We start from the raw sequence: 57,671 nt of genomic DNA on the forward strand, positions 1-57,671 counted from the left end.
ACTACGCTCAGTATAAACTCTGTCGAAACGTCTGAAGATAAAGTGATAGCTAACAACATAAAAAGTAAATAAGTAAGATGATATTAGCAGCAGGTACATTAGGAACCATAGTAGCAACAGTAACAGCATTTTTAATCATTACGTTGTTGTTAGTCGCTTTACTACTATTTGTAAAACAAAAACTATCACCATCTGGTCCAGTAAAAATTACCATTAATGGTGAACGTGAAGTTGAAGTCGCTTCTGGAGATAGTTTATTAACAACATTAGGAGCCCAAAAAATATTTTTACCATCTGCATGTGGTGGTGGTGGAACATGCATTCAATGTGAGTGTCACGTATTAGAAGGAGGAGGAGAAGCTTTACCAACAGAAACGCCACACTTTACACGTAAAGAATTACAACATGGTGCACGTTTAGCTTGTCAGGTTAAAGTAAAGCAAGACATGAATATTACCATTCCAGAAGAAGTGTTTGGTATTAAAAAATGGGAAGCAACAGTTGTACGTAACTATAACGTAGCATCTTTTATTAAAGAGTTTGTTGTTGAAATTCCTGAAGATATGGGATATAAAGCAGGAGGGTATATTCAAATTGAAATCCCTGAATGCGAAATTAAGTATTCAGATATAGATATTACTGCGCACCCTGAAGAACATGAAACGCCAGATAAGTTTCAAGCCGAGTGGGATAAATTTGGTCTTTGGCCGTTAGTAATGAAGAATACTGAAATAGTAGAAAGAGCTTATTCTATGGCCTCTTTCCCTGCTGAAGGACGTGAGATTATGTTGAATGTACGTATTGCTACACCACCATGGGATCGTGCTAAAAATGGATGGATGGATGTTAATCCTGGAGTAGCATCTTCTTATATATTTGCTCAAAAACCAGGTGATAAAGTAACCATTTCAGGACCTTACGGTGAATTCTTTATTAATGAATCTGAAAGTGAAATGCTTTACGTAGGAGGGGGTGCTGGTATGGCACCAATGCGTTCGCATTTATATCACTTATTCAAAACGTTAAGGACTGGAAGAAAAGTAACGTATTGGTATGGTGGACGATCTAAGCGTGAATTATTCTATTTAGAGCATTTCTATGAGTTAGAAAAAGAGTTCCCTAACTTTAGATTTTTCTTGGCATTATCTGAACCTTTACCAGAAGATAACTGGAAAGTGAAAGAAAATATTGATGCACCAGGTGACGGTTTTGTCGGATTTATTCACAACTGTGTAATTGATAACTATTTAAGTTTACACGAATCACCAGAAGATATCGAACTTTATTTCTGTGGACCACCATTAATGAATAAGGCGGTTCAAAAAATGGGAGAAGATTTTGGTATCCCAGATGAGCATATCAGATTTGATGACTTTGGAGGCTAGAAAATAGTTGCCATTTAAATATAAAATAAAACCCGACAGTCTGTTGGGTTTTTTCATTTAAAAATATGAATGTAGGTCCCTCTAATTGAAAAAATCTAAGTCGTATTTCGGTTCTTCATTTTCAAACTCAAACAGTTTTGTATAATCCATGGCATTAGAAATATTGTCTAAATGGCATAAAAACCTCACGACTTCGTTTAAACCATTAAATAAAATATCTTTATCAGTAGGGTTGTTAGGCTTCTTATTTTTATGATGTAGAGGTAAGGTATAACCACAGGCTTTTAAAAAAATATTTTCAATTTTTAATAATTCTAAAGGCGTATAACCATTAAATCGTCTTTCAAGTGTTTCATGCACTTTGCCGATATAATTCAATTTTAATGACCCATGTACATCGGAAAGGTATTTCCAACTATCAGTGTTGTCTAAAATATTGCCAACGGCACACTGCTTACAGCATTCCGGGTTTAATTCATTATTATGAAATGCAGTATATAACTTTTTTAAGGCCTGTTCCAAACGTTCTGAAGTCTTCATAAGCATGATTTTTAGATTAAATTACTAAAAAATATAAATTTAAACTGTTAAAATTACTCTTAAACTTTTATTAATAAGATACCAAGCCTTAATCATTAACGTTTAATGAAGCATGAAAAGACTTTTAATTTCTATTTTGACTCTAGCTGTAGTAGGCATTATCATTCTCCAACTAAGACGAGTTAAAAGTGCAGCTAAGAGTTTTGTGACTACATTAGAGACATCTGGCTTTAGTTTATTAAATAAAGATAGTCTCACAATAAGATCCAGAGTTAATGCTCCCGATGGTTATAAACGCGTACAGTACCCAGAAGGTTCTTTTCAAGACTATTTACGTAACTATAAATTAAAAACGTTTGGAGCTAAGGTTATTAATTATAATGGCTCTGAATATTATTGGCAAGGTGGTCATGTTGGTATATTAAATATTCAGGTGCCTAAAAATGGATTACAACAATGTGCTGATGCTTTAATTAGAGTAAGAAGCGAGTTTCTATGGGATAATAATAGAAAAAAGGACATTGGGTTTAATTTTACGAGTGGTCATTACTGTTCTTGGCTAAAATATGCAGAAGGCTACAGACCGAAAATTAATGGTAACCGAGTAACATTTCATAAATCGGCTTCAAAAAATCATTCTAAAGAGAATTTTTATAAGTATTTAAATTTAATTTACATGTATTCTGGTACACTTTCATTGTATAACGAATTGCCAAAAATTGAGGATACTAAAGACCTAAAAATTGGAGACATGCTCATTAGAGGAGGCTCACCAGGGCATATTGTTATGATATGTGATGAAGTTATAAACAGTAAAGGAGAGAAATTGTATTTATTATTTCAAGGAAATACCCCGGCACAAAGTGTTCATTTGGTTAAGAATTTAGAGGATTCAGATATCTCACCCTGGTATGAGCTTAAAAAAGATGCAGTGATTCCTGTTTCAAATTATACATTTATGAGTTCTAAATTTGTTCGGTTTAAATAATTTCACTTTTAAGAAATCTGATTATTAAAAGCACAAAAAAGCTTTACTGGGTTAGAGTAAAGCTTTTTTTATATATTAAATACCTAATTAAAAAGTATTAAGCATTATAATGATTAATCATCTAAATCAGATTTGTTATAAACCCAACCAGGTAATGCAGAACTATCAAAGTTAGGCTTTCTTGTAGTATTTACATTTTCAAAACAAGAAGCATAAACTAATGATTTTACACTTAAAATATCATACACTTTATCATGTTGTTCTTTTGTGAAAGTTCCAAATACAAGATTAGGGTCAACAAATTTATATGCACCGTCTTCAAGAATAAAAGCAAACATAGTTTTTACATCGCTTTCATAAAAATCAGTGTTTTTATCGTAGTCAGATTCATTATCAATGTAACTTTTTCCAGCTACTAAAAGATATTCATTTCCTGATTTTACATTCTTAACGGCAACGGTACCTCTAAACAATAGATGGTAATCATCGTTGTATAAGCCTGGCTTTCCTTTTAAATTGTATTTGTTTCCATTATACACTTTTTCAAAATAAGGAGTACTAAGACGCTCTAATTTACTAGAATGTACATGTTTTAAAAATTCTTCTTTTGTTTTAAAGTAAGAAGGTAAATTTTCGGCACAGTAGCCAGGGTACCATTTTGGAGTGTATTCAGTATGTAACAACTCATGGCTTCCTTTTTTAAAGATTACTGGACGTTCATAAACTCTTGGATTATAAAAGTTATAATTTCCAATTTGAAACAGTTCACAGTTATCTGTATTGGCATTTTCTTTTACACTTGTTTTACAAGAAATAATAAAACAAAAAAGCATTAGGGTTTTTAATATTGTTTTATTCATAATTAAAAGTATTGTTGTAAAACTTAAAATTGGTGATTTTAGGTTTTACATGGTTAAATTCATTAAAAGAATAAACTCAACATTTATTCTATTTTGGGTTCGTTAGTGTGCTATTAAAGTCTATAAATTAAAGTCGATTTAACTGTCCCCTAATTCATTTTTTTCAATAACGGGGTAAATATAAATTTATTTTTAAATAAAGCAGATAAAAAGCATAAATAATCGACAAAATGCTTATTTTTTGTTGAAAAATCTTAAATTTATTTTAATTTGTATGTTTAATATTACCTATTTTTTTATTTTTTTGAAAGGAAAGTATGGTTTATTGATAACAGAGGTTAAGATTAATTGCAATATATTTTATAAGAAGTTTCAATTTGGCATAGGTGTTTTTTATTAAAATACTAAAGGTAAAAGAAACTTGAATAATAAAATAAGCAATATTATAGCAATGATATTAATTACTATACCTACACGAGCCATTTGATTAACCTTTATGAAACCGCTAGCAAAAACTATAGCATTGGGAGGTGTTGCCATAGGAAGCATAAAAGCACAGCTACTAGCTATGGTTACAGGAATTAGTAAGTACAGTAGAGGAATTTCTAAACCAATAGCTATACCAGCTACAACAGGAGCTAAAACCGCTACAAGAGCTACATTACTCATTAGTTCTGTCATAAAAAGCATTAATATAATTAATAAGGAAGTCATGAGTAGAATACTAATATTACTGCTTGAAATAGCTGTAGCGACCAGATTAACTATACCACTAGAAGACATACCTTTAGCCAAAGCCAAACCGCCGCCGAATAAAATTAGAATACCCCACGCTAGTTTTTGAGTATCGCTCCATACTAAAATAAAATCACCAGTCCTTAAATTGAAGGGAATAGCAAAAAGAGCTATGGCTCCAAAAACACTAATCATGGTATCTGATAAGGCTAGCCCAGGAATTAATGAATTGATAAGGCTCCTGAATATCCAAAGAAAAACAACGATTGCAAAAATAATAAGTACATGTTTTTCTTTAGACGATGTTTTACCTAGTTTTTGAAGTTCTGTATTTATGACTTCTTTTGAGGCATTGAATACAAGACCTGTATTTGGAAACATCCATTTTACAAGTGTAAAGTAGATAATGGTAATTAAGATAATTGAAAAGGGAAAGCCAATAAGCATCCATTTGAAAAAGGAAATTTCGATGTTATATTCATTTTCCAATAAACCTATTAAAACTGAATTAGGAGGCGTACCGATGATTGTTGCAATACCTCCAGCGTTTGCCGAAAAAGCAATCCCCAGCATAATACTAAGAGCAAAATTCTGATCTTTTTTGGTGAAACCATCAGTATCATCAATTAATAGTTTTATAACAGACATTGCAATTGGTAACATCACTACAGTACTGGCTGTATTACTTATCCACATACTCATAAAAGCAGTAGCGATCATAAAACCAAGAATAACTTTATTAGGTGTTGTTCCTGTTTTTTTTATAATACTTAAAGCTATTCTTTTATGTAGATTTACTTTCTCTAATGCTAATGCCAGCACAAAACCGCCAAAAAACAAAAAGACTATAGGACTTCCATAGTTAGAACCAACCTCTCCCATAGGCATTACTTTAAATAAAGGAAATAGTAATAAGGGTATAAGCGAAGTCACGGAAATAGAAACAGCTTCGGTTATCCACCAGCATACCATCCACAAAGCGGTGGCAATTACAATATCTGCCTTTTCAGAAACAATCTCAAAAGGTAAAACTTGCAAAATAATGAAAAAAACAGGGCCTAATATTAATCCGATTTTTTTAGAAACAGGGTGTTTACTCATCTAGAATATTATGTGTATAAAACTAATTTATAATTTTTAAATTTAAACATTTTTTAAATCTGGTGTTAGTTGAATATGAATATTAAATATTAATTTTGTATTATGAGTAAACCACTTACAGAACAAGAACTACATAATTTAGCTATGAATTATGTTGGGAAAGATTTAGAAGAACGAGGTTTCGAATTCATAGCTGTAAATAGTAAACTTAAAAAGCATCCGCAGTTTGTTTGTATCGATAAGAATAAGCAATACTATTTTGTAATTGTAAGAGCAGTAATATTGCCGGACAACCCTAATAATTATGATGTTGTTTGGATGGAATCATTTAAAAAACATGCTCGGGAAAAGGATGCAAAGGTTCTATATGCTGGTGTTGGGTTAGGTAATATGGATAAAAAAACAGGACCTATTTTTTTAAATGAGGAATACCTTTTAGAATATAACGGGATACAGGTTTTAGAAACGAATTTTAACTAAATGAAGCAGGTTACATTACTATTAGCCCTTTTATTATTGATTTCTTGTAAAAAAGAACTAAAAAACACGAAGCTTTCCGGAACCGTTTTTGGAACATTTTATGAAGTAACATATAGCTCAGAAGTAAATTATGAAAAACAAATTGATAGTTTATTTTATGTGATTAATAAATCAATGTCAACCTACCAAACGAATTCAGATATCTCTAAGTTGAATAGAAACGAAACAGTTAAAATTGATACACATTTTAGAAAAGTATACGAAGTTTCAAAAATAATTTATAAAGAAACAAAAGGGGCTTTCGATCCTACCATTGGTGCCATTGTAAATGCCTGGGACTTTGGACCTGAAGGTAAAATTGTAAACTTAGATAGTTTAAAAATTGATAGTTTGATGTTAACTGTGGGTTTCAATAAGGTTCTCAGAACTGATAATACTATTACAAAGCCAAAAGGGACCTTTTTAGATTTTAACGCCATAGCAAAAGGGTATGCAGTAGATGTTATAGCAGAATTTTTAGATAAGAAAGGCGCTCATAATTACATCATTAATATAGGAGGAGAGCTGCATGCTAAAGGCATTAATATAGAAAAAAATAGTGGTTGGAGGGTTGGTGTCGAGAATCCTAATTTTGATGGTACTCAATCGCTTTCCAGAGTTCTTGTTTTAACTAATGAAGCGATGGCAACTTCGGGAACCTACAGGAAATTCAAAATAGATAAAGACGGCAATCGGTATGCTCATATTATTGATACAAAAACAGGGTATCCAAGTAAAACAAATTTACTAAGCATTTCTGTAATTGCTGAGGATTGTATGATTGCTGATGCCTATGCAACGGCGTTTAAAACCATGGGGATTGAAAAAGTGAAAGTTTTTTTAAAATCACACCCCGAACTTAAGGTTTTTTTGATTTTTGAAAATGATAAAAAAGAACTGGAAACTTTGTCTTTGAATGGGTTTACTGAACAGTAACTTATAAAGTAAGTGTGTTTTATAAAACGTTAATTAGTAAAAGCAACCAGCCAATGGCTAAAAGTAAGCCTCCTATTGGAGTAATAGGACCTAAAAACCGAAACTTTTCCCCTTTAGCATCTGATAATGCTAACCCATAAATACTAAAAGAGAATAATATAACCCCTAAGGTAAAGCACCAATAGGCTGCAGAGGTTATGTTGTTAGAATTTAGACCTATAGTTAATAATACAATAGCATGATACATTTGGTATTTTACACCAACTTCAAAACTATGTAACTGTTCGGCAGATAAAATTTTCTTTAATGCATGAGCTCCAAAAGCTCCAAAAATCACAGATAACATACCAAATAAAGCACCTGTAGCAATTATAATTTGTTGTGTCATGAAGAATAGATTTAATAAATTATTTTTATTTATAAACTACGGGAATAATTTCACCTTTTGCTAAGCAATACTTTTCAATAGCTTTTTTTGAAAGGTTAGCTGTGTAATCCACTTCATCGACTTTAAAACCAATACTACGGAGTTTATCAAAATAATCACGTCCATAAACGCGTACATGGTCATATTGTCCAAATATTTTGGCACGCTCTTTTTTATCCGTTATAGTATTATCTTCAAAAGTTTGTTCTCTTGCTAAGTCTTGCGGGATTTGAAAAATACCCATCCCCCCAACCTTTAAAACCCGATACAGTTCTTGCATGGCTTTGGTATCGTCTGGAATATGTTCTAAAACGTGATTGCAAAAAATAATGTCAAATGCATCATCTTTAAATGGGAGGTTACAAATGTCGGCTTTTACATCGGCTAAAGGAGAACTCAAATCGGTTGTCACGTAATCAAGATTTTTCATCTTTCTAAAGCGTTTGTAAAATGCTTGTTCTGGGGCAAAATGCAATACCTTTAATGCCGAACTTGTTTCAGTAGCTCTTAAAATAATTCTTTTCGATTCTTTTTTTGAAGAACCTGAAATAGGTTCAGGTTGAAAGAAATCAGTTTCGTTTTTTAAATATAACCATAGCAATCTATGACGTTCTAAAGAAAGCGTAGAAGGGGAGAGTACATTGTTACGTTGCTTGCCATAACCATATGGTAAAAAACTTTTAAAGCTTCTGCCATCTATAGGATCGGTATAGGTATCACCTTTTAGTAAGAATGCCAAAACAGGACGCACCAAATAACTTAACCTGATAAGTAAAGGTCTTGGGGTAAAATTTAGTATGAATTTAAAGAGTTTTTTCAAGTTGTTACGCCGAGTTATTTGACACGAATCTCACTAATTTTCACGAATCATTATAATACAATTCGTTTGTATTTTAAGCTATCTTCTCCAAAGTTAATTAATAAACCAAGTTTCAATTTTGACACTGCAAGATAGTTTAACGTCTGTTTTATGTTAGAAGTAGTTAAACAGTTAATTGCTTTTAGTTCCAATACTATTTTATCATTTATAATAAAATCAGCTTTATATTTATGTGGTAGTAAATTTCCTTTGTAAGTAATACCAAATTTCCTTTCTCTGGAATACGGTATTCCATTATCCATTAATTCTATTTCTAAAGCATCTGCATAAACAACTTCATTAAAGCCTTTTCCTAATTGATTATGTACTTCCATACAAATACCAATAATTTTATAGGCTTCTTCTTTATAAATTAAATCAGACATATAGTATTAAGCAAATAGAAAAAAGATATTGAGTAAGTATTAGTGCAAATTAGTGAAATTCGTGTCTAAAAAAATTAAAGGACTAAAGCCTTTTGTCTAAATTCATCTTCTTCAGTGCTCACAATTCCTAAAGCTTCATGTACATAAGCAAACGTTGACAATATTTCAGGTTTTCCATCTACAAGTGCCACGTCATGTTCAAAATGAACACTAGGCTTACCATCTTGAGTAACAATAGTCCAACCGTCTTTTAATTGCCTTACTTTATGAGTGCCTCCATTTATCATTGGCTCAATGGCGACTACCATACCTTCAACAAATTTCTTACCACGACCACGCTTACCGTAATTTGGCATTTCTGGATCTTCATGCATCTTTTTACCCAAGCCATGACCAACTAATTCCCGAACAACACCATAACCATGAGATTCACAGTGTTGTTGAATAGCATAACCAACATCACCCACGCGATTATTGATTTTAAATTCCCTAATACCAATATAAAGTGATTCTTTAGTGACCTGTATAAGCTTTTTTGTTTCAGGGTCTACCTCTCCAATTTCGAAAGTATAGGCATGATCTCCGTAAAACTCGTTCATTAATGCACCGCAGTCAATAGAAACAATATCACCATCTTTTAAAGGTGTTTGTGTTGGTAAACCATGTACTACAGCCTCGTTTACGCTACAAAGTAAAGTTGATGGACAGTCGTACAACCCTAAAAACCCTGGTAAAGCCCCTTGATCTCTTATAAATTCTTCAGCAAGTTTATCTAGTTGCATGGTGGAAACCCCTTCCTTAACTTCTTTGGCAAGCATACCAAGCGTTTTTGAAACTATTAATGCACTTTGACGCATTAACTCTATTTCTTCTTTTGTTTTTACTACAATCATGTCTAAAAAAATAATGGCAAAGATACTTAAAATTAAGTATTAATATTTTTAATGATAACATGACTTTTGACATTTTTTAAAAGGATAGAAATGAATAAATTTATGTACTAAATTAAATTAAGATGTATAAGATTGTTAGCGCTGAAGATGCCGTAAAAGTAATTAAAAGTAACGATAGGGTTTATGTACAAGCAGCAGCAGCAGCTCCACAATTGTTAATGAATGCCATGACGGAGCGCCATGAGGAATTAAGAAATGTTGAGGTTTGTCATTTACATGTAGAAGGAGATACAGGTTATGCTAATCCGAAACTTAGTGATAGTTTTCATGTGAATTCGTTTTTTATTGGAAATAATGTGCGGCATACATTAACTGCTGGTAACGGATCTTATACTCCTGTTTTTTTAAGTGAATTACCATTATTGTTTAAAAGAAATATTTTACCGTTAGATGTCGCGTTAATTCATGTATCTGTTCCAGATAAGCATGGGTATTGTTCGTTAGGTGTTTCGGTTGAAGCCAGTTTGGCTGCTATAGATAATTCAAAAATTGTCATTGCTCAAGTAAATGAACAGATGCCAAGAACCCATGGAGATGGCATTATTCATATTACTGAGATAGATTTATTCGTTGAATGTAACGAACCTATACCCACCCATACGTATGGAAATCCATCGGCTATTGAAAATAAAATAGGCGACTATGTAGCTAGTTTAATTGAAGATAAAAGCACATTGCAAATGGGAATAGGAACGATTCCTAACGCTGTATTATCACGTTTAACAAATCATAAAGACTTAGGATTACATACAGAAATGTTTTCTGATGGGGTCATTGATTTAATTTTGAAAGATGTAATTAATGGAAACTTTAAAGGCGTTAATCCTGGACGTGCATTAGCAACATTTTTAATTGGTTCTAAAAAATTGTATAACTATGTAGATGACAACCCTTTTGTTGAAATGCGTGCTTCAGACTATGTGAATGATGTGTCTGTTATTAAACAAAACCCTAAGATGGTTGCCATTAACTCTGCTATTGAGATAGATTTAACAGGACAAGTTTGCGCGGATTCTATTGGAGCTAAAATGTATTCGGGAGTGGGAGGTCAAATGGATTACATTAGAGGTGCATCTTTAAGTCACGGAGGGAAAGCTATTATAGCATTACCTTCAATTACAAAAAAGGGAGTTAGTAGAATCGTTCCGTCTTTAAAACCAGGCGCTGGTGTTGTTACTACCAGAGCACATGTGCACCATGTTGTTACAGAATATGGAATAGCTAATTTATATGGGAAAACGATTCAGGAAAGAGTGAAAGCTTTGGTAGATATAGCACATCCAGATCATAGAGAATCTATTAATAATACCTATTATGAGCTAATTTAAAAAGGGCTATTTTAGAAAGCCAAAAAGCCCTTTCTTTTTTTCTATTTCAGGAGGTTTGGTATTTGTGAGTAATTGATATATTTCTCCCCAACCTAAGAAACCTCCTATATTTCTATCGTCAATAAATAAATCAGCATTAATTTTTCTGCTAACGTCATCAGTATATTTCTCTTCAGGAAAGCTATTATTTACAGCATAAAAAATAATCCCATTATCCTCGCAAAATTTGACGGCTTCTTTTAATCTTTCACCAGATCTGTAAGTCCATAAAATAAGCCGGTGTCCGTCATCTTGTAACTGTTTTAAAGTTTCAAAAGCAAACAATATGGGCTTCCCTATTTTAGGGTATGCGTCCTCAACAATGGTTCCATCAAAATCGATTGCAATAATAAGTTGATTATTAAAATTCATTATAAGTTATAAACTTGGGTTTATAACAAAAGTACAACAATTTATTTTTTACTTATTTAAACCAAGGCATTCTGGGTCATAGATTCTGGTTGTTCGACACCCATTAGCTTTAAAATAGTAGGTGCCATGTCTCCTAAAAGACCATCTTTGATAGTTTTTAATTCCTTATCAATTAAAATAACAGGAACAGGGTTTGTTGTGTGTGCTGTATTAGGTGAACCATCAGGATTTATCATAGTTTCACAGTTTCCATGATCGGCTATAAGTAATGTAGAATAGCCATTCTCTAAAGCTGTTGTAATAACATCTTCTACACATGTGTCTACCGCTTCGCACGCCTTTATGGCAGCTTCCATAACTCCTGTATGACCTACCATATCCCCGTTTGCAAAATTTAAACAAACAAAATCTACATCACCTTTTTGAAGCTCAGGAATTAATGCATCACGTAATTCGTAAGCACTCATTTCTGGTTTTAAATCGTATGTAGCTACTTTTGGCGAGTTTCTTAAAATACGTGTTTCACCATTAAAAGGCTCTTCACGTCCGCCCGAGAAAAAGAAAGTAACGTGTGGATATTTCTCCGTTTCGGCAATACGAATTTGCTTTTTGTTATGTTTTTCTAAAACCTCACCTAGTGTTTCAGATAAATTGTCTTTATTGAATATAACATTTACATTTTTGTAAGTTTCATCATAATTTGTAAGTGTTACATAATGCAAATCCAATTTGTGCATATTTTGCTCGTGGAAATCTGTTTGAGATAAAGCTTCGGTTAATTCTCTACCACGATCTGTTCTAAAATTAAAGAAGATAACAACATCACCTTCCTTTATGCTAGCCTGAGGATTACCAGATTCATCAACCATAATAATTGGCTTAATAAATTCATCGGTAATGTCATTTTTATAGCTTTTTTGAATGGTCTCGGTTACGTTGGTAGATTTTTCACCAACACCATGAACTAATGCATCATAAGCTAATTTTACACGTTCCCAGCGTTTATCTCTATCCATAGCATAGTAACGACCAGTAACAGAGGCTAATTTGCTATTTGTTTTTTCTAAATGACTTTCCAATTCTGTAAGAAAGCCATAACCCGATTTTGGGTCTACATCACGTCCGTCTGTAAAGGCGTGTACAAAAGTTTTAGTTAAACCAAAGTCATTAGCAGCATCCAACAGGCCGAACAAATGGTCGATATGAGAATGCACACCACCATCGCTTAATAATCCTAAAAAATGAACATCTTTATTATTGGTTTTTGCATAGTTAAACGCATCTACCAATACTTTTTCGTTATTTAATGTTTTGTTCTTTACGGCTAAATTGACTTTTACTAAGTCTTGGTAAACAATGCGACCTGCTCCAAGGTTCATATGTCCAACTTCACTATTTCCCATTTGACCCTCTGGTAAACCAACATGTAACCCATCAGTCCTTAATGTAGCAAAAGGATATTTTTTATAAAGAGAATCTATAAAAGGGGTGTTTGCATGATCGATAGCAGAAACTTTAGGGTCTGGAGAATTACCCCAGCCATCAAGTATCATTAAGATAACTTTTTTGTTCATTTTTCTTAAAATTTAATATGAAACAAAGATAAAGAAGTTAAATATAAAGAACGCGCAAATAGCCTTTTAAATACTAGATTTTTTAAGGCTTTTTTTGGGTTTTTAAAAAAAGAATCGTTCAGTTAATTATTTGTGAAAAAAAAGTTAAAAATGTGTTATTTATTATTTTTTATGTAACAGTTTGAAATTAATATCGTCTCTTTAGTATATCAAAAACAATCATTAATCAAATCATTAAATCATTCATCATGAAAAAATCAGTCATTATCGCCGCCATTGCATTATGTTTCTCTATTGTAACTGTTAATGCTAAAGCTATTACAGAAAACACTAATACTACACATGTAGAATTTGTGTTTAAAGTGAACTCATTTTGCGTTTCAATCGCTAAAGGAGATTTAGAAACAGTACAAAAACTTATTGAAAGAGGAGCAGATGTAAATGAAATGTCTAATGGAATGACCCCAGCTATGTATGCCGCAAAATTTAACCGAACTGATATTTTAAAACTTTTAATTGCTAAAGGAGCTAATTTAAAGGCAAAATCTGCTAAAAAAATGACAGCATTAAAATATGCTGAATTGCATGGAGCAAATGATGCAGCTGCAATTATAAAAGAGGCAATAGCAAAATCAAAATCTAAAAGGAAAAAATAATTATAAAATTAATAATTATTTTGAGTTAGTCACTCTCTTAAAAAAGCCTTGATTTTCAAGGCTTTTTTTTATTGAACTTACATTTATTGATTTTTGTATTTTTCTATAGCTTCTTGAATTTTTTCAATTCTGTTACCTGGGTCTGGGTGTGTACTTTTAAATTCAGGTACTCGATTAGGACCAGCAGCAGCTTTTAAAATTTCCATAACACCAATCATTTCTTCTGGGTTATAACCAGCTTTAAGCATAAAAAGCACTCCAAGTTCATCGCTTTCTAGTTCATCATCTCTACCATTAGTAAGTAATGTATTTTGACCAATGCCACTTATAAGTCCACCCATGTCCGCACCAACAGAACCAGCTGTTGTTAAGCCTTGCCAGTATTCGCTTTCAGCAATTCTTTCTGCACTATGACGACCTAGAACATGTCCGATTTCATGACCTAAAACCCCCGCTAACTGATCTTCATTCTCTAATTTTGAAAACAGTGCATACGTTATAAATACTTGGCCTCCAGGTAGTGCAAAGGCATTAATTGTGTTAGGGTCTGCCAGTAAATGAAATTCGTATTGGTATGGTGTGTCTTTAGCGATACTATTGTTGACTAATTTGTTTCCAACATTATCTACTAAAGCTTGATATTGATTATTTGAATGTAAACCACCGTGCTGTTGTGCCATTTGAGGGGCACTTTGTAATCCAATAGCAATTTCTTTATCAGGGGTCATAGATATGGTTTGCGTTCTTCCTGTATACGGATTCACTTCTTGCTGACTACATCTTTTAAAAACAAAGAATAATGCAATGGCAGCACCTATTAATAAACGGAATTTAAGATTTTTTCCTCTCATCTTTTTAAGATTTAATGCAATTAAAAATATGAAATTTTATACATTAAGCTAGTTTAATTGAAATAAATATAAGTCTGAATAAAAACCTGTTATTTATAAGACACTATATTTTATTAAAAGTCACTATGAATTCATCTTGACTTTTTGTATTTAACCGAAAATGAGATAAAATTTGTTCAGATGCGGCATTTTTTGCAAGGCATAGCAGTGCTAAGCATAAAAAAAGTAACAACATATGGGCGAATTTTAGCCATTTTTTAGGAAATAGAAAAAGTCAAGATAAGTTCTTATAATAATTTGGTAAAATAAAACTAATTTTAAGCATTTATTTATAAAGAGATTCCATGTCCTATACGTTTAAAATTATAGAAAAAGAAAAGATAAATGATATTATTCCTTTAGTGCAAAGATTAAATGATGATAAAATTCCTTATGCAATTTTAGAACAGCGTTTTTCTGAGATGATTACCCAAAATTATGAATGTGCAGTAATATATGATGACGATAAATTAATAGGAGTTACAGGTTTGTGGTTTTGCACACGACATTATTCTGGAAAGAGTGTAGAGCCTGATCATGTTTATATAGATGATGCTTATAGAGGACAAGGTATAGGTAAGCAGTTTTTTCAATGGATATATAATTATGTTTTAGAAAAAGGTTATGAATCTGTAGAATTAAACACGTATGTAAGCAATTATGCTTCTCACAAGTTTTATTATAATGAGGGCTTTAGTATTTTGGGATACCATTTTTTAAAAAAGTTATGATTTTTTCTTGCATAAGACTTATGAGTTTACATATATTTGTAGCTCAATAACGCGGGAGTAGCTCAGTTGGTAGAGCGTCAGCCTTCCAAGCTGAATGTCGCCAGTTCGAACCTGGTCTCCCGCTCTAAAAGCTTCATATTTCTATGGAGTTTTTTTTATTTTAATTGGTTTAATTCTGTTCCAGGTTTTACCTCATATGGTACTTTGTTATACTCGAAAACACGTGCAGTTAAATCCCCTTTCAAAATAATAGAATAGTCTTTTACATGTAACCAACTACCTTCCCGTATACCAATAACAGGTTGTGTATTAAAATTATGAAACTCTTTTATTCTGGTTTCTCTAGTTTCTCCCATATGCTTGCTACTTTTATTGGGATCCAAATAATGAGGGTTGATATTAAAAGGAACAAAGCCTAAAGCTTTAAAACTGGGAGGGTACACAATGGGCATATCGTTAGTTGTATTGATAGTTAACCCACAAATATTACTGCCAGCACTTGTCCCTAAATAAGGCGTTCCGTTTTTTACAACTGCCTGTAAGGTATGTATTAAATCGTTTTTATAAAGTTGGTTAGTTAAAACAAATGTATTACCACCACCAATAAAAATAGCTTTGGCTTTTTTAATAGCTTCAATAGGGTTTTCATAAGTATGAATACCTGTTGCAGTTTTATCGATTTTAGAAAAAGCAGTATTGACAATTTTAGTGTATTCATCATGAGATATACCACTTGGTCTGGCGTAAGGAATAAATAAAATATCTTTAATTCCTTTAAATAAAATAGTCAAATCATCTAAAATATAGTCTAGATAACCACTTCCGTGAATTGTTGAGGTACTCGCAATAATTATGTTTTTCATAATAAATATTTTTCATGGTAAAACTAATATTATAAAACGAAAATTAATATGATGTATAAGAAATATTTATAGGTTCAAGTATTGAAAAGTCTAATAAAAGTGTTAATTTCAATAAAAAATAATATGAAAAAAGCCATTTTCTTTTTTGCATTATTGTCTACAATGCATATTACATCTCAAAATGCTAAGCGTGTTAAGGTTAGCGGAAAAATAATTGTTGAAAGTAGTGATATTTCTGGTATTACCATTTATAATGTATCATCAAATAAGGGCGTCATTACTGATGAGAATGGCGAATTTAATTTGCATGTTGCGTTAGACGATTTAATTGAAGTAAGTGCATTACAATATCAAAATCTTAGTTTTAAAGTTAATGAAGCGATTATTAAGTCTAAAAGAATGAAGCTTTTTTTAATTGAAGAAATTTATGAGTTAGAGGAGATTGTGGTATCATCAAACACACTATCAGGAAATTTAAATACAGATATACAGAACACCAATTTTTTTCAGCCCAAATTAGATGCTTTATATTTTGGAATTAAAAATAAAGATGATTTTGATTTTAGGGATGATTACAAGTCCAAATCTAAAAACATTGCAAATACAGAACACTTAGCTATGGTTAACGGACTTAATATAGTAAATGTAGTTGATCAATTATTATTGCCTTTATTTAGATCTGAGGTTACTGATAAAAAAGAATCTGGTATTCCTGATGTTCCTGTAGAATCAATAAAGTACTATTTTGGATCTGAATTTTTAGTTGATAATTTTAATATTCCAAGCCATCGAGTAGAAGAGTTTATAAGGTTTGTTGAACGTAAAGGTTTTGATTTTTCCCTGCTTAATTATGGAAAAGAAATGGAATTTCTTGAATTGTTGAATCAAAAAAGTATTGAGTTTTTAGGTTTGAATAAGAAAAAGTCAAGATAAGTTTAATAAGTCTCTTTAGGTTTTAAGTTGTGTTTTAACAAAAGTTTAGAACGGTTTTTGAATTTATTTAAGAATTGAAAGGCGTTCTTTATATTTTAATTTCATCATCTTGAAGCGAGCATTAACATCATCTATATTTATTTTTTTATCATTTATCCTAAGCGGTCAATCAATTAACAGAACAAAAATAAAAGGCGTACTGCTTTCTGCTACTAATGATTTAGAAGCAGTTACCATCTTTAATACATCATCAAATAAAGGTACTATTACTAATAAGAAGGGGGAATTTGTTATTGAAGTGGCATTACAAGATGTTATTGAAATTTCAGCATTGCAATTTCAAACTGTTTCTATTACAGTTGATGCAAATGTTATTAAAACAAAACAGTTAAAAATACAATTGATTGAGCAAGTTAACCAATTAGATGCTGTTATACTTTCGTCAGGTCTTACAGGAAATATATTAGCAGATGTGGGTAACGTTAAAACTGTTGACCCCATACGTATTAATATGGGGAATATGAACGGCGCTTTTGAATATAATGATATTAAGGCATTTGATAATGCGGTTGTTGGGAATCATCTAAAGTCTATAATCAATCCGGAGGCGCGTGATTATCTTCCCGATGTCGGGAAAATTTTTAAATTATTGTTTAAAAAAAAATTACCGCTCACACAAAACTTATTTAAAGGAAAAGAAGAAGAAAAACCAGAACCAAAACCAAAAGGTTTATTGGATGTTCACAATCGTAAGTATTTAAGCGAAACTTTAAGTATCCCCCTGGAAGATATAACAACTTTTGTTGCTTTTGTAGAAGAGAAAGGCATAGAATTAAAACTCCTTAAAAGTGAAAATGAAATGCATCTTATTGAGTTTTTAGTAAAACAAAGTAGATTGTTTTTAAAGCGTTAAGATGTTAAAAACTAGTTTTGCAATTGGCTTTATTTTGTTTTCTTTTCAAACAATGTCCTCACAATCAATTAAAATATTAGGAAAAATTAAAAGCGAATCTGGAATTGAGAATATTCACGTAATTAATAAAACATCCCAAGTTTTCACTATAACGAATGAAATAGGTGAGTTTGTAATTAATGTTGCTTTAAATGATTCTTTGGTATTCTCATCAATTCAGCATAAATTAAAAAAAATTGTCATATCTAAAGAGCATATTTCTAATAAAACAATTCTGGTGAAATTAGATGAACAGATTAATGAACTTGATGAGGTTATAGTAGGTAAGGTTTTAACAGGAAATTTGCTTAAAGATATTGCTAATGTAGAAGGAGACCCGCCTATTAATTTTTTTGATGTAGGAATACCAGGTTACACAGGAAGAATAGCCACGCAAAGTGAACGCCGTTTAAGTGAAGCTGGTGAATTTAAACCAGAAATGTTACTAGGGCTATTAGGAGGAGGTGTGCCTTTAAATCCAATATTAAACGGTATCTCAGGAAGAACTAAAATGCTGAAAAATCGTGTGAATATTGAAACAAAAGAAGCATTAATGAATACTGTAAAAGCAAGGTTGTCTAAGGATTTTTTTGCTTCTAATCCGTTAAACGAAGATTTAAGAATAGACTTTTTCTATTTCTGCGCAGACGATGAAAATTTTGTTAAATACTGTAAAAAGAAAACCGATTTTGAGATATTAATCTTTTTGAGGCATAAGTATAAACAGTATATGAAAAATTTAGAGGTTGAGAAGGACTAAGCCTTTTTGGAATGCTTTTTGAAACATGTATTATAAAATTTACTCACGGTTATAGAATGTTTGTTTGATGTTATATTAGATATAGAACTCATCTTGACTTTTTCTATTTCCTAAAAAATGGCTAAAATTCGCCCATATGTTGTTACTTTTTTTATGCTTAGCACTGCTATGCCTTGCAAAAAATGCCTCATCTGAACAAATTTTATCTCATTTTCGGTTAAAAACAAAAAGTCAAGATGAGTTCATTGAAAAAATAACATGTGTAAGTAGATGAAACATCAAAATAATTACTTTAGCAAAAAATATATAGATGAAGTTTATTAAGCCATTTTTGTTTTTTTTAATCATACCACTATTTGCATTTGCTAGCCTACACAAATATTATATAAGTGTGACTCAAATTGATTTCATTAAAGAGAAACAATCTGTACAAATAATTACTAGGGTTTTTATTGATGATTATGAAAGTCTGTTACGTAATCGTTATGACGAGTCTATTACTTTAGCAATTAAGGACGAACCAAAAACTACCGATATTTACATAGAAAAATACCTAAATGAAAGCATAAAGATTAAGATTAATAATAAAGAAGCCAATCTTATTTTTATTGGTAAAGAATACGATCAGGATATTATACGTTGCTATTTAGAAATAGAAGGTGTAACACATATCAAGTCTTTTGAAATTAGTAACAAAACATTGTTCGATTTATTTGAAGATCAGCAGAACATTATAAAAACAAAAATAAACTCCAAACAAAAAAGTTTTATACTTACTCCTAAAAAGGATAATGCACTGTTAAAGTTTAATTAAAAATAAGTTAAAACCTTTCCGAATTAATTATTTTCGAACGTTTTTTGTAATAATAAACGAATTATTATCGCCTAAACACACGATTTTTTAAAAAAAATATAAAAATTGATAATGAAAAAACTTAAGTATTATTTCCTTTCAGTGGTTTTTATTTCTACTAGCATTTTTGCACAAAATCAAGAAAAAGTAAAACCTCAAGGTCATACAGATCAGAATAAATTTAGGCAAATGAAAGATGTGTTGCCCACGCCAAGTAATACTAGAACAGCTTCTGGAGCACCTGGTCACGAATATACACAACAGAAAGTAGATTACGTAATGGATATTCGTTTAGATGAATCTAAAAATCAGATTTTTGGGAACGAAAAAATAACCTATCATAACAATTCCAAAGATTATTTAGAGTATTTATGGATACAGCTTGACCAAAATATGAGAGCTAAAGATTCCAAAACTCCAGATGTAAAATCAGATAACTTTAATGGTGCTTTTAATGGTCCAGCTAGTTTTGCTAAAGCAAATTTAAAAAAACGTTTTGATGGAGGTTTTAATATTGAGGAAGTAAAAAACTCAGATGGTTCAGATTTATCTTTTATGGTAAACCGAACAATGATGCGAATTAATTTACCAAAAGCATTAGCACCTGGAGATACATTTAAATTTCAAATAAAATGGTGGTATAATGTAAATAACCACATTATAGAAGGTGGACGATCTGGTTATGAGGCATTCCCTGAGGGAAATAATACCTATGTGATTGCTCAATTTTATCCAAGGCTTTGCGTTTATGATAATGTTGAGGGTTGGCAAAATATGCAGTTTTGGGGACGCAGTGAGTTTGCTTTAGAGTTTGGAGATTTCGATGTTAAATTAACAGTACCAGCCGATCATAAATTAGAGGCGACAGGAGTATTGCAGAATGAAAAGGATGTTTTAACAAAACAGCAGCTAAAGCGTTTTGAACAGGCTAAAAAATCATTTAAAGACCCTGTTTTTATTGTTACGCAAGAAGAGGCCGAAAAAGCTGAAAAAGAAAGAAGTACAAAAACTAAGACATGGCATTTTAAAGCAAATAATGTAAGAGATTTTGCTTTTGCAACGTCGAGAAAGTTTTTATGGGATGCTATGGCGGTAGATATAAATGGAAGATCTGTAATGGCTATTTCATTATATTCTAAAGAAGGAAATCCACTTTGGGAAGAACATTCAACAAGAGTAGTTGCCAATACATTAGAAGAATATTCTAAGCTTACTTTTGATTATCCATATAATAAAGCCGTTTCTGTACATGCACAAATGGGAATGGAATATCCCATGATTTGTTTTAACTATGGGAGACCAAACCCTGATGGAACTTATTCAGAAAGACTTAAAAGAGGTATGATAGGCGTAATTACTCATGAAGTTGGTCATAACTTTTTTCCAATGATCGTGAATAGTGATGAGCGACAATGGACATGGATGGATGAAGGTCTAAACTCGTTTGTTGAAACATTAGCAGAATTAGATTATGATCCTAACTTTTTTACAGGCAACCTACCTAAGGATATGGTGACGTATATGGGAGGAGATCAGAGTTATATTTCTCCTATTATGTCTCAAGGAGATTATGTGCATCAATTTGGACCTAATGCTTATGCTAAACCTGCAGCTGGGTTATATATGCTAAGACATACCATTATGGGACCTGAGCTATTCGATTATGCCTTTAGAACATATTCCAAAAGATGGATGTTTAAACACCCAACGCCTGCAGATTTCTTTAGAACCATGGAAGACGCATCTGCAATGGATTTAGATTGGTTTTGGAGAGGATGGTTCTATACTACAGATTATACAGACATAGGTGTTAAGCAAGTTAAGAGCTACTATTTAACAGATAAGCCAACCGATAAAGCTAAAGAAGTAGCCAAACTGAATAATTTAAATCTTGATGACTATAAAGGTAAGTTAGTTTATTATGGAGAAGCGGAAGAGGGGAAGATTCCTGAAAACGCTAAGAATGTTTCAGATTTCCCTGCTATAAATGATTATTTAAATAGTTTAAGTGATGAAGAAAAGAAAGTACAGATAACGGATGCAGAGGCTCCAAAATATTTTTATGAAGTTACTTTTGAAAAACCAGGAGGATTGGTAATGCCAATAATTTTAGAATTAACCTATGCAGATGGTACTAAAGAGAGAAAAACGTATCCAGCGCAGATATGGAGGTATAATGAGCATGAAGTAAAGAAGCTTTTTAGAACTCAAAAGGCTATAACTAATATAATGGTAGATCCTGATTTAGAAACTGCGGATGTAGATGTGTCAAATAATTCATGGCCTAAAAAAGTAAAACAAAGTGATTTTGACCAATTTAAAGACAAGGTTAAAGGATAAAAAATTAATATTTAAGTTAAAAGCCGATTTTTACAATCGGCTTTTTTTTATTCTAACAAAACAACTTAGTATATTTGCGTTGTGATACAACAAGCTACATTTTTATTTATAAGTGGTGCAGAAATAGCATTTATACTATTTATTGTTATCATGGTCTTTGGTGCAGATAAATTACCAGAAATTGCCCGTGGATTAGGAAAAGGAATGCGTACTCTCAAAGATGCTACTAATGACATTAAGCATGAGATTACTAAAACTGCAGAAAAGAATGGTATTGACACAAGTATTACAGACGATGTTAAGAAAGAACTTAACAAAGTTAAAGATGATTTAGACGATTTTACAGGTTCAGTAAAACGTAAATTCTAATATTTTTGTAGGTTTTTATGCCGACTACTTACCCGTTAACGGTTTAATTATGGTTTCAACGAATATTTTTATTTTCTATTGAAGATAAAAATATATTGTCAGTCCAAATCTAACCTTAAACGCTAACCAAAATGAAAACAAGCCTACTTGTATGTTTTCTTTGTGCTATCAACCTGTCTCTCTCTCAAGACGATAAGCATATGATTTTCTATATTGATAGCTTAAACTCTAATGCTTTACGTTTCTATGATAATAATGAGATAATCCCTGCTTTATCTTCAATCAATGAATCTAAAAGACTGTCATCATTAATTAACGATATTTACGGTAATGCATTAGCTAATTTCATTCAAGGGCAAATTTATAGTTCTATAGAGGAATATGACGCAGCCGAGAATAGATTTATTACTTCACTTAATTCTTCATTAGAAATAGATGATAATTATTTAATAGCAAAGTCATATTTAAATTTAGGCAAATTGTATAGACGAAACAAATCATTTTATGAGGTGAATTCTTACTTCCAGAATGCTTTGCAATATGCTTCATTGGGTAATGTTAAGAATCATAACAATCTTGATAGGCAACAGAAAGTTTTATTTGATATTCAAATTAATTTAAGCCAAATATGTTTAGAAAATAACTTAACTGAAAAAGCATTAATATATCTTTTAAGAGCAGAAGGTAATTTATATAATTATGATGCAGATGCTAATGATTATGGGTATTTAAGGTATACTCAAGGATTGTATTTTATTTCCAAAGAATTGTTTAACAGTGCAAATAAAAAATTTAATGAAGCATTAATATTTTTAGAAGCAAGCGATAAAAGAAATAGAGATTATTATAATTCGCTTTTACTTGATGTTTATGAAAAAATAGCCCTGTCTTTAAATAAACAGGATTTAGATGAACAAGCTTATATAGCACTTCAGAAATACAATGATTATGTATATGTTCATACAGATAAGGTGATGTCCGAGCGAAAGTCTATTGTAAAATCAAAGTTACTTATCGAAGATTATAAAAAGGATGCACAAATAGCAAATACAGAACGAATACAACAAGTTGAAATTACTAATAAAGTAAAAAACTTAAATATTATTATTTCAATAGCGTTATTCCTATTTATTGTATCGTTAATTGCGGTTTATAAAAGTTACGTTTCTAAAAGAAAGTTGACTAATATATTAAAAGACCAGAATGAGGAATTAGAAATTGCAAGAAATGAAGCTGTAAAATCATCAGAGTTAAAATCTAAATTTATATCAAATGTAACACATGAATTAAGAACACCTCTTTACGGTGTTGTTGGTATAACTTCATTACTTCTTGAAAACAACGATTTAAGAGAAAGTGATGCCAAACTTATAAATTCACTAAAATACTCAGGAGACTACTTATTAAATCTTATAAATGACATTTTACAAGTAAGTAAAATTGAGTCACAAAAAATAGAACTAAAAAACACTTCAGTTAATTTAAAAAAATTAATAAAGAACATTGTTGATTCTTTTGATTTCAGATTAAGAGAAACAAATAATAAAATTAACTTTTTAATAGATCAACGGCTACCAGAGTATATAAAATGTGATAATGTAAGATTATCTCAAATTTTAATTAATTTAATTGGAAACAGCATAAAATTTACTGAGAACGGATGCATTGATTTAAGGGTGAAAATGATAAGTACAAATGCTAATGAAGTTAATATTCGTTTTGAAATAGAGGATGATGGTTGTGGTATTCCGAAGCATAAATTTGATACTGTTTTTGATAATTTCTCTCAATTGGATGAGAATAATAATATTAACTATCAAGGAACAGGTTTAGGGCTTTCCATTACCAAAAAACTAGTTGAGTTGTTTGATAGTAAAATTGAACTTGAAAGTGAAGTAGGAGTTGGTAGTATGTTTAGTTTTAATATAACTTTTAATATAGACGAAGCTGAAGTAGAAAAAAGTAAACTAAAATCGAAAAATGAATTAGAATTGAAATCTTTAAACAAAAAGTATAAGATTCTAATAGTAGAAGATAATAAGATAAATCAAGTTGTTACACAAAACTTATTGAAAAAGGCTAATTACGAATCTGTTATAGTTAATAATGGTTTAGAGGCTTTAAACAGAGCCAAGTCCAATAAATTCGATCTTATTTTAATGGATATTAATATGCCTATAATGAACGGTAAGGAGGCAACTCGTTACATTAGGGAATTTGATACGCAAATTCCTATTATAGCTCTAACAGCGTCTGATGTTGATAGTATAAAAAAGGATTGTGATGACGATGGTATTGGTTTTAACGATATTATTTATAAACCGTTTGATACGTATGAGTTTTACCAAATAATTGAAACAAACATTCAACTTAGCAAAACATCAAGCATATTACCTGATAATGATGACCAGATAAAGTCCCTTGTAGCTGTATAATTAGATAGTTATTTAGAAACCTTTCTTTCTACTAATTGTCAATCCATCTCTAATAGGTAAGATGACAGTTTCAGCCCTATTATCATTCTTTAAAAGTATGTTATATTCTAATAGAGCTTTTGTTGCCGTGTCATTGGGTTTCAGTTCTTCGAGTATTTTGCCACTCCAAAGGACATTATCTGATAAAATAATGCCTCCAGGATTTAGTTTATTAATGACGATATTAAAGTAATTGGAGTAATTTTCTTTATCAGCATCAATAAAAACCAAATCAAAAGTTGTATCCAGAGTTGGTATAATTTCTAAAGCATTTCCTATATGCTGAAAAATTTGATTACCATAATCTGATTTATCAAAGTACTTTCGTTGAAAATCGGCTAATTCTTCATTGATATCTATAGTGTGTAATGCTCCAGAAGCTTGCATACCTTCGGCCAGGCATAATGCAGAATATCCCGTATAAGTGCCTATTTCTAAAATGTTTTTTGGGCTTATTAATTTAGAAATCATGCTTAATACACGTCCTTGATAGTGCCCACTAAGCATGCGTGGTTGCAGTATTTTTTGATAGGTTTCTCTACTTAGTTGTTGTAATAATTCTGGTTCATTTTCAGAATGCTTTACAACATAATCGTCTAATTCTTCAGGTATAAAATACATAGATAATTTTAATTTGCTAGAATTCTATTTACCAATTTTTGTTTCGCAATATCGTCATCACCAAATAACCATCGTAATACATTGTCTTCCCATATATCTTCGTATTGTTTTTTGTTAATTATTTGTTTCTCAATGGCTAAATCTAAAAGTTTTCCAGGATAAGAAGATTGTGCATCGCTTTCCATTTCACCCAAAGGGTAGGGGTCGTCTAACCCCATAATAACTTGATTGCTGCCTTGACGGTCTATCATGAGTTTTAAAGAATCAGTATCATGCACTAGGGTGTCAAAATAAATATTAGGATGACCAACAGCTTTTCTTGGATGGTGTTTTCCTTTAAATAAATCCGGTCTACCATCAAACCCCTGAATACGTCTTCCTAAATTCATTTGTGCCAGTTGTCCACCGTGTGCAAAACAAGTTCTTATATTGGGAAAACGTTCTTGCATCCCATTTAATGTGTAAAAATGATAAGCATCCCCACATTGCGCTAGCATCCATATTAGGTGAAACCGCCATGATGAATTTTCTAAATTTATCATTTTATCTCCGTCATAAGGATGTATTTCAATAGCTAGTTTATACTTGTCAGCCAATTCAAATATGGCATCATTTTCTTTATCAAAAACAGAACGCCATTGTCCAATCGAATCCATGAAATGAGTTGGTAAACACAGTACTTTCATATCTAATTGTTCAACACAGCGTTCAACTTCATATAAAGCACCGTGAATAAACCCTGGGTGAACTACAAAACCGCATGTGAATTTTTCAGGATGGTCATGCTGTACTTTAGCATTAAAGTCGTTTTGAAAACGGAGCGCTTTTTTCATTTCTTCCAAGCGCAATCCATTACCATAAAGTTGAGATAAGTTTAAAACAACAGCATGGTCTAGTTTATTACGTTCCATCCATTCTAATTTTTCATTTAAGAAGAAACTAGAATCTGTTACAGGTCTTCTCCAGCCTTTTTGAAGCATATATTTACGTTCATCATCTACCCAGAAAATTTCTTTTTCTTTCATGAATTGGGGAATCTCCTCGGGGTAAGGAAGTAAATGAGAATGCCCGTTGATGCGGAGTTTGCGTGCCATGTTTTTTATTTAAACTTTTTTGGGAGCTTCCATTTTTGTACCACACTTTTTACAAGTGCATTTTTTCTCGCTTGAATAATATTTATCAAAAATCTTAGGCATATCAGTTTCTATATTATCAAGCTTAAATTTCTTTCTATACAATAAACTATTGCAATTTTCACAATACCATTCTAAGGCGTCTTTCATTTTTTTGGATCGCGGATACTCAATAACCAAACCTACAGTATTCGCTACACGTTGAGGAGAATGCGGTACTTTTGGAGGAAGTAGATAAATATCGCCTTCCTTAATATGTACATCTTTTGGAGTATCGCCGTCTATGATTTTTAAAACCATATCACCTTCAACTTGATAGAAGAACTCAGGAGTCTCATTATAATGGTAATCTTTTCTGTTATTAGGACCACCAACAACCATCACAATAAAATCACCATCTTTCCAAACACATTTATTACCAACGGGCGGTTTTAAAAGATGCCTGTTTTCTTCAATCCAAGCTTTAAAATTTAAAGGAGAAACTAATTTACTCATAGAAAGCCCCACTTAATCTCCCAAAAAGGGAGAAACTCAAATCGGGTATTTGAGTTTTTGTTAAACATCGTATTTTATATAAAGATAATACATTCATATAATTTCCCCTCCCTTCGGGAGGGTTAAGGAGGGCTTTTACAAACTTTTTGTTCGACCACCATCAACAGGGATGTTAATTCCGTTGATATAGCTAGCAGCTTCACTTGCTAAAAAAGTAACGACATTTGCAGTTTCTTCTGGTTTAGCAAAACGTTTAGCAGGGGTCTGACTTTTCATGATTTTAGTCATTTCTTCAACCGTAGTATCCGTGTTTTTTGCTTTAATTTTAATGATCTCTGTTAAACGTTCAGTTTCTGTAAAGCCTGGTAGCACATTATTTACAGTAATACCAAAGGCTGCAACTTCATTAGATAATGTTTTACTCCAGTTACCAACGGCACCTCGAATAGTATTACTAACCCCAAGACCAGGAATAGGTTCTTTCACCGAAGTAGAAATAATATTTATAATTCTTCCAAACTCTTCGTCTTTCATAAAAGGAATAGTGGCTTGAGCTAAGACATGGTTGCATTTAAGGTGTTGTACAAAAGCATTTTCAAACTCCTCCAAACTAGCTGTTAAAATATTACCACTTCTTGGACCACCAGTATTATTAACTAGAATATGAAACCCATGATTATTATGAATAAACTTAATTACTTTTTCCTGTAGATCTCTAGGATCTGAGAAATCTGCCACAATAAAGCTGTGGTTTCTATGTTCTGGTAATTCATTTAAAATGGCCTTAAGCTTATCTCTATTTCTAGCTACTAAAGTGACATTAACGCCTTCTTGGGCTAATGCTATGGCTGTTGCTCGACCAATGCCTTGCGTGCTTCCACATACCAAAGCATTTTTATTGTTCAAGTTTAAATTCATATTATTCGTATATTATTTTAGCACGCTGGCTTAATTTTTCCATTAGTTTTTCAGGATTTTTCACGGTATTAAAGCCAAATTTCTCATAAAGCTTATGGGCATCTTTTGTTGCTAACATCCATTTATCAACGTCTTTTAATTCAGGAAAGTTTAAGATTTTATTTATTAATAACTTTGAATGCCCTTTCCCTTGATATGCCTCAATAACAAAAACATCCAGTAGGTAGGCGAAAAATACTTTATCAGTCATAACTCTGGCATAAGCTATTTGAGTTCTGTTATGAAATAAGCCAAAATTGATTGTATTCTCTAAGGCCTTTTTCTGTTCTTCTAAGGTTCTTGATTCACCCCAGTATGAGTTTTTAATGAACGCATAGATAAGGTCTAAATCCATATCATTGGTTTCAGACGAAAAAAAAATATTGTTCTCTAAAGCTATCATAGGACTAATATTTTATACATACATTTTTAGATTCAGTGAAAAAACGCAAGGCTTCAAAACCACCTTCTCTACCAACTCCAGATGCCTTAACGCCACCAAAAGGGGTTCTTAAATCGCGTAACATCCATGTATTTACCCAAATAATACCAGCTTGTAGTTGATTGCTCATTCTCAAAGTACGTTTTAAATTATTTGTCCACAAGGTTGCGGATAGGCCATATTTAACTTTGTTAGCCATCTGTAAAACGTTATCTTCTGCATTAAAAGGCATGATAGTTACAACAGGTCCAAAAATCTCTTCCTGATTAACTCTACATGTATCTGTTGTTACTTCAATAATAGTAGGCTCTATGTAATAACCATCTTCGTAACCTGCAACAGTAACTTTATTGCCTCCGCAAAGAACAGTTCCGCCTTCTTCTTTAGCAATATCAATATATTTCAGGACTTTTTCTAGATGAGGTTTAGAAACTAAAGCACCTATATTGGTATCTTCTTTTGAAGGGTGTCCAACTTTAAGCTGTTTTACTTTATCAACAAAATCGGTTTTAAATTTTTCGTAAATAGTTGCTTCAACAAAAATACGGCTTCCACATAAACAAATTTGACCTTGATTGGCAAAAGATGAGCGTACTGTAGTTTCTAGCATATTGCTATAATCACAATCTGCAAAAATGATATTTGGATTTTTGCCACCAAGTTCCAGTGATAGTTTTTTAAACATGGGGGCAGCTATTTTAGCAATATGGGCACCAGTTGCTGTGCCTCCGGTAAACGAAATAGCCTTAATATCTGGATGTTCTATAATAGCTTGCCCAGTTGTGGAACCTAAACCATGAACAATGTTTAAAACTCCTTTTGGTAAGCCTGCTTCAGAACAGATTTCACCTAATAGATAAGCTGTCATAGGGGTTATTTCACTTGGTTTGGCAACCACGCAGTTTCCTGCTGCAATAGCTGGAGCGATTTTCCAGGTAAAGAGATAGAGTGGAAGGTTCCAAGGTGAAATACACCCTACCACACCAATAGATTGCCGTAATGTATAGTTTATAGCATCATGACCAATACTTTCGTGACTTTCGCTGGCAAATTGTGTAATGGCATTCCCAAAAAAACGAAAGTTACTTGCTGCTCTTGGGATGTCTATGGCTTTTGCTAGGTTAATAGGTTTGCCATTATCCTTGCTTTCGGCTTTTGCGAAGCTCAGTAAGTTAGTTTCTAATAATTCTGAAATCTTGATTAAAATTTTACTTCGTTCTTCTAGTGTGGTTTGTGACCAGCTAGGAAATGCAGATTCTGCAGCGATATATGCGTTTTCTACATCGGCTTTTGATGAGTTTGGTATCTGGCCATAAACTTTGCCATCTGCAGGGCAATAGTTATCTATCCAATCATTTGATAAAGGATTAAGAAATTGTCCGTTTATGTAGTTTTTTATTTTGTTCATTTTGTGTCTGGTCGAGCGTAGTCGAGACCTTAATTTTTTTCTGGATTATACTTTGAATGTGTTGCATTTCTGCATTCAGCTAAAATTTGTAACATATCAAAATTTTCGTCAGCTAAAGCTAATTTTTTCTTTGCACTCCAATTTTTATTTTTTTTTCAAAATAGATAGCTTGGTTTATATTATTAAATTCTTGATAAAAAATTAGATATAATGGTCTTCTTTTAAATGTGAAACAATTTTTATTTTTTCCTTCTTGATGTTCTTCAAAACGTCTTGATAAATTATTTGTAACTCCCGTATAAGTTAGACCATCATTACATTTTAATATATAAACATAATACATTTTTATTATAAACCTCTCGACTGCGCCCAAGGAGACATTTAGTTAATTTTATAGCTTCTTATAAGCCATAACCTTAATTTCCACAACCAAATCAGGATGTGGTAATTGGTGTACGGCAACTGTGGTTCGTGTTGGTCCGGTTTCTGCGTCAAAGAATTCTGCATAGGCTTTATTATAGCCAGCGAAGTCATTCATGTTTACTAAAAATGATGTAACATCAACAACATCTTTTAAAGAAGCATTTTCTATAACTAAATTCTTTTCTATATTTTGTAAAACCTCACGAGTTTGTACTTCGATGTTTAAACGTTTTGTTCCCATCTCGTCAATAATATCTACTCCAGCAATAGTATTATCTGATCTACGTGAGCTTGTTCCAGATACAAATATAAAGTCGCCCACACGTTTAGTATGTGGGTAAGCACCCCTTGGCGTTACGTTGTTTGTGTTTTCCATGTTTTTTCATTCCTACGAAGGCAGGAACCCCATAATTTAAATTTACCCTTCTGTCTTTAATTCCTTTTTAGGAAACTGAATCCACCTTTTCTTAAAAAGAGAAGGAGTCTTTGTAATATTATTTCAATCCAGCAATTTTATCATCATCCAGAATGTCTTGAGTTGCTTTTTTTACTTTTTTTAGTATAACTTTTAAATCATCGTTGCTATTAATTTCTTTATCTGCTATCATGTTTAAAATAGCTTTGTCTTGTGCGCGGCCTCTTGTCATGGCTTCATGGTAACCAATGTCTTCATTAAAGGTAACCAAAGAATACTTTGATGAATATTCGTTTGGAAAGTTTTGCTCTAAAGCCATTTCTAATTTACGCTTTTCCTGAAATATAGGATTGGCAACATGGTCTTTCATTTCATGAAAGTTATCTATTGCTAGATCTGCGATGGCATCTGTGTCTTTTTTACGAGTGGATTCATAGGCCTTAAATACAGCTTCCCAGTTTTCTAAATTCTGATCTAGCACAGCATCGAATTCAACAACATCTTCAAAAGAAGCATTCATGCCTTGACCGTAAAATGGTACAATAGCATGTGCCGAGTCTCCCATTAATAGAGTATTCCCCTTATAATGCCAAGGTGAACATTTTACTGTGCCTAACGGTGCTGTTGGGTTATTAAAGAAATCTTCAACAAGATTAGGCATGAGTTCTAAGGCATCGGGAAATTCTTTTTGAAAGAACTCCGAAACGATTTCAGGTGTTGTTAAATTATCAAAATTATATGTGCCTTCATCATAACTTAAAAATAAAGTGACTGTAAAACTACCATCCAAATTTGGTAATGCAATAAGCATAAAAGAACCACGAGGCCATATGTGTAATGCGTTTTTATAAGTTTTATAACCACCAGTTTGAGTTGGTAGTATACTTAATTCTTTATAACCGTGCGTTAAATAATCTTGAGAAAAACTAAACAGGAATTTTTTGGCTAAATAGTAACTTTTGCGCATTGCAGAACCTGCGCCATCTGTGGCGATGATAGCATCAGCATCTTCTATAAACTCTGACTTTGTTTCGTAATCTTTAAATAATGCGGTTGTTTTTTTAAAATCAACCGATTTACATTTTTTATTGAAATAAATGGAAACATTTTCGTGCTTTTCAGCTTCGTCTAAAAGCAATGCGTTGAGTCCACCACGAGAAATAGAGTTTATGTATTCATGATCGCGACCACTATAATTTGATAAAAATGTGTTACCTTTCTTATCATGGATCATACGTCCATTCATAGCAATGCAAAGTGTTTTCACTTTATCTTCTATACCAACTAGTTTCATGGCTTTGTTGCCACGATTTGAAAACGCCAAATTTATAGATCGCCCAGCATTAATATCTACTTTACGTAAGTCTGGACGCATTTCGTACACCGATACATTGTAACCTCTTTGACCTAAACGCAAAGCTAAAAGGGAACCACATAACCCAGCACCTATAATGAGTATATTTTGTTGTTTTTTCATATTTTCGTTCCCATCTTTTGGGCACTACACTAGATTAGTTTAATACACTTTTTATTTGTTGAATTTCGTTGAGGGTAATTTTGAAATCATGTAAATCAATATATTCTTTTTTTTGCTTATTATTATAAAATTCAATCCTGTTTTTCTTAGAATTAAAACTAATTTTAAAGTCATAATGATAAGATGTACTCTTTATAACTTTATTTCTAATAATGTATAATATTCTCGTTTTTGTAATTATTAAATAATTAAATTTTTTACGTTTTAAAAAAAATAAAATACCTAAAAAGGATGTGTCTGACGATAATAACGGCTCTGAAAAATTATACTCGGATACTTTTTTTATCATTAATATTTTTTGCTTTTTAGACAAGGTTTACTCAATTTCATTTTTTAATATGTCTTTCAATTTATCAACCATATGATAAATATCCTGAAATGAATTATAAAGAGGCGTAGGTGCGCAACGAATTACATCAGGTTCTCTCCAATCACTTATTACACCTGCTACTGTTAATTCATTATGTAGTGCTTTGTTGGCATTTAAAACTTGTATAGATAGTTGGCAACCACGTTCTTCTGGATTCTCAGGTGTTATTATCTTGATAGTATCTTCTCCTAATTGTTTTAATAAAAACTCAAAATAATCTGTTAGTTTTTTAGACTTCTCTGTTAATTTCTTGATACCAATTTTATTAAAAATATCTAAAGAAGCTTTTATGGCTGCCATTGATAATATAGGTGGATTACTAAGTTGCCATCCTTCTGCTCCTGGTAGTAAATCAAAGTCATGACGCATGTTAAAACGGGTTTGTTTATTATGACTCCACCAACCTGTAAAACGATTTAAGTCTTTGTTGTATGCATGCCTTTCATGCACAAAACAGCCAGCTAAACTTCCTGGGCCAGAATTTAAATATTTATAGGTACACCAAACAGCAAAATCTGCTCCAGAATCATGCAGATTAAGCTCTACATTTCCAGCACCATGAGCACAATCAAATCCAACCATAGAACCATGCTTGTGACCAAGTTCTGTGATGCGCTTTAAATTGAAATATTGACCTGTATAATAGTTTACACCACCAATCATTATTAAAGCTACCTCACTACCTTGTTTTTCCAGAATAGTTTCTAAATCTTCATAACGCAATAGGTCTTCATTTTTTCTTGGTTTCCATAGAATTAAACCAGCTTTGTCATTGAAACCATGATGTCGTAATTGTGACTCTACGGCATATTTATCTGATGGAAAGGCATCGCTTTCAATAATTATTTTATAACGTGTTTTTGTTGGTTTATAAAAAGATACCATCATGAAATGAAGGTTAGCAGTTAACGTATTCATAGTAACAACTTCAATAGGTTTTGCACCGACTACGTTTGCCATGCTTTCAGTTAAAAACTCATGATAAGGTAGCCAAGGGTTTTTAGCCTCTGTGTGACCTTCTACACCCAAATTAGCCCAATCTTCCAGTTCTTGATTTATATATGCTTTAGTTTGTTTAGGTTGAAGCCCAAGTGAGTTCCCAGTCATATAAATCAGTTCATTCCCATGTTTATCAGTTGGGATATGAAATTGATGGCGGTAAATAGAAAGTTCATCAAACTCATCTTGTTGTTTTGCGTAATCTAAAGTTGCTTTATGCATTTAAAAACCTATAGTTTAATGTTGATTATGACTATGCTAATGAGAAAATTGTTTCATAATACGAAACACTGTTTCAAAATTAATACTTATTTTTGAATAACAAAATTATTTTGTCTCCCTTAACAAAAGAAATTTTAATTAATGGGCTTATATGGAAAAGGTTAACAAAGAATTGAATTTATCTGTTATAAAAGCATTTAAGATTTTAGAAGTGTATTTAAATGGTAAAGAGGTATGGGGCGTGCGTGAATTAGCAAAAAAAACAGGTTATAATAAAACAACGACCTATCGCTTATTAAGTACGTTAGAATCTTTAGATATTGTACAAAAGAATGATGACGATAAATATATTTTAGGGCTTAAATTATTTGAATTAGGAAATTTAGTGTCAGTATATAAATCATTACGTACCTTTTCTAGAGTTCCTTTAGAGGTCATTGCGAAAGATATTAAAGAGACAGTACATTTTGGGGTATTGAAAAATAACCAGGTATTGTATTTAAATAAAGCAGAAAGTGAACTAGGGTTAAAAGTGAGCACACAAATAGGATCGTATCAACAAGCCTATTGTACGGCTTTAGGGAAAGTACTTTTGGCTTTTTCGTCCGCAAATGTGATATCAGATTATTTGAGAAACGTAAGCTTAGAAGCGTTTACTTCGAAAACGATAACGACTTCAAAAGATTTATTGATTGAGCTAGAACAAGTAAAAACAAAAGGATATGCATTAGATATGGAAGAGCTTGAGTTAGGGCTTATTTGTATCGCTATACCAGTGTTTAATAAAAATAAAGAAGTCGTTGCTGGGGTTAGTGTTTCAGGACCATCAAGCAGATTTAAATCTGAAAATATTACGTCTTATTTATCTATAATAAAGAAAGGAGCTTTAGAAATAGAGGCTCACATACGTGATTATAATTAAATTCCAATAAGAAATCACGACTATTTGGGATAACCGTTTTTTGTATCTTTAGTAAAAATATGAATTATGGGAAAAATAAAAGAATATTCAAACGGAGAAACTACAGTGGTTTGGGAAGCTGAGAAATGTATACACTCAGCAATTTGTGCTAAAGGTTTACCAGACGTTTTTCAGCCGAGAGAACGTCCATGGGTGAAAATAAATGCAGCGACTACCAATGCCATTATAGATCAAGTAAAACAATGTCCTTCAGGTGCATTGCGATATTATATGAATGCTGAAGAAGATAAAACGACAGAAACATTAGAAACAAAAGTAGAGGTTTTAGAGAATGGTCCATTGTTGGTTTACGGTACATTAAAGGTGACTCATAAGGATGGTACTCAGGAAACAAAAAATAAAACCACAGCGTTTTGTAGGTGTGGAGCATCAGCAAATAAACCTTTTTGTGATGGCGCTCATGTGACTAATGAATTTAAGGGCTAAAAGAAAAAGCGCTTCAACCGGTGATTGAAACGCTTTAATATATATAGGCGCAAATGCGGAAAATTCTTTATATACTTTAATATACGGATTTAGTCGTAGGTTAGATGTTTGCATTACACAAAGTTTAAAATAAATTTGATTTTAAACTTTGGTTAGTCTTGGTCAAGTTCAATTTTTATATTAGTGAAGTTAAGATTCCAGTTTGTATCTGCTTTTTTGTGATCTAAAGCAATCTTAATACCGTTAAAATCTTTATAGTTTTCAAAAGTTGTAATCATGGATGGTTCATTAGAATTACCTTTTCTGAAAATCCATTCTTTAATTAAATAATCGTTTCCATAATAAATATCATAAGCATCACCAGGAGTATAGCCGCCTTCAGCAGAATAAGTTAAGGTAATTTTGCTCATTTCTGTTTTACTAATCGGGGCTATTTCTTTTATAGGTTCAGAAATACTTAAACCTTTATCCCAAACCAATTGAAATGGAACTAATAGCCAGTATTTGTCATTTATAAAAGCACTATCAACACTAGTAAGCGTTGAATCAATTTTAGCTCTATTGTAGCTAATAGTATCTTTTTTATTGATGGCTAAGACATCACTCGTTTTAGTATTCCATGTCCAAGTTCTTTCAAAATGAATGCTGTCTTTGTCTACATTAAACGTGAAATGAATACTAGTCACGTGTTTCCAGTTTTCAAAACCATGTGCATTCGCTATTTTTTCGGCAATAGTTAGCGGTTTAATGTCCGCTACTTTTTCTTGTTTTTGTTTGCATGAAAGACTTACTGAAAAGATAAGAGCTATAAAGATGAATTTTTTCATAATCGAAATTTTTAGTAAAGATATAGAACATTCAACAAGATGTTTTATCTTGAAGAATTAAATTTTTACAATGGAAACTAACGATATTTATTTTAATACAAATAAAGCGACTTGGAATGATAAAGTGAAAGTACATGCTCAAAGTAATATGTATCATTTAGAAGATTTTAAAAAAGGCAAATCTTCTTTAATGCCTTATGAACTGGATGCTTTGGGAGATGTAAAAGGTAAATCTCTTTTACATTTACAATGTCATTTTGGACAGGACACATTAAGTTGGAGTAGGTTGGGGGCTAAATGTACAGGTGTAGATTTAAGCGATGAAGGTGTGGCGTTGGCTCAGCGTTTAAACTCGGAATTAAACTTAGATGCGGAATTTGTTTGCTGCAATGTTTTAGATACGTCTGATTTTATAAAAGATACATTTGATATCGTTTTTACTAGCTATGGTGTGATAGGTTGGTTGCCTGATTTAAAACCTTGGGGGCAAATGATTGCTGAGCGTTTAAAAAAGGGTGGTACATTTTTTATGGCTGAATTTCATCCCATAGTCTGGATGTTCGATTATCTAGAGGATACTCCGGTTATGAAATATGGTTATATGCAAGAAGATGTGATTTATGAAGAGTATGAAGGGACTTATGCAGATGAAGCATCAAAGATGGTGAGTAGAGAGTATGGATGGAATCATGGTTTGGGCGAGGTTATTTCAGCTTTAACGCAAGCAGGTTTGCATATTGAGTATTTAAAGGAATATGATGAAAGCCCTTATAATGTTTTACCAGACTTGGAGAAAACCAAAACTGGAATGTATGTAACAAAAGATAAGTTGTATCCGTTAATTTTTACGTTAAAGGTTGTTAAATTGGAGGGTGTAAATATTTTATAGGAAGAGGTGTTCGTTTAACATTTTATGTATGCTTGGTTGTATTGTTTACGTAACAATTTAGCAAAAGGAAACCAAACCTTAGGAAAACCCATAAAATTTTCAAAACACACTCAGACCTAAGGAATTAATTATACACAGTATTGTCATTTGGTTGTTTTTTAGAACCCAATTTATTCTTTTTAAGAATCAATAGTTTCTAAGTATAAACCTTCTAAATCTTTTAGGCTAATATCTTCACTTTTAAAAGACTCAACTAAACGTCCCTCTTTCATAATTCCAATATGGGTCGCAATTTGTTTTGCTCGAAAAATATCATGCGTTGCCATAAGTGTTGCTACTCCTTTGTCTTTAAGGGTTAATAGCAAAGTTGAAAACTCGTTACTTGCTCTCGGGTCTAACCCAGATGTCGGTTCATCCAAAAGCAACACCTTAGCATCTTTAGCTAAAGCAATAGCAATACCTACTTTTTGGCGCATACCTTTAGAATATGCAGACACTCTTTTGGTATGTGCATTAGTTTGTAATCCTGCTTCTGTAAGAAAATTTATAAATTCTGCTTTAGCATACTTTTTATTAGCTAAACCAACAAAGTACTCTAAATTTTCTAAGCCAGTTAAAGTAGGATAGAGCATCAGGTTTTCAGGAATATATGATAAGTATTTTTTTGTTTCCATGTTTTTTTTGCTAACATCAAAACCGTTTATACTAACGCTTCCTTTTGTAGCTTCAATAAAACCCAGAAACAAATTAATGGTAGTCGATTTACCAGCTCCATTGGCACCTAATAGACAATAAATGTCACCTGCTTCAACTTTAATATTCAAATTATTAAGAGCAGAAAAATTATTATATTCTTTACTTAAATTAGTTGCTTCTAACATATTTTAATTATTTTTTTGTTTTGGAAAATTATTAAAATCTTCTACTGTTAATTTTTGATGATTTTTGTATTTAGAATAAAAATACTCCGTCCATTCTTTTTGAAATATTTTTGTTGAATTTTGAAAACTCAAATAGTGTTGAGTATCGGTTTCTGCAATTTCATTCATAGTATTTTGAAATATTATAGCAGGAGAAAACCAACTAAGTTTATTGGCAAATTCACGCTGATTCATAGATTGATTTTCATACTTACTTTCAAACGCATCCATAAATTTATTTTTTTCATTTAAAAGAATAAAGTTTTTGTTCCAATATTTTCTAAAACGGTTAGTCGTATTATTTTCTTTGTCTTTTTCTGATGGGTTTTCTTCATAAAATTTTTGTAAAATAGCTTCTTCTTTCTTTTCAAATTCTTTTTCAATAGCTCTTTTTGAAGTTATATATTCAACTCTAGAAGGAGAAGGGTATACACTACTTGCCAGTATGTTTACAAAGCTTGGTATAATCAATACAAAAAGTAACCATGTACCTAATAGTAAAATGATATTTTGAGAAGAAGATTTGTTAAGCAAGTTTATTAAAAATGCCAAACCGAACCAAAATAAAGTATATAAGGCAATGCTTGATAATAAAATTAAATAGGTTACATTTGAGAAATTAACACCTATGATAGCTAACGATAAAGTTAGTATGGCACTTATTAATAATACTAGGAAAAAATAGCGGAACACTATTTTTTTTAGTAACCATGTTTTTATATTAATGGGCATGGAAAGTAGTAATCTAAGCGTGCCTTGTTCTCTTTCTGAGGAAAGGATGTTATAACTAAAAGCAATAATTAAAAGCGGCAAAATAAATACAAATACAAAGGCTAAATCAAACCCTCCAGTAGCTATATTCATTGGGTTTTCAAAATTGTCATTATTTTTTTCTGCATTGGTACCTCCTATGTTTACTTTGCTGTAATAGGGAAAAATATCACTTTGACCATTACTAATAACAGAAAGTGGAGCAGGAGTTACTGTTAAATAGGTGCCTCCGTAATAATTACCCATAGCTACAGGATTTGTTGGGTCTTCAAATACTCTTTTAGGAGTTTTCTTTGTACCCTCTTCAATAGATTTTAGGTTGTTTTTATGATTAGTGTAAAATGTATTCTCTTTATTTTTTACTAGTTCTATACCCTCTAACTGTTTATTAACTCTTGATTTGCCATTGTAAGAAGCAAACAAAATGAATATAAAAAGGAATAGGACTAAAATTGATACTAAAGGGTTTCTTACTATATTTTTAAGTTCTAGTTTTATCATTTCAATTTGTTTTTTTGAACAGATAGAATTACCAAAAGACCACTTAATAACCACCATATAGTTAAATACATTAAGTTACTAGCGTTTTTTTCTATAGTTTGCGAAAGCGTGATTGGGTTATATTTAAACTTTATGTTTTTCTTGAAAAAGTCAGTATCTACAGTGCCACTTGGTCCACTGTTTAAACTGCTAATTAAAGCTCCTCTATATTCTTCGGCTTGGTAAGTAAAGTTATAATGTGATTGTAAATCGGTGTTGGCAAATTGCATTGAAAGCATTCTCATTAAAATTGTGGGAGAAATAAATGCATTAAGTTGATGAACTTTCAATTGTTCAATATATACATTGTTTAATTGCGTCATGGCATTTTTATATACCGTCGTCTCGTGTTTTTCTCCAGCTTGCATAAGCAATTGATAAAAATTAACAGGAAGCTTGCCAATACTCTTTACATTATACTTTTTTAGTAGGCTATCCTTAAAAGCAATGGCTTTTTCAGAGGAGGGATCGTGCCCATTGATACCATCTGCTAATTCTTTTTTTATGTTTTCTTGATACGATATTGCAGAAGGTGTTTTATGCGTTTTTTTAGAAATATCTGCTGTTAATTTTGGCATAAGTAATGCAGAAATCATCCAAAAGCTTAGTAAAATAATTAAAGAGAAATTACTGCTCTTTGCCCATACCGATGTTACTATAGAAAGATGTATAAATATACCATAGTATAATAGTAAGCTAATTAAAATAAACCCATAACGTAAAAGGTCTCCTTTTTCATAATCTGAAAAAACGATAAAACAAAAACCTAATAAAAAAACGGGTGTTAATAATAAAAGTAGCGTTAGCCATATTCCAATAATTTTGCCTAAAACCAATTTCCTTTTTGATGCTCCTTGGCTAAGTATGAGTTGAAGTGTGCCACTTTCTTTCTCTGTAGTGAAACTATTAAATCCTAATAAAATAATAAGTAAAGGCATTAAAAATATAAAAACAAAGGCAGGGCTTAAATCAGCAAATCTAGCTAGGTCATTTTGATCTGTAATTTGTTTATATGATGCCGAATTTTGGCGATGTGCTTCTAAAAAAATTGAAACTCCTAAATATTTATTTAACCCATTATCTATTAAAGAAAGTGTTGGAATTGGTTTAAAAGCAAAAGTGCCGTAATGCGCTGCAGAATGGGCGCTTTTTTGACCTTGGCTTTCCCATTGTTCTCTTGCTAAGATTTGAGCAGTTTGATGTTCTTTTTGAACTTTTTTATACGTATTCCAGCTAATAAACATTGAGAATACAAGTAGTATCAAAAGAGTAATACTGATTAAACGAAACCTATTATTTCGTAAAAGTTCTTTAACTTCTTTTTTTGCGATTAATAGTGTCATAGAAGAATTTGTAAATATAAAATTTTTGCGAAATTATATAAAATAACGTGTACTAAACCTTTCACTTAACAAAGGTTTAAGTTAAAGTTATCTTAAAGCTCGTATAGCATCTTTGTGTTTCCTAAAAAATAATACCCTTGTGTGAGTTTATGACCAGCAATTGGAGTAGGATAAGTCAAGTCGATAATAAGAGCCTCGGAACTTATTGTTTTTAAGTGTATTTTATTACACAAATACAATAAAATTTGTAGATTAATTAAGGGAAGCGTAATAAGTTGGTAGTTAATATCGGTATCGATTAAACTACTAAAACTACTAAAACTACTAAAACTACTAAAACTACTAAAACTGCAAAAAGTGGATCGCCTTATAATGAAAACTTTGTTTCAAGATTAGTTTAAAAGCATTTGTTCTTTATCTTAGTTCTTTGTCTCCATTTCGTTGTTTTTGAGGGCTCAAATTATTCTTTTAAATTCATGTTTTTCGATTCAGAGTAAGTGTTCAGTACATGTGAACTTTATTGGTTGTTATCTGTCTGTCGGGAGGCATGAACGAAATTAGTTGAGAATTTTTACAAAATCAAGTTTGAGCTAAAAACTAATTATGATACCCTTTTAATAATTTTTTAGGGAATTTGCTTTTAAATCTATTTAACCTTGGTATAGAAACATTTCTTATATAACTATTATCAGGATGTAGTCTTTCGTAATTTTGATGATAATCTTCGGCAATCCAAAATTTTTGAAAAGGGTAGACTTCAGCAGCAATTTTAGCACCTAATTTTTTTGCTAAGGCTTCTTTTTTCTTTAAAATGATTTGTTTTTGTGCTTCATTCTGATAAAAAATAATGGAGCGATATTGAGACCCTCTGTCATTGCCTTGACCATTTACCTGTGTTACATTTTGTGACGCAAAATATACATCAACTAAAGTTTCAAAACTTACAGCATTAGGATCATAAATAATCTCAACAGCTTCTGCATGTCCTGTTTTACCAGTGTTACTTGCCTCGTAGGTTGGATTTTTAGTATGTCCGCCAGAATACCCGGAAATTGATTCTTCAACACCTTTTACACTTTCGTAAATAGCTTCTACACACCAAAAACAACCACTAGCAAAATAAGCACGGGCTTTTCCATCTTTTAAGGGAACTTCAATAGGTTCTGCATTAATAACGGCTTGTTGTTTTGAATTAACTTGTGCCGTATTTTGACAGCTAAATAAAATAGCTATCATGAATAATGGTAATATCTTTTTCATTAAGAATATACTTTTTATTTCCTTGAAGAAGGAAATGTTAATAGTTTTTACTTTATAGTAGACGAATAAAAACACAAAACCTTAAAAGTAGGTTGAAAAATTTTTGCAATAAAAACCACTAAAAAGTTAAATTAGTTTGTCTTTCTGAGGAGGACCAAAAGTGAGACGTGAGAATCTTTTGAATTGAACTTAAAATTAAACAGATTGCAGTAGTCGTTTGTCTTCGACTGCGCTCAGATTGACACTCCTATGTAATGATATAAAATTGAGTTTTTCAGATATTTTTATAATGAAAAAGCCTTCATATAAATGAAGGCTTTAAAATATATTTTTAAAAATGGATTAAAGTTTCGAGAACATTTTTTCCATTTTTGCTTTTTGTTCTTCTGCTAAAGCGGCATCTACCAAAATTCTACCACTGTGTTCATCAGTAATCACTTTTTTACGAGAAGCAATCTCTACTTGTACTTGTGGTGGTATTGTAAAGAAAGACCCTCCTGAGGCACCTCTTTCAATCGGTACAACAGCTAAACCATTTTTCACATTTACGCGAATTCTGTTGTAAGCAGCTACTAAACGCTCTTCTATCTGAGTTTTGTAAGTTTCAGATTTTTCTATTAATGCTTGTTCTTCTTTTTCAGTTTCAGCTAAGATAGCATCTAACTCACCTTTTTTGTGCTTTAAATGTGTTTCACGTTCTTTTAAACGACCTTTTGTTTCAGCTATAACTTCTTTTTTCTGCTCAATTTGAGTCTTGAATTCTTTAATATGCTTTTCAGCTAGTTGAATTTCTAATTCTTGAAATTCAACTTCTTTAGTTAAAGAATTGTATTCTCTGTTATTTCTAACATTTTTTTGTTGTTCGCTGTACTTCTTTATTAAAGCTTTAGACTCTTCAATAAGATTTTTCTTTGAAGTAATATCATTATCGATTACTTCTAAACTTGCTACAAGTTTTTCTAATCTTATGCTTAGCCCAGCAACTTCATCTTCTAAATCACGAACTTCTAAAGGAAGTTCTCCACGAACATTTCTGATTTCATCTATACGAGAATCGATTAGTTGTAAATCGTATAAAGCTCTTAAGCGCTCTTCTACAGTTACTTCTTTCTTTTTAGCCATACTTTAAAAATACTTAACAGGATTGGTATTTGTCTTTGATAAAACGACTGCAAAATTAGTGATTTTTTTTGTAAGATTTGCTACTAAAAGATTTTTTGTGAACTGTTCGCTTTCATAATGTCCTATATCAGCCAAAAGAATGCTGTTTTCTGCTGTGAAAAAATCGTGATATTTTAAATCTGAGGTTATAAAAGCATCAGATCCAGATGCTTTGGCTGCACTAATTGCAAAACTTCCAGACCCTCCTAAAACAGCAACCTTTTTTATTGGTCTATTTAAAAATGAAGAATGCCTGATACATTCTGTGTTCATTTTGGTTTTTAAATGGTTTAAAAAATCATACTCACTCATAGGTTCTTTTAGATCACCAATCATACCCATACCTATACTTTGGTTTTTGTTTTCAAGTGTCGTTATTTCATAAGCAACTTCTTCATAACTATGGGAATCGAAAAGTGTTTTAATAATTTTTGATTCTAAATGTTTTGAATATGTAACCGTAATTTTAGTTTCAGCTTCGGTATGTGTTTTTCCTTTTTCTCCTAGTGTTGGATTGGAGTTTTCATTGCCATTATAAGTACCATAACCTTCTACATTAAAGCTACAATTATTATAATTACCAATGCTTCCAGCCCCTGCGTTGAATAAAGCAATTCTTAATTGTTCCGCTTCATTTTTTGGTACGTAGGTTGTTAATTTTTTTATTGTTTCAGATTGCGGAATTAAGATATGTTTATTGATTAGGTTTAATTTATTGCAAATCATATCATTAACACCATTTATGGCATTATCTAAGGCTGTGTGCATGGCGTAAATAGCTATATCGTGTTTAATAGCTTTTATGACAACACGTTCAACATAATTTTTTCCTGTTAACTTTTTTAAGCCTTTAAAGATTATAGGATGAAAACTAACTATAAGGTTACAGTTTTTTTCTATGGCCTCATCTACAACAGTTTCGAGTGTGTCTAATGTAACAAGTACACCTGTTATCTTTTCATTTTTATTACCAACTAAAAGACCCACATTGTCAAAACTTTCTGCATAGGCTAGAGGTGTTAATGCTTCTAGATGGTTAATAACGTCTTGAACAATCATAGTATTTGTGTTTAAATCTAAAAATTCTCCGACCCTTGGTCGGGGTTTCCTAATTCATCTCTCTTTTGGAGAGGTCAGGACTGCCGAAAAAAAGCAGTTCTGGGTGAGACAAAATACAAAATTTCGAGAGACCAAAATGAAACTAGCGAAATACCCTACAGGTTGTCTCAGGGACAGTCGGTTTCAAGAAATTTTTTATTTCAAAGATAAAATAATTACATTCGTTGTGATGATTTTTTTACGTTACATTTTGTATCCAATAGTTCCTATTTACTATTTAGTAACATGGCTAAGGAATAAGTTATATGATTTAGGAATTAAAAAGTCCATATCCCATAAAACCCCTGTGATTTGTGTTGGTAATTTAAGTGTTGGTGGCACTGGAAAAACACCTATGATTGAATATTTAATTCATCTTTTAAAAGAGGATTATCTAGTGGCTACTTTAAGTCGGGGTTATAAGCGAAAAACTAAAGGTTTTCAATTGGCAAATAAAGATGCTACAGCAGAATCGATTGGAGATGAACCTTTTCAGTTTTATAATAAGTTTAAAAAAAATATTCTTGTAGCTGTTGATGGGGATAGAAATAATGGGATTAAACAATTGCAATTAATTGATAATCTGCCAGAAGTTATTTTACTTGATGATGCATTTCAGCACAGAAAGGTAAAAGCTGGATTTAATATTTTACTGACTACTTATAGCAACCCATATTTTAAAGACATTGTTTTGCCCACAGGCAATTTACGAGAACCTAGAAGTGGTAGTAAACGAGCCAATATTATAATGGTTACTAAATGCCCTAAAGATTTAAGTGATGCTGAAAAGAATACCATTTTACAAAAAATAAACCCAGAAACTAATCAACATGTGTTTTTTAGTTCAATTAGCTATTCAAATAGTGTTATTTCCAGTAATACAAATAAACCCATTGATGATTTAAATGATTTTACTTTGGTTACTGGTATTGCTAATGCGTTTCCTTTGGTTAGCTTTTTAAAAGAGAAAGGTTTAAAGTTTGACCATTTAAATTTTAAAGATCATCATGAATTTTCAGAACAAGATATTCTTGAACTTAATAAAAGAGATTTAATAGTAACTACAGAAAAGGATTTTATGCGTTTAAAACAATACAAATCCTTAAGAGATAAATTATTTTATTTACCAATTAGTATCGTGATTAATGATGAGGTAAAAATAAATAAATTGATAATAGATTTTCTAATGCATAATGCGGGTTTATAAACTAAGCTGTAGCAGATCGATCGTTATTTGCAGCTAATGCATTATAAAGCTTTTTCTCGAATTCTTCCTGTTTAAATGGTTTTGGAATAATATCAGTAAATCCAGCTTCATCAAATTCATGCATTTTGTCTTCAATAGTAACAGCTGTTAAAGCAAAAATGGTTAATTCTTTATCGAAAGCTCGAACCTTTTTGGTCGCTTCCATTCCGCTTATACCAGGCATATGTATATCCATTAAGATAATGTCGTACTTGTTTGCTTTAATCATTTCAACAGCTTCTTCTCCATTATCAACTATATCACATTTAAGACTCATTTTAGTAAGAATCTTTTTAGTAATCATTTGATTGATTTTATTGTCTTCAACAACTAAAATTTTAACATTTGTCAAATCCAATTCACTCACATCTCCGTCAAAATAAGCTAATTTATTTTCTTTAGCTTCTTCTACAGAAGTATACTCAAGAGGTATTTCAAAGTAAAATGTCGTACCTTTTTCTAATTCACTTTTTACGTAAATTTTTCCTTTTAAGATGTCTATTAACCCTTTTACAATAGAAAGTCCTAAGCCTGTACCTCCATATTTACGGTTTATTTGAATAGAGCCTTGTGAAAAACTCTCAAACATATTGTCTTGTTTTTCCTGACTAATACCAATTCCATTATCTTCTACTTCAAAACGTAGGGTATAAACATTACTTTTTTCTTCTATTTTATAGACTCTAATCCATATATCACCATCTTTAGTGAACTTGATAGAGTTACCAATCAAATTAATAAGAATCTGAGAAATTTTTAATTGATCTGCTATAAAATTCTCTGGTAAATCAGAGTCATACTCAAAATGAATTTTAATATTATTATCTTGAGCAGAGTTGTTAAGAGCTAAAACAATGTTATTTATTTTCTTTTTTAAGTTGAATGATTCGGGTTCTATATCAACTTTATTTGCTTCAATTTTATTTATTTGAAGGATATCGTTAATAAATGTTAAAAGATAATCTCCGGAGAATTTTAACGATTTTAAATGTTGAATTTGTTCTGGTCTCGGATTTTCGTCCAATAGCATATTACTTAATCCGGTAACAGCATAAAGAGGCGTACGCAACTCGTGCGTTACGGTAGACAAGAAATTAGCTTTGGTTTTTGATGCTAATTCGGCTTTTTCTTTAGCAATAATAAGTTCTCCATTCTTTTTATGAAGCATATTATTGGTTTTAAGTCTAATGTTATTGTTTTTGTAAAGTGATAAAGTTAGTAGAGATAAGATGGTGATTAATGCTACACTTAAAATAGAAATTAAAGTACCTAAATTTTTATCGTCTTCTGCTTTTTCTAATTTTTCTACGATTTCAATATTCTTTTCATTGGCTTCGTTTAACAAGTATTGAGTTTCTTGATCTTTTGAAGAGTTTACTCGTGTTAAGGTTCTTATAGAATCAGAAAGCTTTAAATGTTTGAATAAATATTCTCTGGAAAGTCTAAAATCCTCAATAGCCTTATAAATATTACTAACAACAAGGAAGCCTTTACTGAGTATATTTTTGAAATTATTCTCTTTAGCTATTTCTAAACCTTCATTAGCAAAGGTTAAGGCTTTTTCAAAATCACCTAATTTATTATAAATCGTACCGTGATTAATCAGGGCATCACTTTGGGTTTTTTTGTAATCACCTTTTCTTGCTTGTGCCAAAGCTTGCTCAATAATGTCTCTTGCTTTTCCGTAATTTTTTAAAGACATATAGGTTCTACCTTCACATAGAAGCACTTCGGCCAAATCTTCATTTAATCCTTCTTCTTGAAATTTTGACTTTGCTGCTTTGTAAGAGTCAAGTGCTTGGTAATAATCCTTTTTTGTTAAATAAACATCTCCAAAAATTTTATAAGATTTTCCTAGATTTTTATTGTCATTAATAATTCTTTGCATTTCAATCGCTTTGTTAAGCGATTTTATAGCATTATCTTCTTCCTCGATGATAAGTTGTAGCTTCCCCTTAATAGCATAAATAATCCCAATACTTCTTTTATTATCTGATTTTTCAGCTAATTTTAAGGCTTCGTCCAGATGTTTTTGAGCATCGTAATAGTTATATTTCTCCAATTCTACCTGAGCTTGCTCTATGCGGTAGTTGATGTTATTTTGCTGTATTTCAGGGTCTTCATCGATTGTTTTTTGCGATGAAACACTCAGGCTAAATAACATTAATACAATGTATATGTAATTTTTAACTTGGGACATTTTATTAAATATTGCTAACAAATATAATTATTTTATCGATAAAATACATCTTTTTTCCGATAAATTGCATATCAGATCAATTATTCTCTTGGAATAACCACTTTCATTATCATACCATCCTATTATTTTTACCATGTTTCCAATTACAGATGTCATACCTGCATCAAAAATACAAGAATGTGTGTTTCCGACAATATCTATAGATACAATTGGATCTTCAGTATACTCTAAGATGCCTTTATAATCTTTCTGAGAAGCTTCTTTAAAGGCGTTATTTATATCCTTGATTGATACACTTTTCTTTACATTAAAAGTAATGTCGGTTAAAGAGCCATTTATTACAGGAACTCTTATGCCGCAACCCCCTATAACATCTGATAAATCAGGGAATATTTTGGTTAATGCTTTTGCAGCTCCAGTAGTAGTAGGTACTATGGATTGACTGGCAGCTCTAGCACGACGTAAATCGCGATGTGGTTGATCATGTAAGCTTTGATCGGTTGTGTAAGAATGTACTGTTGTTATGTAGGCTTGATCAATACCACAAAGTTTATTTATTATATCAATCATAGGTGCTGCATTGTTTGTGGTACACGACGCATTAGAAATGATAGTTTCAGAACCATCTATACTACTCTCGTTAACACCAAGAACGATTGTCTTTATTGTGTTTTCAGAAGAAGGAACACTTAAAACAACACATTTTGCACCATTATTTATATGGTTTTTCAGTTCTGAAGTGGTTTTAAATTTCCCTGTAGCTTCAATAACAAAATCTACATTATATGGCGTCCAATTTATGGTTTTTGGATGATCATTATTTAATAAAGGTATTTTTTTTTCATTAATAATAATGTTGTTATCGTCGTAAGATACAGTGCCATTAAATAATCCATGCACACTATCATATTTAAGGAGATGGCTTAACGTTTTAGTGTCTGCTAAATCATTAATAGCAACAACTTTTATGTTTTTGTAACCTTGAAGTAATCTAAAAACGCGCCTACCAATTCTACCAAAGCCATTGATTGCAACATTAATCATAATTTAGTTTATGTGTTTTTGCGCTCTATAAGAAGACCTTACTAAAGCACTACTTTCTACATGACGGAAACCTAATTCAAGCCCTATTTCTTCGTATTCTTTAAATTGATCTGGATTTATAAACTGTTTTACTGGTAAATGTTTTTTACTAGGTTGCAGGTATTGTCCGATAGTAACCACATCAACATCATTTTCTTTAAGGTCATGAAGCGTAGCAATAACTTCTTCTCTGGTTTCACCTAAACCAAGCATAATACCAGATTTTGTGCGTCTTTGTCCTTGTTGTTTTAAATATTTTAAAACCCCCATACTTCTGTCATATTGAGCTTGTATGCGAACTTCGCGAGTTAAGCGCCTAACGGTTTCAATATTATGGGACACAACTTCAGGTGCGACATCTATAATTCTATCTAAATGCTTTTCAATACCTTGAAAATCTGGGATTAAAGTTTCCAGTGTTGTTTCGGTATTCATTCTACGTACTGCTTTAACAGTTTCCGACCACATAATACTTCCCATATCTTTTAAATCATCTCTATCAACACTAGTTAAAACCGCATGTTTAATGTTCATGATTTTAATAGACCTAGCTACTTTTTCAGGTTCGTCCCAATCTACAGTTTCTGGTCTTCCTGTTTTTACGCCGCAAAATCCGCAAGAACGTGTACAAACATTTCCTAATATCATAAATGTAGCAGTACCTTCTCCCCAGCATTCTCCCATATTAGGGCAGCTGCCAGAAGTACAAATAGTATTTAGTTTGTATTTGTCTACTAAACCTCTTAGTTCAGTATATTTTTTACCTGTTGGAAGTTTAACACGTAGCCATTTTGGTTTTGCTTGTCGTTCTGGTAATATATTTGAAGCAGTTTCTGTATTCATACATTAAAATAAAGTGCAAAGATACAAATTAATGCTTTTAAAAGTACTCTATAAAGTTGTGAGGTACCAGATACTAAATCCAATTAAAAAAGCAATTCCCAACCAGCTTAAAACATGAAGTTGTTTTGATGGCTGCCAATCTTTGGGCGTGTGTTTGCTGGAAATGAGACGGTAATTAATAATAGCGTAAAAAGGAGCAGTAATAAAGGATAAAATGGTGGCTATCTTAATAAGGAAGCCCATTTCTGATGCAAAAAAGAAAAAGATACTAATGGTTCCCATGGCTAATAAGATTATCCAGAAGGTATAATTGAATTTTGAAGACGTATTAAAAAGTAGTTGAGTGGTTTTTGCCATGGCTCTTGGTGAAGCATCTAAAGTTGTTAGTGTGGTACTAAACATGGTTGTAAAAGCTGCAATTCCAATAATTATATATGCCCAATTGCCTAAACTACTTGTATACATTTTTATTAACTGATTCGAAAATATTCCAGCAGAATTACTAAATGTTTCTCCATTATTAAACATAACCAAAGCACCTAATAAAAGAAAGCCAATGCCTAAAAAGATAGTACTTATATATCCAATATTAAAATCGAATAATGCTGATTTAGTACTGTATTGTTTGGTGTCCTTCTTTTTTTCAATACACCAGAGTGATTGCCATACAGAAACATCTAATGGAGCTGGCATCCAACCCATAAAAGCAATTAAAAAGGCTATTTCTAAAGTGTTATTTGGTAATATTTGAATAAAAGAGAGGCCTTTAGAATTATCAGATAGAGCGATCCCTACAGCAATTATAGTACTGATGGTTAATGTGATGATAATAATCTTCATTAATTTATCCAAGAGCTTATACTTACCAACTACTAGTAATAATAAACAAATGGAAGTGATAACCACAGTCCAAATTTCAGTACTGGTTATAACACTATTTCCTATTTCAAAAGTTCTAAAATCACCAAAAAGTGTAGAGGCTAACCCTGCAGTTACTATAGTTACCGCAGTTTGGATAGTAAACATTGTAGCTAAACTCAATATGTAATAGGTCGCTAAAACGCCTTTCCCTAATTTGTTATAACCATCTAATAAACTTTCTCCTGTTGCTGCAGCATAACGAGGAGCAAATTGAAAAAACGGATATTTAAATATATTCACTAAAAGTAACGCCCAAAGTAACCCTAAACCAAAATCGGCACCGGCACGAGTAGATTGTACCAAGTGCGATACACCAATAGCAGCACCAGCAAATAATAAGCCCGGACCTAAGTTTTTGAGTTTAGCAATCATCTATTTTTTTCGAATAATTTCTGCAAGCAGTTTTTTAGCGCGGAGTAGTTTTACTTTAACATTATTTATAGGCTCGTCTAATTCTTTGGAGATTTCTTTATAACTTAATTCCTGAAAGTAACGCAAATTTATAACTTCTTGATAATGTGGTTTTAGTTTTTTGATATCACGAAGCAGTTTAGCTAGATGTTGCTCGGTTATTAATTTATCCTCAGGAGAGGGAGATTCATCTAAAACTTGAAAAACATCGCCTTCATTTTTAGAGATCACTTGGGCTATAGAATTTTTTTCTTTCCGAAGTAAATCTATATGTATATTTTTTGAGATGGTAATTAGCCATGTTTTAAATTTGAAATCGTCATCAAACGTTTCAATTTTATCGAATGCTTTAGAGAATGTTTGAATAGTGACATCCTCCGCATCGTTTTCATTTTGAATACGTTTTAATTGAAAACCATATACATCATCCCAAAAAAGGTCTAATAAATAATTAAACGCTTTTTGGTCGTTTTCTTTTGCGCGTTTAATGGCTTCGTTTATTTCCAATAATTAGGTTTTGATATAAGATTGTTTATAAAGATAGTTAATTGTATAATAATTAAAAAAACTTCTAAGAAAGGAAGTAATAACAACAGATCGTTTTCTTTTAATTTCTTTGAAGGCGTTCTAAAAATAGAATATTGTATAATAATTCTGAATAAAAATAAAGCTAAAACAATTAGCCAATGGTGTGCTGTTATAAATAAAATGGTTGCTAAAACCCAAAATAGTAACTGAGAACTGTAAATTAGGGTTAGTAAAATTTTATGCTTTAATTTATAGTATTTTGCTGTTGAAACATGACGCCTTTTTTGTTTAAACCAATCTTTAAAAGTGGTTTTTGGGATTGACTCCGTAAAACCATTTTTTGAAAAACAAATAGACGTATTTTTTTTGTTGGCTATTTGATTAACAAATAAATCATCATCACCAGAAAGTACTTTCATATGATCAACAAAGCCATTGTTTTTGAAAAACATCGTTTTTGTATAAGCTAAATTTCTGCCAACTCCCATATAGGGTATTCCTAGTTTTGCAAAAGAAAAGTAATGCATAGCCGTTACTAACGTTTCAAAACGGATGAGTTTGTTTAGCAAAGAGTTTTTAATTTTTAAGTAACCACCATAACCTAAAACAAGTTGTTTCCTTTTGCTAAAATGGCTAGTCATATTCTTAATCCAATATTTAGAAACAGGTTTGCAGTCGGCATCTGTAAATAAAAGAAACTCATTTTTTGAAGCTTTAATACCTAGCGTTAAAGCGTATTTTTTATTTCCCCAAAACGTTTCGTTGTTTTTAACGTTTACAATTTTGATGTTTTCGTGTTGGCCCGCAAACTGTTCCATGATTTCTAATGTATTATCATTAGAGGCATCATTAATTAAAACAATTTCAAAGTTTGGGTGGTTTTGGTTAATTATGGAAGGTAAAAAGTTTTGCAAATTTTCAGCTTCATTTTTTGCACAAATAATAACTGAAACATCAATGTTTTTAAGAGTTTTTTTTTCTTGTTTAAGAAAGGTAAACCTTGTAAAGAAAAAAATATAAAAGAGAGCTTGAATAATAACTACAGCAATGAATGCGTAGAAAATAAAATCAAGAAGCATCATAAAAGATTATGAATGTTGAGGTTCGTTACAATTGCTAAATTGGTCTGGAGTTTTTCCACAAAAACCACAAGCTTCTCCGTCTTTATTAAGCATTGGATTTTGACTTGCGCAAGTACCAGCAAATTTACCATCTTTTTTTGCCCAAATTTTAACAGCGATTCCTGCAATTCCCAGTCCTAATAAAATGATAGTTATTAAAAGAAGTTTCATGTGTAATATTTATTGTTTATCTAAAGTCACATGTAGCATCTTATACATTATACAATATTTTTTGTTAAGCCTAAAGACTTTTGTAAAAGATGTTTCATTATAATTTATTTTTCACAAAGATAATGCTTTTCATTAAAAATGGTGCTGAATATAGTGATGATATACCTAAGGTGACGGATTGTAATATTTAGTGTCTAAAAAGTAATATGTACATTGAAAAATACTAACTAATTAAATTACTATTTATGAAAAAATTATTTGCAGAATTTTTTGGAACATTTTGGCTTGTTTTTGGAGGTTGTGGGAGTGCAGTTTTTGCAGCTGGTTACCCAGAATTGGGGATTGGTTTTGTAGGTGTGGCATTAGCTTTTGGACTTACTGTGTTAACGATGGCTTATGCTGTAGGGCATATTTCTGGAGGTCATTTTAACCCTGCGGTATCTTTTGGTTTATGGGCAGGGGGGAAGTTTGATGCTAAAGATTTGTTAGGCTATATTTTAGCTCAATTAACTGGAGCTATAACAGCGGCAGGAGTATTATACTTAATAGTAACAAATAAATCTGACTTCATTACTGTTGGAGGTTTTGCAGCTAATGGTTATGGGGATTTATCGCCCGATGGTTATTCTATGACAGCTGCATTAATAGCAGAGTTTTTGCTAACGGCTTTTTTCTTATTAATAATTTTGGGAAGTACTAACGACAGAGCTCCTAAAGGCTTTGCACCCATAGCTATTGGTTTAGGCTTAACTTTAATACATTTAATAAGTATTCCAATAACCAATACTTCGGTTAATCCAGCACGTTCTACAAGTCAGGCATTATTTGCAGAAGGTGCCTTTATATCACAACTTTGGTTATTTTGGATAGCTCCAATTGCTGGTGCTATAGTTGCAGGTTTTATCCATAAAGCGTTGTTTGATAAAGAGTGATTGTGCTTATCATGGAAAAGCAAAAGCCTCGTTTTAATTGTTAAAACGAGGCTTTTGTGTTTGTTACTATGTATTGTTATTTTACTGTAAGCTAATTTCTGCTACTGTATTTTCTTTGGAAGCAATGGTGTTTCCTCCTTTTGGCTCTATAGTAATATTTAAAGCAAGCGCATTTTCAGCATAAGGAATAGACATAAGTTGTCTGTCGGCTTCATTTAAGATGCCCAAGCTAACCATTTTACCTTGCAAGTCTGCCCATATCTGGTAGCATTGCTCTTCTGGTAATTGAGGTAATGAAACAACATCGATCATTGATGTTTTTTCTTTTGGGTTTATGTAAGCAACAGTTTTTAAATCTTTAGCTCTTTCATTCCCTTTAATGATGTATTTTTCAGTCTCAGGGTTGTTAAGTTTTAATAATTGTCTCATGACATTATCAAGCATCAGATTGTTTTTTTCAATATCATTTCGTAAATCAAAAATTTCCTCAACCACTATTTGGTTTTCTTGTGATAGTTTTCGTTTTTGAGAATAGAAATGATAAGACGTACCAGCAAAAATTAAGGCAGCAATACTAGCAGCTACAGCAAATTTATACCACGATTTGTATTTCTTTTGCGTATTTAAATTGACAACTGGTTTTTCATCAAGCTCCTCTAAAATATCATCTAAAATATTTTTAGGGGCTTCAACAGCATTGCTTTTAGCAACAATTTCTAAATTGTATTGCAATGTGTTGTATGCGTTTTGTACTTCTGGGTATTTTGAAATATAAGATTCAACCATTTCAGTATCAACAGAAGTAGTTTCACCTAATAGATATTTTTCTAATAGGCCAGAATTTAAAAAAGTAGTTATTTTCTCATTCATGACTTTGTTTAGTTAAGGATTATAAATTTTTTTCAATTCACGTAATCCGATTTTTAATCTTGACTTTATAGTTCCCAGCGGAATATCTAATTCATCACTGGCTTCTTGTTGTGTCATACCCTCAAAAAAGAGCGCATTAATCACTATTTGATATTTTTCATCAAGCGTGTTTAGATGGGTTTTTATATCTAAAACATCTTGATTTAATTCATTCGACGTTATTTTATATACGGATGAGGTCTCTATTTGGACTTCTTTACCACTTTTATTTTTCAGAGATCTAACTTTGTCTATGGCAGTATTATATGCAATTCTATACAGCCAAGTAAACAATTTAGCTTTATTAGAATCGTATTTTTTTGCGTATCTCCATATTTTTACAAAACTTTCTTGCAGCACATCTTGTGCAATATCATCATCTGATATGATTTTTTTTATAACACCAAATAGTGAATCAGAATAGCTTTCATAAAGTAGAGTAATGGCTTTTTTATCGCCATTTTCCAGGAAGTTAATTATTTCTTTTTCTGTAGATGAAATCAAGGTTAATTTGGTTTTAACCATAAATTAATATGGCAAGTAATTCTGCCAAAGTTAGAAATTTCTTTTAGATTACAATATATTTACTTCAGCTTCAATAGAAATGCCAAAAAGCCTCTTAACTGTTTTTTGTATTAATTTTGAAAGATTTAAGATGTCTGATCCCTTGGCATTACCATAATTTACAAGTACTAGAGCTTGTTCTTTATGGATACCATAGTTGCCAAATTGTTTGCCTTTAAAACCTGCTTTTTCAATAAGCCAACCTGCTGGAACCTTTACTTCGCCTACTGAAACTGGATAACTCGGAATATCTGAGAAATCTTGTAACAGCTTATCGAAATTTGATTTTGAAATCACTGGATTTTTGAAAAAACTACCACTATTTCCAATTTCTTTAGGGTTTGGCAACTTACTTTCTCTAATAGCTATTACAGCTTTTGAAACATCTTGAATAGTTGGTTGGATTACATGCATTGTTTTAAGTTGAGAAGTTATAGCTCCATAATTTACATGGAGTTTATGCTTCTTTTTACTAAGAATAAATGTAACACTAGTTATAATATATTTTCCTTTAGCTTGTTGCTTGAAAATAGAGTTTCTATAGCCAAAATTGCAATCAGCTTTTGTAAAAGTCTTTAAAGTTTGTGATTCTAATGATAGGGCTTCGCATGATACAAAAGTGTCTTTTAATTCAACACCATAAGCTCCAATATTTTGAATAGGGGCCGTGCCAACATTACCAGGAATTAACGATAAGTTTTCAATACCTCCAAAATCATTATCAATGCACCAAAGCACAAATTCGTGCCAATTTTCACCTGCACAGGCTTTAATGGTAACAAAATTATCATTTTCAGAAACAATCTCAATGCCTTTTATATTGATGTGAATAACCAGGCCTTTAAAATCTTTTGTAAGTAACATATTGCTACCGCCACCTAAAATAAGCTTGTTAGGGTATTCTTTAAGGACCAAAACTTGTTTTAATTCGTCAATACTAGAAACAGAAATAAAAAAGCTGGCCAAGGCATCAATACTGAAAGTATTGTATGGTTTTAAAGATATGTTCTCTTCTATATGCACTAATTGTTATAAGCCTTTAAGGCTTCTTTTAAAATGTTAACTGCTTTTATCAGGCTTTCTTCTTTAAGTACATAGGCTATTCGTATTTGGTTTAGACCAACTCCAGGTGTAGAGTAAAAACCACCGGCAGGGGCAACCATTATAGTTTCTCCATTAACATCAAAATGCTCTAAAATCCACTGTGCAAAATCATCAGAGTTTTTTACAGGAAGTTCAGCAATGCAGTAAAATGCACCTTTGGGTTTTGCTACTTTAACACCCTCTATTTTTTGTAACTCAGTAATTAAAGTGTTTCTTCTTTCTACATATTCTTCAATAACATCATTAAAGTAGCTTTGAGGTGTTTCAAGTGCTGCTTCACTAGCAATTTGCGCTAATGTTGGAGGACTTAAACGTGCTTGAGCAAATTTTAAAACAGTTTGTATGAGGGTTTTATTTTTTGACACTAAGCATCCAACCCTAGCACCACACATACTATATCGTTTTGAAACAGAATCAATCATGATAGCATGGTCTTCGAGTCCAGTTTCTTGCATGACAGAATAGTGTGTATTTCCATCGTATGTGAATTCTCGGTAAACTTCATCAGCAATTAAAAACAAATCATGTTTTTTAACTATAGCTGCTAATTTTTGTATTTCTTCTTTAGAGTATAAATAACCTGTTGGGTTTCCGGGATTACAAATTAAAATGGCTTTAGTTTTTGGTGTAATTAACTTCTCGAATTCTTCAATTGGAGGTAAGGCAAAATTATTTTCAATCTTAGAAATTACTGGAACTACCTTTACTCCAGATGCTGTCGAGAATCCGTTATAATTAGCATAAAATGGTTCAGGGATAATAATTTCATCATCAATATCCATGATACTTCCAAAAGCAAAGAGAAGAGCCTCACTACCTCCGGTTGTTACTACAATATCATTGTGAGTAACGTTAATATGGTGTTTAGAATAATATGTCGAAATTTTTTGTCTATATATTTCAGATCCTTCCGATCTTGAATAAGCCAATACGTCTATATTACTCTCTCTTACTGCTTGCAAAGCAATTTTAGGCGTTTTAATGTCTGGTTGTCCAATATTTAAATAATAAATACTTTTTCCTTTTTTTACAGCTTCTTCGGCATAAGGAACTAACTTACGTATGGGTGATGCAGGCATTTTTTGCCCTTTTTTTGATATTGTCGGCATTGATAATAAATTATGCTGCAAAGTTGAGAAAATTATCTTAAAGTTTTTTTAAATAATAAGACTAAATAATCAAGTTAATCTAAAAGATTTGTAAATTCATTTTATGAAAATTGCATACTTCTCAATTAAAAAGCTCTTAACTCTGATTTTAATAATTTTTTGTTTTAGTAACCTTAGCTATTCTCAAAAAAAATTTGTTATTCAAAATAAAAAACAATCAGATAAAATTAAGTTCAAATTAATAAATAATTTAATTATAATTCCTGTTGAAGTGAATGGTGTTAAATTATCTTTTTTATTAGATACAGGGGTAAGCAAACCGATTATTTTCAATTTCCTAAATGTTTCTGATACTTTAAAAATAAAAGATACCGAGACCATATTTTTAAGAGGCTTAGGTAAAGGAGAATCTGTAGAAGCGTTAAAATCTAAGAATAATATTTTTAAAGTAGGAGAGGCTATTAAGC

At 31.6% G+C, this 57,671-nt stretch carries 60 protein-coding genes and 1 tRNA gene (2 of these 61 running past the window's edge); 22 read left to right on the plus strand and 39 right to left on the minus strand.

Going from position 1 to position 57,671, the window contains the following annotated elements; genetic code table 11:
- On the plus strand, window positions 1–72 hold the final stretch of the coding sequence (nqrE, locus tag EM932_RS07715; protein WP_135876607.1) for an NADH:ubiquinone reductase (Na(+)-transporting) subunit E. The gene continues 696 nt to the left of window position 1, outside the view; the window shows 72 of its 768 coding nt (coding positions 697–768); the start codon falls outside the window, past its left edge; its stop codon occupies window positions 70–72.
- Window positions 73–77: 5 nt separating this feature from the next.
- Window positions 78–1,385 (plus strand): NADH:ubiquinone reductase (Na(+)-transporting) subunit F, encoded by a 1,308-nt coding sequence (nqrF, locus tag EM932_RS07720; protein ID WP_135876608.1) that lies wholly within the window; start codon window positions 78–80, stop codon window positions 1,383–1,385.
- An 81-nt stretch (window positions 1,386–1,466) separates the two neighbouring features.
- Here the strand turns inward: nqrF and EM932_RS07725 are convergent, their stop codons facing one another.
- A complete protein-coding gene (locus EM932_RS07725; RefSeq protein ID WP_135876609.1) occupies window positions 1,467–1,925 on the minus strand; it encodes a Na(+)-translocating NADH-quinone reductase subunit F in 459 nt (152 codons plus the stop codon).
- A gap of 112 nt (window positions 1,926–2,037) precedes the next feature.
- On the opposite strand from EM932_RS07725, the gene EM932_RS07730 reads away from it, so the two are divergent.
- On the plus strand, window positions 2,038–2,913 hold the full coding sequence (locus EM932_RS07730) for a DUF4846 domain-containing protein (RefSeq protein ID WP_135876610.1): 876 nt from the start codon (window positions 2,038–2,040) through the stop codon (window positions 2,911–2,913).
- Window positions 2,914–3,026: 113 nt separating this feature from the next.
- On the opposite strand, the gene EM932_RS07735 is transcribed toward EM932_RS07730, so the two are convergent.
- Both EM932_RS07735 and EM932_RS07740 read right to left on the minus strand, forming a co-directional pair.
- Complete coding sequence (locus tag EM932_RS07735; RefSeq protein ID WP_135876611.1) at window positions 3,027–3,773, minus strand: hypothetical protein; 747 nt, start codon at window positions 3,771–3,773, stop codon at window positions 3,027–3,029.
- 396 nt (window positions 3,774–4,169) lie between these two features.
- The gene (locus tag EM932_RS07740; protein ID WP_135876612.1) at window positions 4,170–5,609 is read right to left on the minus strand and encodes an SLC13 family permease; all 1,440 of its coding nucleotides are present in this window, start codon (window positions 5,607–5,609) and stop codon (window positions 4,170–4,172) included.
- Window positions 5,610–5,711: 102 nt separating this feature from the next.
- Here EM932_RS07740 and EM932_RS07745 point away from each other — a divergent pair, with 102 nt between their 5' ends.
- Window positions 5,712–6,089: a Na(+)-translocating NADH-quinone reductase subunit F gene (locus EM932_RS07745; protein WP_135876613.1), complete on the plus strand. Its 378-nt coding sequence runs from the start codon at window positions 5,712–5,714 to the stop codon at window positions 6,087–6,089.
- Entirely contained in the window at window positions 6,090–7,064 is a 975-nt protein-coding gene (locus EM932_RS07750) for an FAD:protein FMN transferase (RefSeq protein WP_135876614.1), read from the plus strand.
- 19 nt (window positions 7,065–7,083) lie between these two features.
- Here the strand turns inward: EM932_RS07750 and EM932_RS07755 are convergent, their stop codons facing one another.
- From EM932_RS07755 to map, 4 genes are all read right to left on the minus strand, one after another.
- Window positions 7,084–7,452, minus strand: a complete 369-nt coding sequence (locus EM932_RS07755; protein ID WP_135876615.1) for a DUF423 domain-containing protein — start codon at window positions 7,450–7,452, stop codon at window positions 7,084–7,086.
- A gap of 25 nt (window positions 7,453–7,477) precedes the next feature.
- Window positions 7,478–8,311: a class I SAM-dependent methyltransferase gene (locus tag EM932_RS07760; protein WP_135876616.1), complete on the minus strand. Its 834-nt coding sequence runs from the start codon at window positions 8,309–8,311 to the stop codon at window positions 7,478–7,480.
- Between the two features lie 50 nt (window positions 8,312–8,361).
- Window positions 8,362–8,736: a GxxExxY protein gene (locus EM932_RS07765; protein WP_135876617.1), complete on the minus strand. Its 375-nt coding sequence runs from the start codon at window positions 8,734–8,736 to the stop codon at window positions 8,362–8,364.
- Between the two features lie 74 nt (window positions 8,737–8,810).
- The gene (map, locus tag EM932_RS07770; RefSeq protein WP_135876618.1) at window positions 8,811–9,629 is read right to left on the minus strand and encodes a type I methionyl aminopeptidase; all 819 of its coding nucleotides are present in this window, start codon (window positions 9,627–9,629) and stop codon (window positions 8,811–8,813) included.
- 122 nt (window positions 9,630–9,751) lie between these two features.
- Here map and EM932_RS07775 point away from each other — a divergent pair, with 122 nt between their 5' ends.
- Window positions 9,752–11,017: an acetyl-CoA hydrolase/transferase family protein gene (locus EM932_RS07775; RefSeq protein ID WP_135876619.1), complete on the plus strand. Its 1,266-nt coding sequence runs from the start codon at window positions 9,752–9,754 to the stop codon at window positions 11,015–11,017.
- Between the two features lie 6 nt (window positions 11,018–11,023).
- On the opposite strand, the gene EM932_RS07780 is transcribed toward EM932_RS07775, so the two are convergent.
- A complete protein-coding gene (locus tag EM932_RS07780; RefSeq protein WP_135876620.1) occupies window positions 11,024–11,428 on the minus strand; it encodes a BT0820 family HAD-type phosphatase in 405 nt (134 codons plus the stop codon).
- A gap of 56 nt (window positions 11,429–11,484) precedes the next feature.
- Entirely contained in the window at window positions 11,485–13,002 is a 1,518-nt protein-coding gene (gene gpmI, locus EM932_RS07785) for a 2,3-bisphosphoglycerate-independent phosphoglycerate mutase (RefSeq protein WP_135876621.1), read from the minus strand.
- Between the two features lie 248 nt (window positions 13,003–13,250).
- On the opposite strand from gpmI, the gene EM932_RS07790 reads away from it, so the two are divergent.
- A complete protein-coding gene (locus tag EM932_RS07790) occupies window positions 13,251–13,658 on the plus strand; it encodes an ankyrin repeat domain-containing protein (RefSeq protein ID WP_135876622.1) in 408 nt (135 codons plus the stop codon).
- A gap of 83 nt (window positions 13,659–13,741) precedes the next feature.
- Here the strand turns inward: EM932_RS07790 and EM932_RS07795 are convergent, their stop codons facing one another.
- Window positions 13,742–14,509, minus strand: a complete 768-nt coding sequence (locus EM932_RS07795; RefSeq protein WP_135876623.1) for a M48 family metalloprotease — start codon at window positions 14,507–14,509, stop codon at window positions 13,742–13,744.
- A 344-nt stretch (window positions 14,510–14,853) separates the two neighbouring features.
- On the opposite strand from EM932_RS07795, the gene EM932_RS07800 reads away from it, so the two are divergent.
- Window positions 14,854–15,279: a GNAT family N-acetyltransferase gene (locus tag EM932_RS07800; RefSeq protein ID WP_135876624.1), complete on the plus strand. Its 426-nt coding sequence runs from the start codon at window positions 14,854–14,856 to the stop codon at window positions 15,277–15,279.
- Between the two features lie 51 nt (window positions 15,280–15,330).
- A tRNA-Gly gene (locus EM932_RS07805) sits at window positions 15,331–15,403 on the plus strand.
- Window positions 15,404–15,434: 31 nt separating this feature from the next.
- Here the strand turns inward: EM932_RS07805 and pepE are convergent.
- Window positions 15,435–16,142, minus strand: coding sequence for a dipeptidase PepE (pepE, locus tag EM932_RS07810; protein ID WP_135876625.1), 708 nt, complete (start codon window positions 16,140–16,142; stop codon window positions 15,435–15,437).
- Between the two features lie 123 nt (window positions 16,143–16,265).
- Here pepE and EM932_RS07815 point away from each other — a divergent pair, with 123 nt between their 5' ends.
- The 7 genes from EM932_RS07815 (at window position 16,266) to EM932_RS07845 (ending at window position 24,784) form a co-directional block, all read left to right on the plus strand.
- Complete coding sequence (locus tag EM932_RS07815) at window positions 16,266–17,075, plus strand: carboxypeptidase-like regulatory domain-containing protein (protein WP_135876626.1); 810 nt, start codon at window positions 16,266–16,268, stop codon at window positions 17,073–17,075.
- Between the two features lie 109 nt (window positions 17,076–17,184).
- The gene (locus EM932_RS07820; protein WP_170179758.1) at window positions 17,185–17,988 is read left to right on the plus strand and encodes a carboxypeptidase-like regulatory domain-containing protein; all 804 of its coding nucleotides are present in this window, start codon (window positions 17,185–17,187) and stop codon (window positions 17,986–17,988) included.
- Between the two features lie 52 nt (window positions 17,989–18,040).
- Window positions 18,041–18,787, plus strand: coding sequence for a carboxypeptidase-like regulatory domain-containing protein (locus EM932_RS07825; RefSeq protein ID WP_246040968.1), 747 nt, complete (start codon window positions 18,041–18,043; stop codon window positions 18,785–18,787).
- A 310-nt stretch (window positions 18,788–19,097) separates the two neighbouring features.
- Window positions 19,098–19,601 (plus strand): DUF6702 family protein, encoded by a 504-nt coding sequence (locus EM932_RS07830; RefSeq protein WP_135876629.1) that lies wholly within the window; start codon window positions 19,098–19,100, stop codon window positions 19,599–19,601.
- A 111-nt stretch (window positions 19,602–19,712) separates the two neighbouring features.
- Window positions 19,713–21,980 (plus strand): M1 family metallopeptidase, encoded by a 2,268-nt coding sequence (locus tag EM932_RS07835; RefSeq protein WP_135876630.1) that lies wholly within the window; start codon window positions 19,713–19,715, stop codon window positions 21,978–21,980.
- 81 nt (window positions 21,981–22,061) lie between these two features.
- Complete coding sequence (locus EM932_RS07840) at window positions 22,062–22,349, plus strand: Sec-independent protein translocase subunit TatA/TatB (protein WP_135876631.1); 288 nt, start codon at window positions 22,062–22,064, stop codon at window positions 22,347–22,349.
- 131 nt (window positions 22,350–22,480) lie between these two features.
- The gene (locus EM932_RS07845; protein WP_135876632.1) at window positions 22,481–24,784 is read left to right on the plus strand and encodes an ATP-binding protein; all 2,304 of its coding nucleotides are present in this window, start codon (window positions 22,481–22,483) and stop codon (window positions 24,782–24,784) included.
- A 12-nt stretch (window positions 24,785–24,796) separates the two neighbouring features.
- Here the strand turns inward: EM932_RS07845 and EM932_RS07850 are convergent, their stop codons facing one another.
- The 10 genes from EM932_RS07850 to kynU all read right to left on the minus strand — a co-directional run bounded on the left by EM932_RS07850 (window position 24,797) and on the right by kynU (window position 33,845).
- Complete coding sequence (locus EM932_RS07850) at window positions 24,797–25,444, minus strand: O-methyltransferase (protein WP_135876633.1); 648 nt, start codon at window positions 25,442–25,444, stop codon at window positions 24,797–24,799.
- Window positions 25,445–25,452: 8 nt separating this feature from the next.
- The gene (locus EM932_RS07855; RefSeq protein ID WP_135876634.1) at window positions 25,453–26,538 is read right to left on the minus strand and encodes an amidohydrolase family protein; all 1,086 of its coding nucleotides are present in this window, start codon (window positions 26,536–26,538) and stop codon (window positions 25,453–25,455) included.
- Window positions 26,539–26,547: 9 nt separating this feature from the next.
- Window positions 26,548–27,072, minus strand: coding sequence for a 3-hydroxyanthranilate 3,4-dioxygenase (locus tag EM932_RS07860; protein WP_135876635.1), 525 nt, complete (start codon window positions 27,070–27,072; stop codon window positions 26,548–26,550).
- A 135-nt stretch (window positions 27,073–27,207) separates the two neighbouring features.
- Window positions 27,208–27,990: an SDR family oxidoreductase gene (locus tag EM932_RS07865; protein WP_135876636.1), complete on the minus strand. Its 783-nt coding sequence runs from the start codon at window positions 27,988–27,990 to the stop codon at window positions 27,208–27,210.
- Window position 27,991: 1 nt separating this feature from the next.
- Window positions 27,992–28,432: a GNAT family N-acetyltransferase gene (locus tag EM932_RS07870; RefSeq protein ID WP_135876637.1), complete on the minus strand. Its 441-nt coding sequence runs from the start codon at window positions 28,430–28,432 to the stop codon at window positions 27,992–27,994.
- A 4-nt stretch (window positions 28,433–28,436) separates the two neighbouring features.
- The gene (locus tag EM932_RS07875; protein ID WP_135876638.1) at window positions 28,437–29,879 is read right to left on the minus strand and encodes an aldehyde dehydrogenase; all 1,443 of its coding nucleotides are present in this window, start codon (window positions 29,877–29,879) and stop codon (window positions 28,437–28,439) included.
- A gap of 118 nt (window positions 29,880–29,997) precedes the next feature.
- Window positions 29,998–30,222 carry a GIY-YIG nuclease family protein gene (locus EM932_RS07880; protein WP_407925216.1) on the minus strand — a complete coding sequence of 75 codons (225 nt, stop codon included), beginning with the start codon at window positions 30,220–30,222 and terminating at the stop codon, window positions 29,998–30,000.
- Between the two features lie 48 nt (window positions 30,223–30,270).
- Window positions 30,271–30,678 carry a RidA family protein gene (locus EM932_RS07885; RefSeq protein WP_135876639.1) on the minus strand — a complete coding sequence of 136 codons (408 nt, stop codon included), beginning with the start codon at window positions 30,676–30,678 and terminating at the stop codon, window positions 30,271–30,273.
- A gap of 118 nt (window positions 30,679–30,796) precedes the next feature.
- The gene (locus EM932_RS07890) at window positions 30,797–32,194 is read right to left on the minus strand and encodes an FAD-dependent oxidoreductase (RefSeq protein ID WP_135876640.1); all 1,398 of its coding nucleotides are present in this window, start codon (window positions 32,192–32,194) and stop codon (window positions 30,797–30,799) included.
- Between the two features lie 376 nt (window positions 32,195–32,570).
- Entirely contained in the window at window positions 32,571–33,845 is a 1,275-nt protein-coding gene (gene kynU / locus EM932_RS07895) for a kynureninase (RefSeq protein ID WP_135876641.1), read from the minus strand.
- Window positions 33,846–33,996: 151 nt separating this feature from the next.
- Here kynU and EM932_RS07900 point away from each other — a divergent pair, with 151 nt between their 5' ends.
- Together EM932_RS07900 and EM932_RS07905 are read left to right on the plus strand one after the other, a co-directional pair.
- Window positions 33,997–34,767: an IclR family transcriptional regulator gene (locus EM932_RS07900; RefSeq protein ID WP_135876642.1), complete on the plus strand. Its 771-nt coding sequence runs from the start codon at window positions 33,997–33,999 to the stop codon at window positions 34,765–34,767.
- Between the two features lie 66 nt (window positions 34,768–34,833).
- A complete protein-coding gene (locus EM932_RS07905; RefSeq protein WP_135876643.1) occupies window positions 34,834–35,253 on the plus strand; it encodes a (4Fe-4S)-binding protein in 420 nt (139 codons plus the stop codon).
- A gap of 152 nt (window positions 35,254–35,405) precedes the next feature.
- On the opposite strand, the gene EM932_RS07910 is transcribed toward EM932_RS07905, so the two are convergent.
- Complete coding sequence (locus EM932_RS07910) at window positions 35,406–36,080, minus strand: hypothetical protein (RefSeq protein WP_135876644.1); 675 nt, start codon at window positions 36,078–36,080, stop codon at window positions 35,406–35,408.
- Between the two features lie 70 nt (window positions 36,081–36,150).
- Between EM932_RS07910 and EM932_RS07915 the strand changes: the two genes are divergently transcribed.
- Entirely contained in the window at window positions 36,151–36,969 is an 819-nt protein-coding gene (locus EM932_RS07915; RefSeq protein ID WP_135876645.1) for a class I SAM-dependent methyltransferase, read from the plus strand.
- Between the two features lie 179 nt (window positions 36,970–37,148).
- On the opposite strand, the gene EM932_RS07920 is transcribed toward EM932_RS07915, so the two are convergent.
- The 6 genes from EM932_RS07920 to EM932_RS07945 form a co-directional block, all read right to left on the minus strand.
- Window positions 37,149–37,850: an ABC transporter ATP-binding protein gene (locus tag EM932_RS07920; RefSeq protein WP_135876646.1), complete on the minus strand. Its 702-nt coding sequence runs from the start codon at window positions 37,848–37,850 to the stop codon at window positions 37,149–37,151.
- A gap of 3 nt (window positions 37,851–37,853) precedes the next feature.
- The gene (locus EM932_RS07925) at window positions 37,854–39,161 is read right to left on the minus strand and encodes an ABC transporter permease subunit (RefSeq protein WP_170179759.1); all 1,308 of its coding nucleotides are present in this window, start codon (window positions 39,159–39,161) and stop codon (window positions 37,854–37,856) included.
- Window positions 39,158–40,543, minus strand: a complete 1,386-nt coding sequence (locus EM932_RS07930; protein ID WP_135876648.1) for an ABC transporter permease subunit — start codon at window positions 40,541–40,543, stop codon at window positions 39,158–39,160. The genes EM932_RS07925 and EM932_RS07930 overlap by 4 nt, the downstream gene beginning before the upstream one ends.
- 597 nt (window positions 40,544–41,140) lie before the next feature.
- Window positions 41,141–41,803 (minus strand): peptide-methionine (S)-S-oxide reductase MsrA, encoded by a 663-nt coding sequence (gene msrA, locus EM932_RS07935; protein ID WP_135876649.1) that lies wholly within the window; start codon window positions 41,801–41,803, stop codon window positions 41,141–41,143.
- Between the two features lie 342 nt (window positions 41,804–42,145).
- Window positions 42,146–42,925 carry a zinc ribbon domain-containing protein gene (locus tag EM932_RS07940; RefSeq protein ID WP_135876650.1) on the minus strand — a complete coding sequence of 260 codons (780 nt, stop codon included), beginning with the start codon at window positions 42,923–42,925 and terminating at the stop codon, window positions 42,146–42,148.
- 3 nt (window positions 42,926–42,928) lie between these two features.
- The gene (locus EM932_RS07945) at window positions 42,929–44,023 is read right to left on the minus strand and encodes a Nif3-like dinuclear metal center hexameric protein (RefSeq protein WP_135876651.1); all 1,095 of its coding nucleotides are present in this window, start codon (window positions 44,021–44,023) and stop codon (window positions 42,929–42,931) included.
- A gap of 136 nt (window positions 44,024–44,159) precedes the next feature.
- Between EM932_RS07945 and lpxK the strand changes: the two genes are divergently transcribed.
- Window positions 44,160–45,269, plus strand: a complete 1,110-nt coding sequence (gene lpxK / locus EM932_RS07950) for a tetraacyldisaccharide 4'-kinase (protein ID WP_317129361.1) — start codon at window positions 44,160–44,162, stop codon at window positions 45,267–45,269.
- A 1-nt stretch (window position 45,270) separates the two neighbouring features.
- Here lpxK and EM932_RS07955 read toward each other — a convergent pair whose 3' ends face one another.
- From EM932_RS07955 to EM932_RS07985, 7 genes are read right to left on the minus strand one after another with little or no spacing between them, the layout of a single operon-like run.
- Window positions 45,271–47,508 carry an ATP-binding protein gene (locus tag EM932_RS07955; RefSeq protein WP_135876652.1) on the minus strand — a complete coding sequence of 746 codons (2,238 nt, stop codon included), beginning with the start codon at window positions 47,506–47,508 and terminating at the stop codon, window positions 45,271–45,273.
- Between the two features lie 27 nt (window positions 47,509–47,535).
- Window positions 47,536–48,552 carry a type I glyceraldehyde-3-phosphate dehydrogenase gene (gene gap / locus EM932_RS07960; protein ID WP_135876653.1) on the minus strand — a complete coding sequence of 339 codons (1,017 nt, stop codon included), beginning with the start codon at window positions 48,550–48,552 and terminating at the stop codon, window positions 47,536–47,538.
- A gap of 3 nt (window positions 48,553–48,555) precedes the next feature.
- A complete protein-coding gene (gene lipA, locus EM932_RS07965) occupies window positions 48,556–49,434 on the minus strand; it encodes a lipoyl synthase (protein WP_135876654.1) in 879 nt (292 codons plus the stop codon).
- Between the two features lie 48 nt (window positions 49,435–49,482).
- Window positions 49,483–50,727, minus strand: a complete 1,245-nt coding sequence (locus EM932_RS07970; protein WP_135876655.1) for an NRAMP family divalent metal transporter — start codon at window positions 50,725–50,727, stop codon at window positions 49,483–49,485.
- Window positions 50,728–51,273 carry an RNA polymerase sigma factor gene (locus EM932_RS07975; protein WP_135876656.1) on the minus strand — a complete coding sequence of 182 codons (546 nt, stop codon included), beginning with the start codon at window positions 51,271–51,273 and terminating at the stop codon, window positions 50,728–50,730. It lies immediately after the preceding gene.
- Window positions 51,264–52,376, minus strand: a complete 1,113-nt coding sequence (locus EM932_RS07980) for a glycosyltransferase (RefSeq protein WP_135876657.1) — start codon at window positions 52,374–52,376, stop codon at window positions 51,264–51,266. Before EM932_RS07980 ends, EM932_RS07975 begins: the two co-directional genes overlap by 10 nt.
- Window positions 52,377–52,382: 6 nt before the next feature.
- Window positions 52,383–52,586, minus strand: coding sequence for a membrane or secreted protein (locus EM932_RS07985; RefSeq protein WP_135876658.1), 204 nt, complete (start codon window positions 52,584–52,586; stop codon window positions 52,383–52,385).
- 245 nt (window positions 52,587–52,831) lie between these two features.
- Here EM932_RS07985 and aqpZ point away from each other — a divergent pair, with 245 nt between their 5' ends.
- Window positions 52,832–53,518, plus strand: coding sequence for an aquaporin Z (gene aqpZ / locus EM932_RS07990; RefSeq protein WP_135876659.1), 687 nt, complete (start codon window positions 52,832–52,834; stop codon window positions 53,516–53,518).
- Window positions 53,519–53,599: 81 nt separating this feature from the next.
- Here aqpZ and EM932_RS07995 read toward each other — a convergent pair whose 3' ends face one another.
- The 4 genes from EM932_RS07995 to EM932_RS08010 are packed head-to-tail and all read right to left on the minus strand — an operon-like array spanning window position 53,600 to window position 57,204.
- Entirely contained in the window at window positions 53,600–54,388 is a 789-nt protein-coding gene (locus EM932_RS07995) for an anti-sigma factor (RefSeq protein ID WP_135876660.1), read from the minus strand.
- A 12-nt stretch (window positions 54,389–54,400) separates the two neighbouring features.
- Window positions 54,401–54,952 (minus strand): RNA polymerase sigma factor, encoded by a 552-nt coding sequence (locus EM932_RS08000; RefSeq protein WP_407925217.1) that lies wholly within the window; start codon window positions 54,950–54,952, stop codon window positions 54,401–54,403.
- Between the two features lie 48 nt (window positions 54,953–55,000).
- Entirely contained in the window at window positions 55,001–56,014 is a 1,014-nt protein-coding gene (gene murB, locus EM932_RS08005; RefSeq protein WP_135876661.1) for a UDP-N-acetylmuramate dehydrogenase, read from the minus strand.
- Window positions 56,014–57,204, minus strand: a complete 1,191-nt coding sequence (locus EM932_RS08010; RefSeq protein ID WP_135876662.1) for a pyridoxal phosphate-dependent aminotransferase — start codon at window positions 57,202–57,204, stop codon at window positions 56,014–56,016. The genes murB and EM932_RS08010 overlap by 1 nt, the downstream gene beginning before the upstream one ends.
- 103 nt (window positions 57,205–57,307) lie before the next feature.
- Between EM932_RS08010 and EM932_RS08015 the strand changes: the two genes are divergently transcribed.
- Window positions 57,308–57,671: the beginning of a PDZ domain-containing protein gene (locus tag EM932_RS08015; RefSeq protein ID WP_135876663.1), read on the plus strand. It continues 992 nt past the right edge of the window; 364 of the gene's 1,356 nt are visible here — the first part of the coding sequence; its start codon is at window positions 57,308–57,310; its stop codon lies off the right edge, out of view.

The organism is Flavivirga rizhaonensis (genome assembly GCF_004791695.1).
Lineage (GTDB): Bacteria > Bacteroidota > Bacteroidia > Flavobacteriales > Flavobacteriaceae > Flavivirga > Flavivirga rizhaonensis.

Bases quoted from the DNA above. Each gene is read 5' to 3' on its own strand.
- nqrF (WP_135876608.1), top strand. From the start codon at position 78: ATGATATTAGCAGCAGGTACATTAGGAACCATAGTAGCAACAGTAACA.
- EM932_RS07725 (WP_135876609.1), bottom strand. From the start codon at position 1,925: ATGAAGACTTCAGAACGTTTGGAACAGGCCTTAAAAAAGTTATATACT.
- EM932_RS07730 (WP_135876610.1), top strand. From the start codon at position 2,038: ATGAAAAGACTTTTAATTTCTATTTTGACTCTAGCTGTAGTAGGCATT.
- EM932_RS07735 (WP_135876611.1), bottom strand. From the start codon at position 3,773: ATGAATAAAACAATATTAAAAACCCTAATGCTTTTTTGTTTTATTATT.
- EM932_RS07740 (WP_135876612.1), bottom strand. From the start codon at position 5,609: ATGAGTAAACACCCTGTTTCTAAAAAAATCGGATTAATATTAGGCCCT.
- EM932_RS07745 (WP_135876613.1), top strand. From the start codon at position 5,712: ATGAGTAAACCACTTACAGAACAAGAACTACATAATTTAGCTATGAAT.
- EM932_RS07750 (WP_135876614.1), top strand. From the start codon at position 6,090: ATGAAGCAGGTTACATTACTATTAGCCCTTTTATTATTGATTTCTTGT.
- EM932_RS07755 (WP_135876615.1), bottom strand. From the start codon at position 7,452: ATGACACAACAAATTATAATTGCTACAGGTGCTTTATTTGGTATGTTA.
- EM932_RS07765 (WP_135876617.1), bottom strand. From the start codon at position 8,736: ATGTCTGATTTAATTTATAAAGAAGAAGCCTATAAAATTATTGGTATT.
- map (WP_135876618.1), bottom strand. From the start codon at position 9,629: ATGATTGTAGTAAAAACAAAAGAAGAAATAGAGTTAATGCGTCAAAGT.
- EM932_RS07775 (WP_135876619.1), top strand. From the start codon at position 9,752: ATGTATAAGATTGTTAGCGCTGAAGATGCCGTAAAAGTAATTAAAAGT.
- EM932_RS07780 (WP_135876620.1), bottom strand. From the start codon at position 11,428: ATGAATTTTAATAATCAACTTATTATTGCAATCGATTTTGATGGAACC.
- gpmI (WP_135876621.1), bottom strand. From the start codon at position 13,002: ATGAACAAAAAAGTTATCTTAATGATACTTGATGGCTGGGGTAATTCT.
- EM932_RS07790 (WP_135876622.1), top strand. From the start codon at position 13,251: ATGAAAAAATCAGTCATTATCGCCGCCATTGCATTATGTTTCTCTATT.
- EM932_RS07795 (WP_135876623.1), bottom strand. From the start codon at position 14,509: ATGAGAGGAAAAAATCTTAAATTCCGTTTATTAATAGGTGCTGCCATT.
- EM932_RS07800 (WP_135876624.1), top strand. From the start codon at position 14,854: ATGTCCTATACGTTTAAAATTATAGAAAAAGAAAAGATAAATGATATT.
- pepE (WP_135876625.1), bottom strand. From the start codon at position 16,142: ATGAAAAACATAATTATTGCGAGTACCTCAACAATTCACGGAAGTGGT.
- EM932_RS07815 (WP_135876626.1), top strand. From the start codon at position 16,266: ATGAAAAAAGCCATTTTCTTTTTTGCATTATTGTCTACAATGCATATT.
- EM932_RS07825 (WP_246040968.1), top strand. From the start codon at position 18,041: ATGTCCTCACAATCAATTAAAATATTAGGAAAAATTAAAAGCGAATCT.
- EM932_RS07830 (WP_135876629.1), top strand. From the start codon at position 19,098: ATGAAGTTTATTAAGCCATTTTTGTTTTTTTTAATCATACCACTATTT.
- EM932_RS07835 (WP_135876630.1), top strand. From the start codon at position 19,713: ATGAAAAAACTTAAGTATTATTTCCTTTCAGTGGTTTTTATTTCTACT.
- EM932_RS07845 (WP_135876632.1), top strand. From the start codon at position 22,481: ATGAAAACAAGCCTACTTGTATGTTTTCTTTGTGCTATCAACCTGTCT.
- EM932_RS07850 (WP_135876633.1), bottom strand. From the start codon at position 25,444: ATGTATTTTATACCTGAAGAATTAGACGATTATGTTGTAAAGCATTCT.
- EM932_RS07855 (WP_135876634.1), bottom strand. From the start codon at position 26,538: ATGGCACGCAAACTCCGCATCAACGGGCATTCTCATTTACTTCCTTAC.
- EM932_RS07860 (WP_135876635.1), bottom strand. From the start codon at position 27,072: ATGAGTAAATTAGTTTCTCCTTTAAATTTTAAAGCTTGGATTGAAGAA.
- EM932_RS07865 (WP_135876636.1), bottom strand. From the start codon at position 27,990: ATGAATTTAAACTTGAACAATAAAAATGCTTTGGTATGTGGAAGCACG.
- EM932_RS07870 (WP_135876637.1), bottom strand. From the start codon at position 28,432: ATGATAGCTTTAGAGAACAATATTTTTTTTTCGTCTGAAACCAATGAT.
- EM932_RS07875 (WP_135876638.1), bottom strand. From the start codon at position 29,879: ATGAACAAAATAAAAAACTACATAAACGGACAATTTCTTAATCCTTTA.
- EM932_RS07880 (WP_407925216.1), bottom strand. From the start codon at position 30,222: ATGTATTATGTTTATATATTAAAATGTAATGATGGTCTAACTTATACG.
- EM932_RS07885 (WP_135876639.1), bottom strand. From the start codon at position 30,678: ATGGAAAACACAAACAACGTAACGCCAAGGGGTGCTTACCCACATACT.
- EM932_RS07890 (WP_135876640.1), bottom strand. From the start codon at position 32,194: ATGAAAAAACAACAAAATATACTCATTATAGGTGCTGGGTTATGTGGT.
- kynU (WP_135876641.1), bottom strand. From the start codon at position 33,845: ATGCATAAAGCAACTTTAGATTACGCAAAACAACAAGATGAGTTTGAT.
- EM932_RS07900 (WP_135876642.1), top strand. From the start codon at position 33,997: ATGGAAAAGGTTAACAAAGAATTGAATTTATCTGTTATAAAAGCATTT.
- EM932_RS07905 (WP_135876643.1), top strand. From the start codon at position 34,834: ATGGGAAAAATAAAAGAATATTCAAACGGAGAAACTACAGTGGTTTGG.
- EM932_RS07910 (WP_135876644.1), bottom strand. From the start codon at position 36,080: ATGAAAAAATTCATCTTTATAGCTCTTATCTTTTCAGTAAGTCTTTCA.
- EM932_RS07915 (WP_135876645.1), top strand. From the start codon at position 36,151: ATGGAAACTAACGATATTTATTTTAATACAAATAAAGCGACTTGGAAT.
- EM932_RS07920 (WP_135876646.1), bottom strand. From the start codon at position 37,850: ATGTTAGAAGCAACTAATTTAAGTAAAGAATATAATAATTTTTCTGCT.
- EM932_RS07925 (WP_170179759.1), bottom strand. From the start codon at position 39,161: ATGATAAAACTAGAACTTAAAAATATAGTAAGAAACCCTTTAGTATCA.
- EM932_RS07930 (WP_135876648.1), bottom strand. From the start codon at position 40,543: ATGACACTATTAATCGCAAAAAAAGAAGTTAAAGAACTTTTACGAAAT.
- msrA (WP_135876649.1), bottom strand. From the start codon at position 41,803: ATGAAAAAGATATTACCATTATTCATGATAGCTATTTTATTTAGCTGT.
- EM932_RS07940 (WP_135876650.1), bottom strand. From the start codon at position 42,925: ATGGCTAAAAAGAAAGAAGTAACTGTAGAAGAGCGCTTAAGAGCTTTA.
- EM932_RS07945 (WP_135876651.1), bottom strand. From the start codon at position 44,023: ATGATTGTTCAAGACGTTATTAACCATCTAGAAGCATTAACACCTCTA.
- lpxK (WP_317129361.1), top strand. From the start codon at position 44,160: ATGAAACTAGCGAAATACCCTACAGGTTGTCTCAGGGACAGTCGGTTT.
- EM932_RS07955 (WP_135876652.1), bottom strand. From the start codon at position 47,508: ATGTCCCAAGTTAAAAATTACATATACATTGTATTAATGTTATTTAGC.
- gap (WP_135876653.1), bottom strand. From the start codon at position 48,552: ATGATTAATGTTGCAATCAATGGCTTTGGTAGAATTGGTAGGCGCGTT.
- lipA (WP_135876654.1), bottom strand. From the start codon at position 49,434: ATGAATACAGAAACTGCTTCAAATATATTACCAGAACGACAAGCAAAA.
- EM932_RS07970 (WP_135876655.1), bottom strand. From the start codon at position 50,727: ATGATTGCTAAACTCAAAAACTTAGGTCCGGGCTTATTATTTGCTGGT.
- EM932_RS07980 (WP_135876657.1), bottom strand. From the start codon at position 52,376: ATGATGCTTCTTGATTTTATTTTCTACGCATTCATTGCTGTAGTTATT.
- EM932_RS07985 (WP_135876658.1), bottom strand. From the start codon at position 52,586: ATGAAACTTCTTTTAATAACTATCATTTTATTAGGACTGGGAATTGCA.
- aqpZ (WP_135876659.1), top strand. From the start codon at position 52,832: ATGAAAAAATTATTTGCAGAATTTTTTGGAACATTTTGGCTTGTTTTT.
- EM932_RS07995 (WP_135876660.1), bottom strand. From the start codon at position 54,388: ATGAATGAGAAAATAACTACTTTTTTAAATTCTGGCCTATTAGAAAAA.
- EM932_RS08000 (WP_407925217.1), bottom strand. From the start codon at position 54,952: ATGGTTAAAACCAAATTAACCTTGATTTCATCTACAGAAAAAGAAATA.
- EM932_RS08010 (WP_135876662.1), bottom strand. From the start codon at position 57,204: ATGCCGACAATATCAAAAAAAGGGCAAAAAATGCCTGCATCACCCATA.